The organism is Flavobacterium piscinae, from assembly GCF_004122145.1.
Taxonomy (GTDB): Bacteria; Bacteroidota; Bacteroidia; order Flavobacteriales; family Flavobacteriaceae; genus Flavobacterium; species Flavobacterium piscinae.
The window spans coordinates 230,686-288,356 of record NZ_SBKQ01000003.1 but is presented as its reverse complement, the minus strand read 5'-3'; the positions used below and the strand labels follow the sequence as shown (position 1 = coordinate 288,356).

Genomic DNA, 57,671 nt, shown 5'->3' with positions numbered 1-57,671 from the left:
AACAAAAATAATAGATTTTCTTGAACCATTAAGATATTAAGTTACATTAAGCCTTAATGCATTTTAATGCCTTAATGGTTTAAATAATTTAAGTTTTGATTTTATAAATTATTCTTATTTCTTAAATCTGTGTTCTAAAATGTCTTTATTTTAATGGTTTTAAACTAAAAACTTATCTTTGCTAAAAATAGTGGATGAAGGATGAAATAACTCTTCCATATTCCCACTTCCATCTTCCATCATGTCAAGAGATATACAATTAAAAGAACGTTGGGAAAACGTTGTCAACATACTATCCAATCAATTTGCCGATGGTGATGAACTCTACCTCGATGCCATCATTTATCTTATTGGCGTGCAAGAATTGGGCAAGGTTAAACAAACCTTCAAAAAAGATGAAAAAATAAATTTAATGCATATAGCGATTTGTCGCCTACTCGAACCGTATGGCTATTATGAATTTGATTTTTACGATAACGATGGTTGGCCACATTACAAAGTAAAAGAAGAACTTCCGCCTTTAAAAGCCGGCGAGCAGTCGGTTTTGATGAAAGAAGCGATTGTGCATTATTTTTTGGAGCGTGAGTTGATTAAATAGTTTGCAGTTTTTACAAAAACTCCCAAGTCTCAACTCCCAACTCCCAACTTTTTCCTAAATTTGCACCTTTACAGCACGTACGATGATAGACAAGATAAAAGAATACATTGGCGAAGCACAAGCTTTTCAAACGGATAATAAAGAAACTCTTGAACAATTCAGAATAAAATTCCTGGGAAGTAAAGGGCTTTTAAAAGAACTGTTTGCCGAATTTAAGAATGTTCCCAACGAACAGAAAAAAGAATTTGGTCAGGTAATCAATACGTTGAAAAACACCGCCGAAGAAAAAGTAAAATCCATTCAGGAATTGTTGGAAAGCAAAGAAGAATCGGTTGGCCTTTTTGGTGATTTGACGCGTCCGGGGGAGCCTTTTCCAATTGGATCTCGTCATCCAATATCATTAGTAAAAAACCAAATTATTGATATCTTTTCAAATATTGGTTTCAATGTTTCCGAAGGTCCTGAAATTGAAGACGATTGGCATAATTTTACCGCGTTAAACCTTCCGGAATACCATCCGGCAAGAGATATGCAAGACACGTTTTTTATTCAAACCAATCCTGATGTGTTGTTGCGAACGCATACATCTTCGGTTCAGGTGCGGTATATGGAAAATAACAAGCCACCTATTCGTACGATTTCTCCGGGAAGGGTTTTCCGTAATGAAGCCGTTTCTTCGCGTTCACACTGTATTTTCCACCAAGTGGAAGGTTTGTATATTGATAAAGATGTTTCGTTTGCTGACTTAAAGCAAACACTTTTATATTTCACCAAAGAAATGTTCGGAAAGTCAAAAATTCGTTTGAGACCTTCTTATTTTCCTTTTACTGAGCCAAGTGCTGAGGTAGATATTTATTGGGGTTTAAAAACCGAAACCGATTACCGCATCACCAAAGGAACCGGATGGTTGGAAATCATGGGTTGCGGAATGGTTGACCCAAATGTGTTGAAAAATTGTGGCATCAATCCGGATGAATACAACGGTTTTGCTTTCGGTATGGGAATCGAACGGATTGCCATGCTTTTATACCAAATTGGCGATATTCGTATGTTTTATGAAAATGATGTTCGCTTTTTGGAGCAATTTAAAACCAGTATATAAGAATTTAGAATTATGAATAACGATTTTTGATTGCAGATTTAATTCCACAATCAAAAATCGTCATTCTTTAATCGTTAATCCCATGAAATCCGACATTATCATCCCAAAAGTAGAAAACGTCTTTTTAGCAGCCATCCAAGAATGGAACGATGACTTTATGGATAATGTTTGGAATGTATATCTCATCAATGACAGCGACTTTAAATTAGACAGCGTGATGGTCGTTTCAAAAGCGTTTGGTACGGTTAATGGCGAAATGAAAAAAACGTCCTTATTGCGTCATGCTTTTATGGAAATTCCCTCAGTTTCGGCTGTGAAAATTGAAATGATTGAAACCAGTGTTTTGGCCTTAAATAATGAATTCATGGTAACCTATTTCATTGGAAATACTTTATACGACAAAAAATTTACCTTTAGAACCAACACCATCAACGAACGTGCAACGGAAGAAGTACCGGTTTTGTTTAAGAATGGGGTGGTGGTGAAGTAAAAGAATATAGAACAAAGAGTATAGAAAATAGACTAAAGCTATACGTGTCTTGTCTATTTTCTTTATTCTATAATCTATTTTCTTAATAAATTAATCCAACTTATCCGTCAACTTTTTAAACACACTTTTCGGGTCTTTACTTTCGTAGAGAATTTGATAAACCGCATCAATAATCGGGGTTTTAGCTTGGTAGTCTAGGTTCAGTTTGTACGCACTTTTTACGGCATAATATCCTTCGGCAACCATGCTCATTTCCATCATGGCACTTTTCACGGTGTAGCCTTTTCCAATCATGTTTCCGAACATTCTGTTTCGAGAAAAAACAGAATAACCGGTTACCAATAAATCACCTAAATAAGCAGAATCATTGATGTTTCGTTTCATTTTATGCACTTTTCGAATGAACTTTTTCATCTCCCGAACGGCATTACTCATCAACAAGGCTTGAAAATTATCCCCATAACCCAAACCATGAGCCATTCCGGCCGCAATCGCATAAATGTTTTTGAGCATGGCGGCATATTCAGTTCCGATAATGTCGTCTGAAATTTTGGTTTTGATGTAATTGCTGTTTAAATTTTTGGCCACAATTTTGGCTTTTGACGCATCGGCACACGCAATGGTTAAGTAGGAAAGACGTTCCAATGCCACTTCTTCAGCATGACACGGACCGGTAATAACTCCAATGTTTTCGTATGGAATGTTGTATTGTTTGTGAAAATGTTCGCCTACAATCAAAAAGGTTTCAGGAACAATTCCTTTGATAGCTGAAAATATGATTTTTTTATCTAACGATTCCGTTAATTTTTCCAATTCTGTATTTAAAAAAGCGGATGGAATGGCGAAAATTAAAATATCTGCATAACGAACGGCTTCATTAATGTCGGTTGTGAGTTTTAGTTTTTTGGTATCAAATTCAACTGAACTCAAGTAATTCGGATTATGCTTTTCAGTTTTCAGATGGTCAATAGCGTTTTGATTTCGCATGTACCAACAAATTTCCGATTGGTTAACACACAACATTTTTGCTATGGCTGTAGCCCAACTTCCGCCACCAATAACTGCAAATTTTTGAGAATTGTTCATTGTATTAGTTTAGTTTGCAAAGGTAAATTTAACCTAAATTTTTAAATTCATAGTTCAAAATCCTTATCAATTTGTCTGACGAAATCGTTTTCCCTACAGAAGGTTGATTTTCATTAAATTGAGGCGGAACTAAATTCAGTTCTTCTGCTTTTTTGGTGTAATATTTTTTTCGACTGGGATGAAAAGGTGCGACCGCATTAAAAACTGTATTCCACACCTCTTTTTCAATAATTATGCGAATGATTTCAATACAATCCACTTGATGAATTAAGTTGATGGGAGCTTCCGGATTTTCTAGATTACTTCTTCCCGCTAAAAAAGTAATAGGATGACGGTCTTCGCCAATTAACCCGCCAAAACGAAGAATTGTAGTTTGAAAATTAGTGTTTTGTAAAAGTAAATTTTCAACAATAAACAATTGTTTTCCGCTTTCCGTTTCCGGATTTGGTATTGTTTCTTCAGTTACAATTTGATTTTCATCTGCATAAACCGAATTGGAACTCACAAAAATCACTTTTTTAATCGATGATTTTTCTACAAACTGAACAAAATTCTCCATTTTCGCAACGAAACTTTCACCAGAACTTCCTCTTAATCCGGGTGGAATATTGATGATCAAAATTTCAGAATTTTCCAGAAAAGCATCATGAATACTCGGGATGTCATTCGCTTTAAGCGAAATTAAAAAAGGTGTAATTCCTTCATTTTGAAGTAATTCTAATTTTGTCTCCGTTGTAGTTGAACCTTTTATCGAATAGCCTTTTTGAAGCAAATGTTTCGCCAAAGGCATTCCCAGCCAGCCACAACCTAAAATACTAATTTGTTTCAAGAGTGTCTTTTTTAGTGATTAATGTATCGATGGCTGATTCAATGTTTTCGATAATTTGAACTTTTTTGGGAACAGATTTAAATATTTTCTTTTTCACAATAATAGCATCAGTTAATACAAATGGCATTGGAATAAACGAATCCGGACGTTTCGGAATACTGAATTTTGGATTTTCCAATAAATCAAAAGAAGAAATCATCACATCCAAATCCAATTTATCGTCTTTATGAATTTGAAAACTCAACGTGAGTGGTTTGTTATTGATGGGATAATAGTTCAGCACATTGGATTTTTTACGTTTAAAAAGACTTCCTTCTTGGTTAATGTTTTTGATGCCATTGGCTTTTAAATGATGAATTTTGAGTTTTTCAGGAGCAAAAACATCCATGCGGTTAACGTTTCTATTAGCATCAATTCTAATTGTTAATGCCCGTTGATTGCCCACTACTGTATCTCTTAGAAAAGTAAAGGTAGGTTGGGGTATGTTTTTCTTTGGAGCTTCAGCGGAATAACTATAACCTGAATTGTATTTGCTGGATAGTCCGTGTTGATTTAAACTAATGTCTAAATTAGGTTTTTCGCCTAGATAATTTTTGGTCCAATTATCCAACACTTTATCATACGTTGCCCAATTGGCTTGGTCTTTATCGGCATTATAAACGTAAAGAAGGCTGTTGGGTTTTCCTTTCCCTTTTTCAAATTTTCCATCAAAATGAGCTTTGATAAAAAACCCGATGGAAATGATAAATAAAAAAGTTCCCCAACCGACTTTCATTGAATAATTACCAAAAACAGGGAGCAAAAGCGTAAAGGTCAGCACAACTAAAACGGCACTTCCGGCCAGCATTTTTAATCCCAAACCAATTGGTAATAATTGAATAAACGGAATAAAAATTAGCAAAGCCGGAATGCTAAAAGCTACATTTATAAATGGATTTGATTTTTCTTTAAAGACAAAAAAAGCAAGTGTAAAAACGGCAAAATAGGCAGGGAAAATAAAAAATGCCGCTCCTTTTAAATAGAAACAAATTAAAAAATTGATGATGAACCACAAAAATACAGGAGCTACAAAATGACTTGGCACTAATTTACTTTTGGTAAATTTCGCATACACCCAAAAACAGATGGCTATTGATAATAAAACAAATGCAGCAATATAACTATGTCCGTTATAAGTAAATTTATGGAGCATATCTTGGTACTGTGGATACAGTGATAAAATCATTTCCCACCCAAAAAATGTAACTAATCCAACAATAATAATCGATAACAATAAAGGAACAAATCCGCGTATCACTTCTTTAAAATCCAATAAATGTTTTCCTAATCCAATGGTAACAATGCCAAGAAAAAGTACAAATGCCACAATTACAAGCGGAAAATTCCATGAAAAAGGATAATGAAAGAATCCAATCGATGAACTAAAATAAACATGCTCTTCATCTGTTTTTAATTTATTTAAATCTGCATTGGCATAATAAGTTAAAAGCGGCATTAAATAGGTTGCTTGATGTTCAATGGATTCGGGTGTAATGTTTTCAAAATTATCTTGAACCGTATGATAGTCAAAATGATCATCAATAAAAGCAAAATTGAATCCCGGAATATCGGCTTTTTCACGAAAGGCGGTTAAATCGGTATCGTTGGGCAACATTTTATAAATACTGTACATCAACGAATTGGAAACCGGATATTTTGGATTGGCTTCACTAAAGGTTTTAATCAAATTAGCATTTCCCCCGTTGGTTTCTGCCAACATCATAGACGGTCCGGCAGTTCCACGGGCTTCAAAATTGATGACTAAACCGACTTCTTTAGCTAATGGATGTTCAGAAGCAAAAGCATAAGCACCGTTTAAACCCAATTCTTCTGCATCTGAAAACACTATGATAATATCATTTTTTGGTGTTTTGTTCGTATGTAAATAGGTTCTGATTCCTTCTAAAATAACGCCTAAACCATTGGCATCATCGCTCGCACCGTACGATTTGGTGTGCGGAGCACTGTCAAAGTGAGTGAGTAACAAAAGTGATTTTGATGAATCGAAACCTTTTATTTTGGCAACAATATTTTGTGTTTCCACTAAATTATTCCATTTGCTCAGAATGGTACTTTTTTGAATTTGTGGTGCAAGCCCTAATTTTTTTAACTCACTTTCTAAATAATTAATAACATTTTGATGGTATGGAGATCCCACATAATGCGGTTCTTTTGAAATTTCTTTCACATGTTTTAAAGCTCTTTCAGTTGAGAATTCTGAAAGTGGCACATTCCCTTTTGAATAATCAGAGGGCATCATTCGGTGAAAAATCAACCAAATAATTCCCACAACTAAAATGGAAATTAATAGCGAAACGTAGTTTTTTTTCATGATTTAGTTTGTTTGTTGTGGTTGTTTAGTGGTCTCTTTTGACTAACATGAAATAGTCATTTTCCAATGCCATATAACCTTGATCATACAAAAAATAATAGGTATTGCCGGTTTTGGTATGTAAAATGGAAGTAAAAAATTCAAAATCAAAACCTTTACTGAGTAATTTTGATTTGGTGGTTTTACTTTTTCCTTCCCCATTTAATTCACATAAAATACGGTAATTTTTCCGCAACTTGTTGTTGATGTTTCGCATCAAATTATTGCTGTCTTTGTTCATTTTGTTATTGTAGGCATTTCTACAACCGTCGCTGCAAAACTTTTTGTCTTCGCGACCGATGATTTTTTCACCACATTCTAAACAGTTTTTTGTCATAATTTCATTTTAAATTTTCAATGTCATTAAGTAAATTTTTACCTTTTCTTTCGATATCAGTTATAATATCTTGGTATTCTTCTAAGTTGTCTTTTCTAATTGAAATTTTTTGATTCATACTTTTTACATTTAAAATCTTAATTTCATATCCCCAGATAAAATTTCCGTCAATGATTTCAACCGCTTCCTCTATATTCCCTAGAAATCTTGTCATAATTATGTAATCAACATCTAGTTTTTCTATTATTGGAATACAATATTTTTTGTCATAAACTCCTTGAAAAGTGACTCCTACTAGTTTTTTATTTGGAAAAGGAACGATAGTAAAACCTTCTTTTTTACTAATTTCAGATTCAATAGTTCTATTAAAATCATTGTGACCATAACCGTTTGAACATTGCAAAACGATAACTTTTCTGATTGATTTAAGTTCATTTTTAATAGTATCTTTTTCAGAAATATGAACTTCATTTTTCCTCAATTCAGGGTTAACAATTATTTGTTGTTCTTCATTTTTTGAATTACAACTAATCATAAAAACCAATAATATTAACACTATTTTGAAAGACTCTTTCATACTATTTCAATTTCTTAATATTATATAAATCATGTCTTCTATCTTTCAAAATCCGAACCGTTCCAAATTCGTGTAATTGTTTCAGTAAATCTAAATCAACATCTACAATCAAGGTCATTTCAGTGTTAGGAGTCGCTTCCGCTTTGATTCCATTGCTTGGGAAAGCAAAGTCAGAAGGAGTAAAAACTGCCGACTGAGCATATTGAATATCCATGTTGTTTACCTTAGGTAAGTTCCCCACACAACCGGCAATGGCTACATAACATTCGTTTTCAATGGCCCTTGATTGAGCACAATGTTTCACACGTGTGTAACCATTTTGCGTATCAGTTAAAAACGGAACAAAAAGAATGTTCATACCTTCATCAGCCATTAAACGCGATAATTCAGGAAACTCTACATCATAACAAATCATGATTCCTATTTTTCCGCAATCCGTATCGAAGGTTTTGATTTGTGAACCGCCTTTCATCCCCCAATGCAATGATTCATTGGGTGTGATGTGAATTTTGGTGTACATTTCGCTGGTTCCGTCTCGTTTACACAAAAACCCAACATTGTATAAAATACCATTTTCCATGTACGGCATACTTCCAGTAATGATGTTGATGTTATAGGATATGGCATATTCTTGAAATCTTTTTCGAATGGGTTCAGAATGTTTGGCTAGTTCACGTATCGCATCAGCTTCGGAAAGATGATTGTAATCGGCCATCAACGGTGCGGTAAATAATTCCGGGAAAAGAGCAAAATCACTACCGTATCCGGAAACCACATCGATAAAAAATTCGGCTTGTTCAAAAAGTTGTTCTAAATTATTGAGCGGACGCATTTGCCATTGAATCAATCCTAAACGAATGACACTTTTTTTAAGGTTGATTAAATTCGGGTTTTCGTCATAATAAATATTGTTCCATTCCATCAAAACCGCATATTCGTTGGAACTTGTATCGCCAACCAAATAGTTTTTCATGATTTTTTTTACGTGAAAATCATTGCTGATTTGAAAAGATAAAACCGGATCATACAGTTCTTTCTGTTTTACTTTTTCGATGTATTGTTTAGGCGAAAGTTCTTCTTTGTAATCAATATAATTTGGAATTCTTCCGGCGAAAATGATGGATTTTAAATTTAATTGTTCGCATAATTCTTTTCGGGCATCATACAAACGTCTCCCTAAACGTAATCCTCTGTATTTGGGATGGATAAACACATCAATCCCATATAAAACTTCTCCTTGCGGATTGTGTGTGTCAAAAGAATAATTTCCGGTGATTTGAGCATACGTGTGATTAGCAATCACTTTTCTATAATCAATGATCAATGAAAGTGCGGAACCCACTACCTTTCCATCTACTAAAACAACCAATTGTCCTTCGGGGAAAATGGCGAGTAATTTTTCGATATGATGTTCTTTCCAATAGGAGTTTTCAAGCTCGCTATAGGCCTCCATCATCGAGTTTTTCAATTCTTTGTAATCGTCAATCTGTAAATTTCGTAATTCAATCTTCTTAATTGTTTCGTGCATATAGTTTTGTTTTTCTGCAAGATACAAAAAATATTTTCCGTTTACAAACGCTTACAAATATTTACAACCGAAAGTAAATGATTTTATACCGAATAAATTTTGCGAACCATTAAATCTTTGCATCGTCGAAACCAAACAACGACAAAAATAATTTATAAACCATTTAAAATTTTACACGCCATGAATGCATTAAAAAACAAAGTACAGTTAATCGGACACGTAGGAAAAGATCCAGTTATCAGAGATTTAGAAGGAGGAAAAAAAGTAGCTTCCTTATCATTGGCCACAAAAGATGTTTTTGTTAACAAAAGTGGAGATCAAAAAGAACAAACCCAATGGCATAATGTAGTTGCTTGGGGCAAAACAGCCGAAATCATTGAAAAATTTGTCGACAAAGGAAAAAAAATCGGTTTAACCGGGAAGCTGACTTCCAGAAGTTATGATGATAAAGAAGGCAATAAACGCTATGTAACCGAAGTCGTAATCAACGAATTGCTTTTGATGAACTAAGAAATAATTTCAATAGCAAAAATCAATTTCAATAACAAAAATCAATACTAATTAATTATTAAATTTTATACGCCATGAACACAATGAAAAACAGAGTACAGTTAATCGGTCATGTTGGAAATGACCCGGAAGTTAAATCTTTTGAAGGAGGAAAAGTAGCGAATGTAAACATCGCTACAAATGAAACGTACACCAATAAAAAAGGTGAAAAAGTAGAGCAAACCGAATGGCATCGTATTGTTGCTTGGGATAAAAATGCCGAAATCATTGAAAAGTTTGTAACTAAAGGAAAAGAAATTGCGATAGAAGGCAAGCTTTCTACCAGAAGTTATGATGATAAAGACGGCAATAAGCGATATATCACAGAAGTAGTGGTGAGTGATATTATGTTGATGGGTAAAAATGTTTAACCGCTCAATCTACAAATAATGAAAGTTAAACATTTTAGAGTTCGTGTGAGTGGGGAGCACTTGCAGAACGATCAAGACGCTATCAATCAATTTTTAACGGAAGTAACGGTTGAAAAAACAGCCACAAACTTTATCACAGGAATGATTGATTATTGGTCGGTTTTGGTTTTTTATTCACCAAAAACAGAGAAAATCAAGGAGAATAATGAAACCGAAAAAGTAGCCGTATTGAATTATGAAGAATTAACACAAGAGGAAAAAAACACATTAAATTCTCTTAAACATTGGAGAAGTGAAACCTCAAGTAAACTTGGTTTACCACAGTATATGATTTGTCATAATTCAGAGTTGATGACTATTGCAAAAATGCGTCCGGATTCTATTGATGATTTAAAGAAAATCAAAGGTTTTGGTCAACATAAAATCAATCGATATGGGAACGATATTTTATCGTTACTTCAAGTGGGTTAATTTTAGTTTTTTATTACTGAAAAGCGGAGGAGAATTCTTCCGCTTTTTTTGATTTTAGTGTTTTTGGAATGGTCTGAAAACCAAAACTTTTCAACACGAAATCGTTTTCGTTGTAGTGGTGTATAGGCGTAATGTTAAAACAAGTAAACTTTTATGTAACTTTATTATTCAATTCAGTAAAACTGTGAATAAATTAAGGCCCTTTTTAGTCCTATTACCGTTGTTTTTGGTTTCATTTTGTGCCTTAGGGCAAGTTGGAATCAATACGACTACTCCTTTAAGTACTTTAGATATTAACGGTAATTTAAATGTAAAAGAAATTGGTATTGTTAATCCAAACGTGCCGGGTTCTGCAGTACTAAATGGTGGTCCAGGAGGTTCTGCTACTCCAATCAATGACGGGGTTTACATTTCACTTACTCCAACCACAGGAAATGAAGAATTTATTTTACCAAATGCCGTAAATGTGCCGGGTCGAATATATGTTTTAAGAAATATTTCGAACACTATTCAAGCACAGCTTTACACCTTTGGAGGAATGTTTTTTTCAAAAAGTTCAAATACAAATACGGCTGCACCTTTAATTTTACCTCCAAATGCTGTTGGAAAATCAATCATTATCATCAGCGATGGTGCGAATTGGACTTATTTCAACTAAAAAAATCTTTTGCCGCTCGAAACGTGTTAGCATGGGCTTCAACTATCGTTTTAATTTCAGGAGAATAACCACCGCCCATGCTCACTTGAATGGGAATTTGATGTTTCAAACACTGTTCAAAAACCATTTCATCTCTTTTTTTACAGCCTTCAATCGTGCAGGATAATTTTCCCAATTTATCGGTCGCTAAAATATCAACACCAGCGAGATAAAAGATAAAATCAGGTTTTTGTTGTTCAATCAATTTTGGTAAACTTTCAGCTAAAATTTTTAAGTAGGTTTCATCATTGGTACCATCCAACAAAGCAATATCTAAATTTGAAACTTCTTTTTTAAACGGATAATTCGATTTTCCATGCATAGAAAAAGTAAAAACGGAAGAATTCTCTTGGAAAATCTCCGCTGTTCCGTTACCTTGATGTACATCTAAATCTACGATTAAAATCTTTTTTGCAAATTTTTGATTCAATAGAAGTTGAGCCGCAATGGCTTGATCATTCAACAAACAAAAGGCTTCGCCTCTGTCTGAATAAGCATGATGTGTTCCTCCTGCAATATTGAAAGCAATTCGGTTATCAAAAGCTTTTTGGGTTCCAATGATGGTTCCATTGGCAATACGGAGTTCTCGTTCCACCAATTCTGCCGATAAAGGAAAACCAATTTTTCGAGCTGCTCTTGGATCTAAACTTAATTCCAGTAATTCATCCACATACGAACGTTTGTGAACACTTAAAACAGCATCTAAATTCGCTACATCCGGTTCAAAAAAATCGGCTTTTTCTGCTGTTCCTTCATGAAGTAATTGTTGCGGTAACAATTCATATTTGATCATCGGAAACCGATGACCTTCCGGCAACGGATGTTTATAAATGGGATGAAAAGCAATCGGAAGTTTCATATTACAAAAGTGTCAGCACTTCTTGTAGCGATGAAAAGGCTTTAAAATTCGGATGATTTATTTCAAAATCAATTTTCTCGTATTCCCACGTAGTATGATACGGAATATGAACCGCATGACCACCAATGTTCAAAATCGGTAATACATCTGATTTTAAAGAATTGCCAATCATCAATAAATCTTCAGCTTTGCAATCCAAACGGCCTAACATTTTTTGATAATCGATTTCTTGTTTGTCACTCATTACTTCAATATGGTGAAAATAATGACCAATTCCGGAGTCATGTAATTTTCGGTGTTGGTCTTTTAAATCGCCTTTGGTAGCCATAATTAGTTTGTACTTGCCATATAATTGCTGCAAAACACCTTCTACTTCGGGTAATAATTCGACCGGTTTTTGAAGTAAATCTCTTCCAATCTGTATCACTTTTGCAATATTTTGACCAGAAATAGAATGGTTAGTCAATTCCAAAGCCGAATCAATCATAGACAACGTAAACGCTTTAATTCCAAATCCATACAACGGTAAATTCTTCACCTGATGGTTTAAAATCAAACCCAATATTTCCTGTTTGGAAGCAAAGTCCTGAAATAATTCGCAAAAACGTTCTTGAGCCTCGTCAAAATAAGGTTCGTTGTGCCATAGAGTGTCGTCGGCGTCAAAGGCGATGATGGTGGGTTGTTTTTTCATCATTAAGATATCAACGCCCCATTATCCACTCCATCCGCATCCGGATTCACAAAAACCAATTTTCCTTCTGCGTTGTTGGTCATTAAAATCATGCCTTGGCTTTCTACTCCACGTAAAGCTCTTGGGGCTAAATTTACTAAAACAGTCACACGTTTTCCTACCACTTCTTCAGGAGAAAAATGCTCTGCAATTCCCGAAACAATGGTACGAACATCAATGCCGGTATCTACTTTTAAGACCAATAATTTATTGGCTTTGGGCATTTTTTCAGCTTCCAAAATCGTTCCGACACGCAAGTCCAATTTCGAAAAATCTTCAAATGTTGCAGTTTCTTTTTGGGGTTCAACCGTTTTGTTTTCCATTTTATTTGCGGTTTTAGTGGCTTCTAATTTGTCGATTTGTTTTTGGATTTCAGCATCTTCAATTTGGGCAAACAATATTTCTGCCTGACCAATTTTGTGACCGGGTTGCACTAATTCGGATGATTTGGAAACTTTTTCCCAACTAATCAAATCATTTTTTAAAATAGTGATCATTTTTTTTGTGGTAAACGGCAAAAACGGTTCCGATAAAATTCCCAACGCGGTGGCAATTTGCAATGCCACATACATTTGTGTTTTCACCCGTTCCGGATCGGTTTTTACCATTTTCCAAGGTTCTTCGTCAGCTAAATATTTGTTTCCTAAACGAGCTACATTCATCAATTCACCTAATGCTTCTCTAAATCGGTACCGTTCAATAGATGAAGCAATCACGGCCGGATAGGCTTTTAATTCTGCCAAGGTTTGCTCATCCACTTCCGAAAATTCATTCGGTTGAGGCACAATTCCATCATAATATTTATTCGTCAACACCACCACTCGGTTGATAAAATTCCCATAAATAGCAGCCAATTCATTATTGTTTCTAGCTTGAAAATCCTTCCAAGTGAAGTCATTGTCTTTTGTTTCAGGAGCATTTGCTGTCAAAGCATAACGCAAAACATCTTGTTTATCCGGGAAATCAATCAAATATTCGTGTAACCAAACCGCCCAATTTTTAGAAGTCGATAATTTATTGCCTTCCAAATTCAAAAATTCATTCGCCGGAACATTATCAGGCAAAATGAAACTGCCTTCGGCTTTTAACATCGCCGGGAAAATGATACAATGAAAAACGATGTTATCTTTTCCTATAAAATGAACCAATTTCGTGTCGGCATCTTTCCAATACGGCTCCCAATCCTTGCCTTCTCTCGCTGCCCATTCTTTGGTAGAAGAAATATAACCAATAGGAGCATCAAACCATACGTATAACTTTTTGCCTTCGGCACCTTCTACCGGAACATCAATTCCCCAATCCAAATCTCGCGTTACGGCTCTTGGCTCTAAACCACCATCCACCCACGATTTTACTTGTCCGTAAACATTGGGTTTCCAGTCGTTTTTATGGCCTTCTAAAATCCATTCCCGTAAAAAAGCTTCGTAGCGATTCAATGGTAAAAACCAGTGTTTGGTTTCTTTTTTCACCGGAGTTGTTCCGGTTATCGTTGATTTTGGATTGATTAAATCCGTTGCATTCAACGTTGAACCACATTTTTCACATTGGTCTCCATACGCTTCTTCGTTGCCGCATTTCGGACACGTTCCCATCACAAATCGATCGGCCAAAAACTGCTGAGCTTGCTCGTCAAACAATTGTTCAGTGACTTCTTCAATAAAATCGCCGTTCTCATACAATTTTCTAAAAAAAGCAGATGCCGTTTCATGGTGAATTTTAGCCGAAGTCCGCGAATAATTATCAAACGAAATCCCAAAATCTGCAAATGATTTTCGAATAATTCCATCGTATTTATCAATCACTTCTTGCGGGGTAATTCCTTCTTTTTTGGCTTTCATCGAAATCGCCACGCCGTGTTCATCGCTACCGCAAATAAACGCCACATCTTTTCCTTGCAAACGCAAATAGCGGGCATAAATATCAGACGGAACATAAACGCCCGCCAAATGTCCAATGTGAATTGGGCCGTTCGTATAAGGCAAAGCCGCCGTAATCGTATATCTTTTCGGATTTTCTATCATAATTTCGAAATTGTATGCAAAAATAAGTTTTTTATCGCAGAGACACGATGTCAATTTCACACAGAATACAATTTATTTTTATCAGAAGCTAATCCGGCTATTCGTTACAACTCCTCGGCCTACAAGCTATTTTTCTACTGCTTTTCTGTGGCTTCCGTTTGTCGCCCCAAAAAGCAAAGAAAAATTAGCTTTCAGTCCTGCGGGGTTTCCACTGCTATCCGGGCTATACATTCGTGCAATAAATCATTTCAAAACAAATCAACTTGCTAAAACAAAGGATAATTTGTTTATTTGTTAAAAGAAAACCGGTGAACATGAAAAACGTTTTAACCCTTTTATTCCTTTCACTTTTTTTCACCACCAATGCTCAAATGGACAAAAAAATGATCACTCCACCGTATTTACAAAAAGGCGACACGGTTGCCATTGTTGCCACCGCCAGAAAACACCTTAATGACGATTTAAAATTGGCCCAAGAATTTTTGGAAAATTGGGGTTTAAAAACCGTAATCGGTTCTTCCATCGGGTTAGATAATGATCAATTAGCCGGAACGGACGAAGACCGAGCCAAGGATTTTCAAACGCAAATAAATAACCCCAATGTAAAAGCCATCTGGTGTGTTCGTGGCGGTTACGGAACCGTTCGGATGGTTGATTTGATTGATTTTTCTGCGTTTAAGAAAAATCCAAAATGGGTTATTGGATTTAGCGATGTTACGGTTTTACATAGCCATTTGAATACGCTAGGTTTTCAATCTATTCACGGCATGATGCCGGTTAATATTCCAAGAGCCACACCCGAAGCCAAAGAAAGCTTACGCAAAGCCTTGTTTGGCGAAAGCCTTTCGTATTCCATTCCGTATGATAAAATGAATAAGTTGGGTAAAGCAAAAGGCGAATTGGTGGGTGGCAATCTTTCCATTTTATACAGTTTGTTTGGATCGGTTTCAGCGATAGATTGCACCGATAAAATATTATTTTTAGAGGATTTAGACGAATATTTATACCACATCGATCGTATGCTGATGAACCTCAAACGCAACGGTTGTTTAGAAAGTTTGAAAGGAATTGTAGTAGGTAGCATGACCAAAATGAACGACAATGAAATTCCGTGGGGCAAAAATGCCTTAGAAATTATTCAAGATATTACCCAAAAATATAATATTCCAATCGTTTATAATTTTCCGGCAGGTCACATTCCGGATAACCGAGCGTTGGTTTTTGGGAGGCAAGTGACGTTGGAAGTTTCAGAAAATGGAACTAGTTTGAAGTTTGATTAATAATTATGATAATTATCTATTAGGAATCATTTCATAAATCAAAAATCGTTAATCAACAATCTTAAATCATAATGGCAAAACACAACGAACTCGGTCAAAAAGGTGAAGAAATAGCCGCTGATTTTCTTCAAAAAGCGGGCTATGAAATCTTAGAACGCAACTGGGTTTTTCAAAAAGCTGAGTTGGATATTGTAGCTCAAAAAGATAATATTTTGGCCATTGTGGAAGTCAAAACCCGAACCTCTGCCGATTTTGGTTTACCGCAAGATTTTGTAAAAGGAAAAAAAATTCAAAACATAGTTAAAGCCGTTGATCAGTATATGACTGAAAACGACCTGGATTTAGAAGTGCGTTTTGACATCATTGGTATTGTCCTAAACAACCAAGAAACTTCTATTGAACACATTGAAGATGCGTTTTATTATTTTTAGTAAATCTTTTTTGTTTATAGTTAAATAGCTTACTTTTAGGGGATTAAATTTTTTAGTTAAAATGGGAAAAGTAATTTTATTTTGGTTTTTGGGTTGTTTAACCCTTTTTGCACAACCTTTTCAAATAGGTAGAACTACTTTGAACCTTTTTGACGCTTCTCGAAATAGAACTATTGCGACTGAGGTTTTTTACCCGGCGGATACAAATGGAACAGATGTTCCGATAACGGTCTCTTCCAGTCAAACTTTTCCTTTGCTTTCTTTTGGACATGGCTTTGTAATGACTTTTGAAGCCTATCAAAATTTTTGGGAAGAATTGGTTCCACAAGGCTATATCATGGCCTTTCCCAAAACAGAAGGTTCAATTACTCCTTCTCACACTAACTTTGCGAAAGATTTAGCCTTTGTGATTGAAGCCATGAATGAGTTAAATTCCAATTCAAGTTCACTTTTTTTTTCAAGAATTTCTCCAAAAAATGCAGTGATGGGTCATAGTATGGGTGGCGGTTGTGCTTTATTGGCAAAACAATATTCAACTCAAATTAATCATGTGGTTACGTTTGCTGCGGCAGAAACCAATCCTTCTGCGATTTCGGCTTCCTCAACTATTGATTTGCCAAGTTTTACGATAGCGGGGATTAATGATTGTGTTACGCCACCGGCAACCAATCAATTACCTATTTATAATACCTTGCAAAGTAGTTGTAAAAATTATTTAGGTATAACAGGAGCGAGTCATTGTCAAATGGCTAATTTTAATTTTTTCTGTTCAGTTGGAGAAGGAACTTGTTCACCGTCACCCTCAATTACCAGAACAGAACAACATCAAATTATTTTTTCTTATCTCAATTTATGGCTAGATTATTATTTGAAAGAGAATTGTGTTTCAGGTGAACTGTTTGAGGCACTAAAAACAAAAGATAATGATAATGTTACCAACAGCAATTGTTTGTTATGTGAAAATTTATCACTTGCTAATTTAAATAATTCTTTTTTCGAAGTATCACCTAATCCGTTCAACGAGTCAATTTCGATTAAATCTAATAACGAAGTTTATTTTGAATATACACTTTATGATTTGAAAGCGAATAAAATTTTAGAAGGAAGAGGGATAAGCAATCTTCAATTAGAAACCTCCTTTCTTACTAGCGGAATATTTTTTCTGACTGTAATTCAAAACCAACAAACGAAAACAGTCAAATTAATAAAACACTAAATGTTATATTTGTAACAAATTGTTTTTATTTATATCTTTGCGTTGTTTTTTAAACGAAATGCTATGAAAACCATTTCTTCTGTTGTTGAACATTACATAAAGACCAAACCTTTTTTGCTGAGTGCCTTATCGCAAGGCATTATCAATCTCACTTCATTATCCCGAAACATGATGCCCGAATTGGAGCAGGAATTGGGTAAAGATGTCAAGCAAGGAGCGGTGGTCATGGCTTTAAAACGACTTTCGGAAGAATTGGATTTTAAAGTGAATCACAAAATTTTAAAAGTCTTAAAAAATATTGGTGAAATTACCGTTCGTTCTTCTTTAATCGACTATACATTTGCGGTTTCCGAAACTATTCTAGACAAACAAGCGGCTTTGATTTCCGAAATTAACAAAGAAAATGGTATTTTCTATACCTCTTCTCGTGGTGTGAATGAGACGAATATTGTGGTGAGTGAAAGTGTTGGGCATTTGGTTGACAGGCATTTTTCAGGCGAAAAATTGATTCAGAAATTAGAAAATTTAGCTTCTATTACCGTCAAATTACCCAAAGAAAACATCAGTATTCCAGGTATTTATTACTTTATTTTTCAACGTTTGGCTTGGGAAGGGATTATCATTAACGAAGTTATTTCAACGTCTAATGAGTTTACCATATTAGTAAGCGAAGAAGAAGTAGATGTGGCGTTTAAGGTTATTAAGGATTTGAAAAGCTTATAAAACTTATATGACTTATATGGTTAATTTTTTTTACCATATAAGTCATTTAAGTTTAAACCCTATTTGGTTGTTAACGCCCCATCAACTCCATCAATTCCAACGCCTTTCGAATCGATTTGACATGTTCAAACGTCAATAACAAACGTAAGCCACTTTTAGTTTCTTTCTCCTTCATTTTGCAAACATTGCCGTTTTGTTGCACAAATTGAAGTACTTTATGAAATCGTGAAGATTGATAATAATCACTCTGTTGATCACCTACAAAATAACCAATCATTTTGTCTTGTTTCATAATGAGTTTTTCAATGCCTAATCGTGTGGCAATCCATTTGATGCGGATACTGTTCAACAAAGCTTGAGCTTCTTTGGGTAAGGGTCCGAAACGGTCAATCAACTTTTGTTCATAAGCTAATAAACCTTCTTCGTCTTTTACGTTTCCGAGTTCGTTGTATAGATTCAACCGTTCATTAACGCTGTTGATGTAATCATCTGGGAACAACAATTCAAAATCGGTATCAATTTGAAGATCTTTGACAAATTCTTTGGTTTCTATGTCATTTTCCTCTTGATACAATTCTTTGAATTCATTTTCTTTTAATTCTTCAATGGCTTCGTTCATGATTTTTTGGTAGGTTTCAAAACCAATTTCATTGATAAAACCACTTTGTTCACCTCCTAATAAATCGCCGGCACCTCGAATTTCTAAATCTTTCATGGCGATATTGAAACCGCTTCCCAACTCACTAAATTGTGTTAACGCATTGATACGTTTTCTTGCATCTTCCGTCATTACCGATTGTGGCGGCGTGATAAAATAACAAAATGCTTTTTTATTGCTTCGGCCCACGCGACCACGCATTTGATGCAAATCAGATAAACCAAAATTATTGGCATTATTGATAAAAATCGTGTTGGCATTCGGCACATCCAAACCGCTTTCAACAATGGTTGTGGCCACTAATACATCAAATTCACCGTTCATAAAAGCCAACATCAATTCTTCTAATTTTTTGCCATCCAATTGTCCATGACCAATGCCAACGCGAGCATCAGGAACCAATCGCTGAATCATTCCGGCTACTTCTTTGATGTTTTCAATTCGATTATTGATGAAAAAAACTTGACCGTTTCGCTGAATTTCATACGAAATTGCATCCCGAATCAATTCTTCATTAAATCCAACCACTTGCGTTTCGATGGGATAACGATTGGGTGGCGGAGTAGTAATTACGGATAAATCTCTAGCTGCCATTAACGAAAATTGTAACGTTCTCGGAATCGGAGTCGCAGTCAACGTCAACGTATCTACCGTAGCCGAAATGGTTTTGAGTTTGTCTTTTACATTCACGCCAAATTTTTGCTCTTCGTCAATGATTAACAAACCTAACTCTTTGAATTTTACATCTTTGTTAACTAATTGATGGGTTCCAATGATAATATCTACTTTGCCTTCGGCTAAACCTTTCAGTGTTTCGGTTTTTTGTTTGGCGGTTCTAAATCGGTTTAAATAATTCACCGTCACCGGCATATCTTTCAAACGTTCCGAAAACGTTCGGAAATGCTGATAGGCTAAAATCGTGGTGGGAACTAAAACAGCGACTTGCTTTCCGTTGTCAACGGCTTTAAATGCAGCCCGAATGGCGACTTCAGTTTTACCAAAACCTACATCACCACACACCAATCGATCCATCGGGCGATCGCGTTCCATGTCGTTTTTTACGTCTTGCGTAGCTGTAATTTGGTCGGGCGTATCTTCATAAATGAAGGAACTTTCCAATTCTTTTTGCAAATAACTATCCGGAGCACACGCAAAACCTTTTTCCAAACGCCTTTTCGCATACAATTGAATCAAGTTGAACGCAATATGTTTAACACGAGCTTTCGTTTTTTGTTTTAAGGCTTTCCACGCATTGGAACCTAATTTGTAAATTTTTGGTGGCGTTCCGTCTTTGCCATTGTATTTTGAAATTTTGTGTAGCGAATGAATGCTCACATATACAATATCATTGTCGGCATAAACTAATTTGATTGCTTCTTGCATTTTGCCTTCCACCTGAATTTTTTGTAAACCGCCAAATTTCCCGATTCCGTGGTCAATGTGTGTGACATAATCACCTACTGAAAGTTGGGTTAATTCTTTAAGCGTAATGGTTTGCTTTTTGGAATAACCATTTTTGATACTGAATTTATGATACCGCTCAAAAATCTGATGATCAGTGAAGCAAGCTAGCTGATTTTCCTCGTCAATGAAGCCTTGAAAAAGAGGAAAAACAAGGGTTTTATATTGTTTACGGATGTTTTCGTGGTTTTCTTCATCTAAACTTTCAAAAATATCATGAAAGCGAATGGCTTGATTTTCATTGGAACAAAATAAGTAATTTTTAATTCCGTTAAAGTGATTTTCGTTCAAATCATTCAACAACAAATCAAACTGTTTGTTAAAAGAAGGTTGTGGTTTGGTATGAAATTCTATCGTTTTTTCGGATTTAAAAATCGAATTCAATCCAATTTCTACTATCGAAAAATCAAGTGCTTTTTTTACAAATGACGATTGATTGATGAAAAGTTCCTCCGGCGAAGCGTGTTTGATGTCTCCGGAAAGTTTCCCGAAAGCTTCTGTTGCTTTGTCGAATAATTTGTCAAATTGACTTAACACCATTTCCGTTTCTTGAATAAAAAGAACGGTTTTTGGATTTATATAATTGAGAAAACTTTCTCTGTTTTCCTGTAAAAATTTATTTTCTACGTTAGGAATGATGGAGATTTTCTTCTGTTTTTCTAATGAAAGTTGCGTTTCCACATCAAATGTTCGGATGCTATCGACTTCATTTCCGAAGAATTCAATTCGGTACGGATTGTCATTAGAAAACGAAAATACATCGATGATTCCGCCACGAACGGAAAATTCACCCGGTTCCGACACAAAATCGACTCGTTTGAAATTGTATTCAAACAACACTTCGTTGATAAAATCAATGGAAATTTGATCGGCAATCGCCACTTTTAGTGTGTTTTTATCTAGCTCTTTTCGTGTAACTACTTTTTCAAAAAGAGCTTCAGGATACGTAACAATAATGGATGGTTTTTTGCGGGAATTGATGCGGTTTAACACTTCGGCCCGAAGCAACACATTGGCATTATCGGTTTCTTCAATTTGATAAGGTCGACGATAGGAACTCGGATAAAACAGCACATCTTGGTCGTTGATGAGGTTTTCCAAATCATTCAAATAATAAGCGGCTTCTTCCTTATCATTAAAAAGTAATAGAAAAGGCAATTCCGTTTTTTCAAAAAGAGCTTGAATGACAAACGAAAGGGAAGAACCCACCAATCCTTTGATTTGCACTTTTTTTTCGGGAACAGCAATGTTTTCAGCTAATTGAATAATTTTAGCTGAAGAATTATAGGCAGAAGAAATATTTGAAACGTTCAACTAGTCTAGATTTTTTGGTGTTTCACGAACGGCTCGGGAAGTATCTAACATTCTGATCATATCGGCTTCACCTTGTTCCATAGGAATCAGTTGTTTTCTAATTAATTCATTGATTTGCAATTCGATAGAAGCTAATTGAAGGTTAATATCTGAAATTAAATCAATCACTTTTTTTTCGGGAATGGCATCTAAATGGATATATAATTCTAAGGAGCGAAAATTATTTAGTAAAACAGTAAACCTACTTTTAAATTCCGGACTGGATAAAGATTGCGGAATTGAATTCAAAAGTGCATCTGCTTTTTGGGTTAAGTTTTTTGATTTTTTTTGAAAAGCTCCAATCGAACTGGTTGGTTTTTGTTGCAATTCAGTGAGAAACAAACGCCATTCTGCCCAATCTTTGACTAAATTTTGAGAAGATGTTTCTAAATTCATTGCTCTAAATCGCCACGCCTTATCTATTTTTTTAAAGATTTCCTCCTTTTTGGCAACTTCTTTTTGTTGTTGAATCAATCGTTTCTCATTGTCTTCTTCACAAGAAAAAAGAAATAAGGCAGCAATACAGATAAAAAGGAATCGAATTTTCATCAAACTTAAATTAGATTTTCAAAAATACAAAGGTAAATTGAATCTTGGTTAATCACGTTAAAGCTTTCTAAAATAAAAGCCTTTTCTTAACAGTTTTTTGCTTTACGAAAACGTTATATTTGCATCATCAATACACAATTAAATGAGTGCAAAAATTCTAATCATAGGAGCGTGTGGTCAAATTGGAACCGAATTAACGCAACAATTACGAAAACTTTACGGAACCGAGAATGTAATCGCTTCCGACATCAGAAAATTAAATAATGATGTGGTGAATGATGGAATTTTTGAGGTTTTAAATGCTTTAGATTTTAATCAAATTGAGCATATTGTTGAAAAATATCATATAGAAGAAGTTTATTTAATGGCCGCGTTACTATCGGCTACAGCCGAAAAAAACCCTGCTTTTGCATGGGATTTGAATATGAATTCACTTTTTCATGTTTTGAATTTGGCGAAAGCCGGAAAAATAAAAAAAATATTTTGGCCTTCCAGTATTGCCGTTTTTGGACCTACTACCCCAAGAGAAAACACACCACAATTTACGATAATGGAGCCCACAACGGTATACGGAATTTCGAAACAATCCGGTGAACGTTGGTGTGAATATTACCACCATATTTTTGGAGTAGATGTTCGAAGCGTTCGTTATCCGGGATTAATTAGTTGGTCAACACCACCAGGAGGAGGAACAACCGATTATGCGGTAGATATTTATCATAAAGCATTAAGCGATGGGAAATTTGAGTGTTTTTTATCGGAAGAAACGCGTTTACCCATGATGTATATGGATGATGCGATTCGAGCAACGATAGAGATTATGCAAGTTCCAACAGAAAAAATAAAAATTCGTTCGTCTTATAATTTGTCAGGCGTAAGTTTTACCCCGAAAGAAATCGCAGCTGAAATTAAAAAACACATTCCTGATTTTACTATTTCCTATAAGCCTGATTTCCGTCAGAAAATTGCCGACAGTTGGCCGGGCTCGATTGATGATTCTTCCGCCCGAACCGATTGGGGTTGGAAGCACAATTATGATATGAACTTGATGACCGTTGAGATGTTGGAAAACCTAAGAAAATAAAGAATCACCACCTTAAAATTAAGTATGGTGATTCGGCACAGTTAAAGTAGGAGATATTTATTCCTGTACAATAGGTGCTCTAAGAGATTCTAAAACGTCAACAACTTCGCCAATTAAAGCTGGGTCTGTTACTCCGTTTAAACCGGCTGCAGCACCTACGTAGCCAATAAATTTATCATAGTCGGCATCGTTTGCTTTAACGCCCATTCTTGGGTTTTGAGCTGGGTCATGAGCCGCAACCATTCCTAAGCCGGAATAGGTGTTTGTGGCACCACCACCGGTATTTGCTGAAAAGAAATCCGTTAGGTTTTTACTTAATACGGCAACATTAGTTGTATTTCCGCCTACCACTTCACTAACAATTGGGGCAAAATGAGCTCCTAAGTTTCCTTGAGAATCAGCCACAATATCAGCCACAATTAATGTAATCGTGCTGTCAACTACAGAACGGTAAGACAACCTTCCTTGTTCAATCATTTGGCTAGGATTGTTTGGATCAGAAACCATAGCGGTCCCACCTAATTTTTGATAAAGAGTAAGTTCTGTAGGAGGTGTTGCAGCATCGTCGTCGTCACTACAAGAAACGAATGTAAATCCTGAAATAAGCAGGAAAGCAAAAAGGGATAATTTTGGTAAATGTTTCATAACAATTCTATTTAAGTTAATTAAAAATTCGTTGGATTCTTCGGGAAAATTTATAGCTAAAGCTATTTGTATTCATGGCCGGACACACTTTTTTGGAGGCCAATTCATCCGAAATCACAAAGCGTTTTGCTTGGTAGTTTCCTTTGGCTGAGAGTTGTGCAAAAACTTGTTCTGAGTTGGCAATTCGGTTGTCATGAAAGTAAACAACCACTCCTTTTTCGGGTACAATTTTGATGTTTTTTACGCCGTTAATCGATTTTAAGTTTCTATGAATTTCTTTCGACTTCAAAGAATCAAAGGGTTCTTTGAAGTCAATTCTACTAATTTGAATGGTAGCATTATCTACTTCAACAGGTTTTGCGGTTGCGATGTGAACTACAAGCACTAAGAAGAGCAGGAAGACAATTCCGGCAATGCTTCCTAGAAAGATTTTTACTTTTCTGTTAATTTTCATAACCAAGAATTTTGAGTTTGTTCTTCTTAGTTACGAGAAAAGTTTCTGGTTGGTTTTATAAAAGAGTTATTTTTTTGATTTTAATTTTTGAATGTAGATGGATTCGATTGAATCTTTCACGGCAATAACTTTATCTGATGTTTCATTTGGAATGGTCATGGAGAGCACATAATGTTTGATTTTCCATTTTCCGTTTACTTTTTCTAAAACACCTGAACCTCTACAAATTTTGAATGAGGTGTTGAGTAGTTCATCAAACCAAGCAATTTCATTGTTTTTATCAACATAAATGTTTCTCTCTAATGACTGAAAAGTCCATGCTTTACCTTTATCAAAATAAGGTTTTGAAAAAGCTTCAAAATCTTTTCTATTCCAATTTTCAGCGGCATCGGTTCCAATAAAAACAGCATCTTCAGTCATTAAATCAAAATAATTATCAAAATTGGCTTCGGCTGCAGCCTTATGCCATTGATTGATAACAGTATCAATTTCTTTCTTTTCTAATTCATTATTTGGCTTAGTTAAACAACCAAAAACAACTAACAATGTGATAAAGTGTGTTTTCATCTCAATTTATTTTGAAAGTTAAAGATACAAAAAAAGAGCACCAAAACCGGAAGTGCTCTTTTATCTTTGTTATTACTGATGGCAGTAAAAGTAATAACGAACTTAACTAAAAAACTAAAACATTTTAAGCCAAACCAATAAGCTTATGTCTTAAAAACGATAGCTAACACCGGAATATAAACCAATAAAATAGGGCCTAAATCCTCCATCGTTACGGCTAAACGTGTTGAGTTGATATTTAAAGGTAGGTTCAAAATTCGCTTGGAATGACTTCCAAAAACGATATCGAAAACCAAGTCCAACATTTGTGCTAAAATGAACGGAATTCAGGTTGTTTGCTTTGCCTAATTCGGCAGAAAAACCATCGGAAACCACCATTAAATTATTATTATTTAACAACAGCGTACTAAATCCGCCAATGACATCTATTCCAAATTTTTTATTGAGTACTTTATAAGATAGTTCTAAAGGAATCTCATAATATTCCATACTTTGTTCGATTGATCCTTGTTTGGTTGAACCAACAAAAGCTTCTGTACTGGCAAAATTTGCGTTTTGAACAACAATGGGTGCCGCATTTGAATTAGTCACAGAACTTAAGGAAGCCATAGGGCGACCTTGAAGTGAGGCATAAAATTCGATATCATTGGTAAGGTATTCAAAATTAACTTTGTTAATGCCTGTTCTAAGCGTTAGTTTTTTACTTACATCATAATTCACGCCTAGACCATAACTCATTGTGTTTTGGTATTCTTTATTGTTATTTGCAAATTGACTGTCGATTGGAGAACCGTTGGAAGATGAACCTAAATAAACAGGAGCAACATTTGAGGTAATCTGCCATTTGTTTTCTTTAGGTTCAACTTTAGGTTTTTGATCTTTTTCTTTTTCTTTTAGCAATTCTCCCAACGTATTCAATTCTTCTTTTGTTGTATTTAGTGATGCAACAGCAGCAGAATCAATTTTATTTTTATCAATTTTAGCGGAATGATCTTCCAATACAAATTGTTTCTCGTTTTTATTAATATTTTTTTCTGATAAAATTTCGGTTTTATTCTTTTCTGATTGTTGTGTTTTTTGATTATTCAAATTCGCATCAACTGTTGCTTTTTCTGTTTCAGAATTTGTTTTTAATTTAGTGTTTGAATTGTCAACAAATTCCGAATCATTTGTTTTAATTGAATTGATTTTGGTTTCTTGATTGTTTTGTTTTGTTTTATTGGTAGAATTTGAAACTAATCCTAAATTTTCTTTATTTTTTTGGTTTACTTTACTGCTACCGTTTTGATTATTTTCTTTTTTGGAAGCTTTTTCTGTGTTTAAATTTCCATTAGCCACAGCTTCATCGTTAGAAAACAATTGTTTTTCTGAATTACTATTTAATTTAATTGAATCATTTTCAACAGAATTCAATTGATTTTGATTGTTTTTTTCGTCTGAATCAACAATATTATTTTGACTTTCTTTTGAATTGACTTTTTCTTCAATTACTACCGGATTGGTAATTTCAATTTTTGATTGATCTAATAGTGCTCGAGTTCCTAAAAAACCAAAAATTAGCAAAGCGGCAACACCCGAGAGTTTATACCACAGCGGGATGATTCTTCTTTTTTTCTTTTTAGTAAGTTCTGCTTCGATGTTTTTCCAAACAATTTCCGGTGGAATTTCTTCAAAATCCTTGAATTGTTCTTGAAACAAACGGTCTAAATTCTTTTTATCTTTCATTTGGCTTCATTCATTTCATTCGACGCCTTATATTCTATTTTTTCTTTTAAAATCGTTCTTGCTCTCGACAAATTAGATTTTGATGTTCCTTCCGAAATATTGAGCATAACTGCAATTTCTTTGTGAGAATAATTGTCCAAAACATATAAATTAAAAACTAAGCGATATTTGTCCGGTAATTCCTGAATTATTTTGGTTAAAAATTCCATCGTTACGGTTTCTTCATCTACTTCGACATCAACCACGTCGGGATAGTTTTCACTTACAATTTCAAAAACACCTTGTGTTCTGTATTTTTGAAGAATGTTGTTAATCATAACCCTTTTAGCCCAACCTTCAAACGAACCTTTATTATCAAATTGATGAATTTTATTAAAAATAATTAAAAACCCATCTTGCAAATTATCTTGAGCTTCTACATAGTTTTTAGAATACTTGATACAAACACTAAACAACTTAGGAGATAATAATCTAAATAATTGTTCTTGTGCTTTAGTATTGTTGCTTTTGCATTCATGTATGAGTAGTTCTAGATTCACTCGCAAAGGTTTTCAATTGTGTTTTTAATCACTATTAACCGGAATTTCTACTTCTTCGAAAATATTATTTCCATTTGCATCTTTACCTTTATAAAACTTAAATAAATAATTTTCTTTACTGATTACTTCAAAATTAAATGATGTTTCAAGCAATTCGTCTTCATTTGCAAGGCAATTTGCCCTGTTTGTCACAATACTTTGAATGCCTACAGTTCTTTCATTTAGAAATCGTTCAAAATATATACCTCCGAACGTGTGACAATTTGATGGGAGTTTATAATACAACTTAATTTCGTGTGTACTCAAATAATCAAAAGTGTCCGGAATTTCAAAATCTTCAACGGCAAGAATTTCATAGTGAAAATTAGGTCTGTCATCCTCTGTGATATCACATGAAGTTGTCAATGTGAACGCAAATAATAACAAAATAAATTTTTTCATAATTTAACTTTTATTAATATGTAGTAGATGCTTAATTTTTCAAAAGGTTGCGTTGCAAACACAAAAAAACCCGAAATTTTTCGGGTTTAGTTTTTATTCTGTTTCTTTAATTTTTTCTTTAATTTTTAATTCTAACTCTTCGGCTAATTCAGGATTGTCTTTGATGAGAGCTTTTACCGCATCACGCCCTTGACCTAATTTTGTTTCTCCATAGCTAAACCAAGAACCTGCTTTTTTAATGATTTCAAATTCAACTGCTAAATCCAAAATTTCTCCTGTTTTGGAAACGCCTTCTCCATACATAATGTCAAACTCGGCTGTTCTAAATGGAGGAGCAACTTTGTTTTTAACAACTTTTACTTTGGTTCGGTTTCCAATTACGTTTTCACCGTCTTTAATTTGTGATGATCTTCTGATATCTAAACGAATGGATGCATAAAACTTTAAAGCATTTCCTCCGGTTGTCGTTTCGGGATTTCCAAACATCACCCCTATTTTTTCTCTTAATTGATTGATAAAGAAAACGGTACAGTGTGTTTTGCTAATAGTGGCAGTCAGCTTTCTCAATGCTTGGGACATCAAACGGGCGTGTAATCCCATTTTTGAATCACCCATTTCTCCTTCAATTTCACTTTTTGGTGTTAAAGCAGCAACCGAGTCGATTACAACGATATCAATAGCACCTGAACGAATAAGGTTTTCGGCAATTTCCAGAGCTTGTTCACCATTATCCGGTTGCGAAATGATTAAATTTTCAATATCAACACCTAATTTTTCAGCATAATTTCTGTCAAAAGCATGCTCAGCATCAATAAATGCAGCAATTCCACCGGCTTTTTGAGCTTCGGCTATCGCATGAAGTGTCAATGTTGTTTTTCCGGAAGATTCAGGACCATAAATTTCTATAATTCTTCCTTTCGGATAACCGTTAACTCCTAAGGCTAAATCGAGACCTAATGAACCGGAAGAAATACTATCAACTTCTTCTACTGCTTTGTCTCCCATCTTCATGACAGTACCTTTTCCGTAGGTTTTGTCTAATTTGTCTAATGTTAATTGCAAGGCTTTTAATTTTGCTTCTTTTTCTGTACTCATAATAATGTGGCTTTAAATTGTTATATATAGTTTGTAAAAATACTATTTTTTTCAATTGTTAATAATTTATTTTACTCAAAAAGAAAACATTTTTACTGAAAAGGTTTTCATACTTTTGCGATGATTTCTAAACACAATGCAAAAATTCATTTCTTATCCGATTTCAGTCATTTATTACTTCCTTTTTGGGTCATTCTTGTGTGTATTTCATCCTATTCAATGGGTTTGTTTCAATTGGTTTGGTTACGAAGCTCACAAAAAAAGTGTAAGTGTTTTGAATTTTTTTTTGGTACGAACAACTCATTTACTTGGGACTACTTATGATTTTCAAAACAGAGATAAATTACCCAAAGGTGTTCCGTTAATCATTGTTGCCAATCATCAGAGTTTGTATGATATTCCGCCAATTATTTGGTTTATGCGAGATTGGCATCCAAAATTTATCAGTAAAAAAGAATTAGGAAAAGGCATTCCGAGTGTTTCATACAATTTAAGACATGGGGGCTCCGTTTTAATAGACAGAAAAGATCCCAAACAAGCTCTACCGGCTATCAAAGAAATGGCAGAGTATATTGAAAAAAACAATCGTTCTACCGTAATTTTTCCCGAAGGAACAAGAAGTAAAACAGGTGTGCCAAAAAAGTTTTCAGAAAACGGATTGAAAATTTTATGTAAATATGCCCCTTCGGCCTACATTGTGCCCATTTCAATCAATAATTCATGGAAAATGGTTCGTTTTGGTCAATTTCCTATGGGATTAGGAAACAGATTAACATTTACTATCCAAGATCCATTTCCAATTAATGGAATCCCATTTGAACAAATAATGGAAAGAACTGAAAATGCCGTAGTAAACGGAATAAAAAATTAAAACATGTCTATAAAAAACATTCGTTTAGAAGTAATGCAATTATTGGAAAAGAAAGTAGATTCATTTATGAATGATTTTTTGATTCCGGTAGAAAAAATATGGCAACCTTCTGATTTGTTACCGGATTCTGAAAATGAAACTTTTTTTGAAGATGTTACCGAGTTGCGTGAAATTGCCAAAGAATTGCCTTATGATTTTTGGGTAGTTTTGGTAGGAGATACCATCACAGAAGAAGCTTTGCCAACCTATGAATCCTGGTTAACCGAAGTGGAAGGTGTAGATAGTGAAGGCCGAAACGGCTGGTCGAAATGGGTTAAACATTGGACGGGTGAAGAAAACCGTCACGGTGATGTGTTGAATAAATATCTTTATTTGTCCGGGCGTGTGAATATGCGTGAAATTGAAATGACTACCCAACATTTAATAAATGATGGTTTTGATATTGGCACCGGGAAAGACCCTTATAAAAACTTTGTTTATACCAGTTTTCAGGAGTTAGCTACTTATATTTCCCATAATCGCGTTTCGCAAATTGCCAAAAAATTTGGAGATAAGAAACTTTCGAAAATGTGTAAGTTGATTGCCGGTGATGAAATGCGTCATCATCATGCTTATGGTGAATTTGTGAATCAGATTTTTAAAGTAGATCCGAGCGAAATGATGTTGGCGTTTCAATACATGATGAAGCAAAAAATAGTGATGCCTGCTCATTTTCTTCGTGAATCAGGTCAAAAAATCAGTTCTGCATTTGAACATTTTTCCGACTCGGCTCAGCGAATTGGCGTTTATACAGCTTCTGATTATGTAGAAATTCTTCAAAAACTTGTTGGCAAATGGGAAATTGATAAAATCAACGGTCTAACAGATGAAGCCGAAAAAGCCCGCGATTATCTAATGAAACTCCCTGCCAGAATGGCTAAAATTTCGGAACGTTTGGTTATTCCGGAAGTTGAAAATGTATTTAAATGGGTGCAACCGGCCTTGGTAAAATAAAAATGACACTTATTGATAAAACCATTCTTTTTGTAAAACAACAACTTCAACATGCCGAAGGTGGTCACGACTGGTTCCATATTGAGCGGGTTTATAAAAATGCAATATTAATTTCCCAAGAAGAAGTTTGTGATGTCACCGTTGTAAAATTAGGATCTTTATTACACGATATAGCCGATTCAAAATTTCATGATGGAGACGAAGAAATTGGTCCAAAAATAGCCCGAACATTTTTAGAAAGTGAAAATGTATCTGAAGAAATTATAGATCATGTTGTCCAAATCATCAAAAATATTTCGTTCAAAGGCGGAAATTTTGAAAAAACTTTTTCATCCAAAGAATTAGAAATTGTGCAAGATGCTGACCGATTGGATGCCTTGGGAGCTATTGGAATTGCGAGAGCTTTTAATTATGGCGGATATAGAAACCAACAGTTATATAACCCTTTAATTGCACCAAAATTAGATATGACTAAAGAAGAATATAAGAAAAATTTATCTCCCACTTTAAATCATTTTTATGAAAAACTCTTACTTCTAAAAAATAAAATGAATACCAAAACCGGAAAAAAATTAGCTCAAGAACGTCACCGTTTTATGGAAACATTTTTGAGCCAATTTTATGCAGAATGGGAAGGGGAAAAATAGTTATTCTCCTTTAAACTCTACTTTTCTTTTCTCTAAAAATGCTGTAGTTCCCTCTTTAAAGTCAGCAGTTCCAAATGATTTTCCAAAGTTTTGAATTTCTATTGCATATCCATTTACACCATCTTTATAATTGGCATTCACTGCCGCAATGGCATTAGAAATGGCAACGGGAGAATTTTTTGCAATTTTTGAAGCAATTCCTTTCGTAAATTCTATCAATTCCGCTTGTGGAACAATGTGATTGACTAATCCATAATTTTTTGCGGTTTCAGCATCAATCATCATGGCACTCATAATCATTTCCATGGCACGACCTTTTCCAACTAATTGTGGTAAACGTTGCGTTCCTCCGTAACCGGGAATTACACCAAGTGTGACTTCGGGTAAGCCCATTTTGGCATTATCAGAGGCAATTCTAAAATGTGCGGACATCGCTAATTCTAATCCGCCACCCAAAGCAAATCCATTTACAGCAGCAATAACCGGTGTGGATAAATTTTCCACAAAATCAAACAATAATTCTTGTCCTTTTGCAGCTAAATTCTCACCTTCTTCTACAGAAAAATGAGCAAATTCTGAAATGTCGGCTCCGGCTACAAATGCTTTTTCACCACTTCCGGTGATAATTATGGCTCGAGTGGATTTGTCTTTATTTTCCAAATCAAAAGCGAGATGCAGTTCTTCAATGGTGGCTTTGTTTAAGGCATTTAACTTGGCAGGACGGTTAATTATTATGGTAGAAATACCATTTTGTTTTTCGATTAAAATATTCTCGTAATTCATGATTCTTTTTTTTATTCGTTGGTATTTAAGGGAAAAGTAACAGTAAATGTAGTTCCTATATTTTGTGCAGATTCAAAGGTAATTGTTCCGTTGTAATTTTCGATGATTTTTTTGATGATGCCTAAACCAAGGCCCATTCCACTATTTTTGGTGGTGAATTTAGGTTCAAAAATTTGTGTTTTATTGTTCTCTAAAATACCAATACCATTATCTTTTACTTCAATAATAACATTGGAATTTTCTTTTGAAACGGATAATAAAACACTTGGGTTTTGGTTTTCTTCCGTAATGGCTTGTGTTGCGTTTTTTACTAAATTGGTGATGATTCGAATTAATTGTGTTCGGTCCATCAGCATAAAAATTTCCTTTTCTGTGGATTCAAACTGAATGTAATTTTCATTAAAAATTTCCAATCCAAGCTGAACAACTTCTACCACATTAATGCGTTCATTTTGCTGAGCAGGCATTGATGCAAAGTTTGAAAACGCATTGGCTACCGAACTCATGATGTCAATTTGCTGTAATAATGTTTTAGTGTAATCGTCTAGTTTTTGTTTGATGTTTGGATCTTGTTCGTCAAATTTCCGCTGAAAACTTTGCACCGTCAATCGCATGGGTGTTAAGGGATTTTTTACTTCGTGTGCCACCTGTTTAGCCATTTCACGCCAAGCTTGCTCGCGTTCGCTTTGGGCCAGTTTAACAGCACTTTCCTCTAGTTTATCCACCATGTTGTTATAGGCTTCAACCAATAATCCAATCTCTCTGCTACTGGTTTCCAACTCAATTTTTTCGTTTTTTTTGTTCAACTGTGTTTCCGTTATTTTGTCGGAAATTGTTTTAATGGATTTCGTAATAAAACTCGACAAAAAATAAGCCAAAACCACCGATAGTAAAAGCATAAAAGCATAAACTTGTCCAAATCGAATCATAAACTTTCTCAATTCACGCTCATAATAACCATCATCTTCTATATAGGGAAGATTCAATATGGCTAAAGGTTTAAATTGTAAATCTTTGATTTCGCTGAAAGACGATAAATTTTTAATTCCATTAATTTGTTTTACTTCTACAAATCGTTTATCCATACTCGATTGAACTAGCCTGATAATGTAATCCGGAATAGATTTTGGGTCGTCATCAATCGCAAAAGAAGATTTTGATGATTTTAAAAGTTTTCCCTTTAAATCATAAAAATTTATTTCCAAAGAGTGTATGTCAGAAAGTTCGTGAATTTTATCTCTTTCTGAAAAAATGAGTGGAATATTTTCTGTTGTTAAAGGATATGTTGTGTTTTTGAGTATGTAATTGATGTTTTCTTTTATTGCTGTTTCTTTTCGTTCTAATCGTTCCTGATGGTATTCTCTTGCTTCATTTCTAAATTGAATAATAGAAACAGAAGCAATCAAAATAGAAGAAATTACGGTTAGAAAAATCATCGAAATGAAAATTCTGACCCGAAGTGAAAGGTTACTTATTTTTTTTGAAAAACTCATTGGTTTCGTTCCCTAATTCGTTTATACATTTTAAAACCAATCATAATCAATATTGAAAAAACAAAAATCCCGATTACACCATAAATCCAATTGATGGCATTTTTTAAAATCACTAAAAATACAACTGCAAATAAAATTAAGGTCGCTCCTTCATTCCATAAACGGAAAAAGGTAGAGCTTTTTTTAACCTCGTTTTGTTGTAATTTTTTAAAAATAAGATGGCATTTGATGTGATAAGCATATAATAAAACCACAAAACCTAATTTAACCAACATCCAATCTTGTTCTAACCAAGAAGGAATTAAATACAACAACCAAAAAGCAAATAGACTTGCCAAAACGGCACTTGGCCAAGTGATAATGTACCACAAACGGTATTGCATTAATTGGTATTGTTGGATTAAAATACTTTGTTCGGGTTCCGGTTTTTCTTTGGCTTCAGCATGGTATACGAATAATCTTACGATGTAAAATAACCCGGCAAACCAAGTAATAACAAAGATGAGGTGTAATGCTTTGATGTAGTTATAAAATTCCATCCGGTTTTTCAATCAGTTTAGTAGTCATTTCCTTCCTCAAAAAGTAAGCCGTTATTATCGTAGATAAAACATCTGCAATTGGAAAAGCGACCCATACTCCAAAAATACCAAAATAATTTGGCAAAATGAGTACAAGTGGAATCAGAAAAAATCCTTGTTTGGATAACGTGAGCAGCAATGCCGGAATTGCCTTTCCGGCCGCTTGAAAATAAGCGGCTCCAATTAATTGGAGAGCAATAATGGGTGTAGCAGCAAAAACCCATCGCAATGCATCCGGGGTTTCTGCAATAACATCAACATCGTTTGTAAAAACGGAAACTATGGGTTTGGCAAAAATTAATATTAAAACAAAAATAAATGTTGCTAAAAGAGCCGCATATTTTATTGAAATCGAAATGGTTTCTTTTACTCGATTATAATTTTCTGCACCATAATTGTATCCGGCAATTGGAAGAAATCCGTGTGTAATTCCCAAAATGGGAAATAATGCAAACATCAACATTCTACTGATGATTCCATAAACTACAACAGAATGTTCGCCACCATAGGTAAATAAAGTATGGTTAATGATAATCGCCAAAATACTTACTACACCTTGACGAGAAAACGTAACTAATCCGAGCGAGGAAATTTCTTTTACAATTGAAAAATCAAATTTATAATGAGGGAGTGACGGTTTTAATTCACTTTTTGTAATGAAAAACCATAGAATAAAAACAAAACACATAAAATAGGAAAGTGTGGTTGCTAAAGCCGCTCCGAACATTCCCATATCTAAAAATTTGATGAATACAATATCAAGAAAAATATTGCCAAAGGCCGGAATAATCATGGCCATCATGGCAAATTTGGCCTTGCCTTCAGCACGTATCACATTGTTACCCATCATACAAAGTGCCAAAAAAGGAACACCAATTAAAACCGGGATAAAAAATTCTTTAGCCGGCTGCATAATTTCGCCATTGGCCCCAAAAAGTAGCAGAATTTCATCGGAAAATAAAAATCCAACTGTTACAAAAAACAAAGCCAAAGCCATAGTCATCATGATTTGATTACCAAAAGTTCGATAGGCTTTTTCTTTGTCTTTTGCTCCTAAAGCTCTTGAAATAATGGAGCTTCCGCCAATTCCAATTGCCATTCCTAAAGAAGAAATTAGAAAAGTAATGGGTAAAACTACCGTAACGGCTGCTATGGCCAACGAACCAATCCATTGACCCACGAATATGGTGTCGACTAAAATATTAATCGACATAAAAAGTATGCCAATAGAAGCCGGCACAGCTTGTTTTATCAACAATTGTTTGATGTCATCTGTACCTAAAGCTCCCGAGGATTGTGCCATTATTTTGCAGTTTCTGTTTGAGCAAAAGCCCATTGGTCAATCCATCGGCTTAAGGTTTTGCACCAATCGTCGTCGTCGTTTAAACAAGGGATAGCTAAGAATTCTTCGCCGCCATGTTCTTTAAACTCATGATTGGCTTCCATGGCAATTTCTTCCAAGGTTTCCAAACAATCAGATACAAAAGCAGGTGTAACAACGGCTAATTTTTTGATCCCTTTTGCAGGCATTTTGTTGATTTCCACATCGGTGTAAGGGGTGAGCCATTTATCGCCGGCTAAACGCGATTGAAACGTTTGACTGAATTTTCCTTCTGGAATTCCTAAAAATTCAACCACTTGTTTGGTGGTTTCATAACATTGATGACGGTAGCAAAATTCGTGAGCAGGAGATGGTGTGTGGCAACACGAACCGTCAATTTTGCAATGACTTTTGGTGATATCGGTTTTGCGAATATGACGTTCCGGAATGCCGTGATATGAAAACAATAAATGATCATATTCAAAATCTTCCAAATGCTTTTTAATGGAATTGGATAAGTCTCTGATATAATCTTTTTGGTTGTAAAAAGCCGGAAGAATAGTGAAATTCATATTTGGGAATTTCTTTTTACGAATTTCTTCTGCCAAAACTAAAATGGTCACGGTTGATGCCATTGCGTGTTGCGGATATAGAGGGAAAAGCATCACTTCGGTCACGCCTTGATCGTGTAATTCTTGTAATCCCGATTCAATACTTGGTTTGCCATAACGCATCGCTAAACTCACCGGAATACTCGTGTTAGCTTGCACTTTTTTATGCATTCGTTTGGATAACACAATGAGAGGCGAACCTTCATCCCACCAAATTTTGGCATAAGCTGCGGCTGATTTTTTTGGTCGGGTTTGCAAAATTATTCCGCGAACTATCAACGCTCGCAATAAAAACGGAACGTCAATCACATATTTATCCATTAAAAATTCATCTAAATACGGCTTGACATCTTTAGGGGTTGGACTTTCGGGCGAACCTAAGTTGACTAATAATACTCCTTTTTTCATTTTTTATGTAGCAATTTATTTTTTCTAATTCGACAATGACATTAAATATTTTTTCGGCGTTGTTCCGAATTTCTTTTTGAACGCAGCAATGAAATGCGAAGCGGTGCTATAACCAATTTGCACACCCACTTCATTTACATTGTAAGTTCCACTGTCTAACAATTTACGGGCGTATTCCATTTTATAATCAAACAAAAAACTGTACACACTATCGCCATAAATTTGTTTGAAACCCATTTTTAGTTTCTTTGAATTCAGACCCACTTGATCGGCCAATTCTTGTAAACCCGGAGGTTCTGCCATGTTGGAAATGACAATTTCTTTGGCTTTTTTTATTTTCAATACATTTTCTTCATCAATCAAAAACGGACAATGGTCGGCGTTCGGATCTTCGTTGCGGTTAAAGTACAAACTTAACAGTTCATAACCTTTTCCTTTGTAATAAAGATTTTTTATAGAAGCATTGAGGTTGTAATGAAAGATTTGATTGAGCACGATGGCCATCGATGGACTTATGTTTTCCTCGGCATAATATTTTTTCTCCCGATTATTATCACTTAAAAACGGAATATATTCTGCTTCGGCTGAAAATAAAGCATGGAATTTTTTTATTGAAACCAATACGGAAATTATCCAAGATTGGGGTGCAATTTCCAAATGAACCGGCAATTCTTTTTGCGGATTATAAAGTAAAAGTGATTTTTCTTCCTTCATTTCCAACGCATAATTGCCTTGGTTGAAGATAAATTTTGCTTTTCCTTTTAATCCAAAATGAAATTGAATTAAACCCGTAGACACCTGTCTTTCAAAGCGAACCACCTCTTCGGAGTCGTTTTGAAAGCGAATTAAAATAAAGTCATCTTCAATTTTTATTTCTTCTTGAGAACCCATAGCGACATTTTTTCGTATATAATTCAGAAGGCTTGAATTTTGTTTATTTAGAATTATTCTAAACAAACACTTTCTTAAGCATTGAGAATGCTACAAATATAAAAGAAAATACGATGAAAAGTACATTTTGGATTGCTATATCTTCAAGCGACACAAAAAGTACTTTGAGCGATACTTTTATAGAATAGATAATGATAATTTTGTTCAACATTTTAGGAAAAGTGTATTTATGGAAAATTTAAACCTGTCAAAACATCAAACGTTTTATGCCGTTGGATTGAGTTACAAAAAAGCAGATGCGGAGACACGCGGAAAATTCAGTTTAGACGAAAAAGCCAAAACCAATGTATTGCGTCAAGCAAAATTGGAAGGAATCGATAGTTTAATTGTTACCTCAACGTGCAACAGAACAGAAATATATGGTTTTGCACAACATCCGTTTCAATTGATTAAGTTGATGTGTGAAAACAGTGTTGGCACTGTTGAAGATTTTCAAAAAGTGGCTTATGTTTATAAAAATCAAGAAGCCATTTCGCACATGTTTCGCGTAGGAACCGGTTTAGACAGTCAGATTTTAGGTGATTTTGAAATTATATCTCAAATTAAAAATAGTTTTGTTGAAAGTAAATCGTTAGGTTTAGCTAATTCTTTCTTAGAGCGATTGATTAATGCCGTCATTCAAGCCAGTAAACGGATTAAAAACGAAACAGAAATCAGTACCGGAGCGACTTCGGTTGCTTTTGCTTCAGTTCAGTATATTTTAAATAATGTAGAAGGCATTTCTCAAAAAAACATTTTGCTTTTCGGGACAGGAAAAATAGGTCGAAATACGTGTGAAAACCTTGTCAAGCATACAAAAAATGACCACATTGTTTTAATTAACAGAACAAAAGATAAAGCAGAAAAAATTGCCGGAAAATTCAATTTAATTGTAAAAGATTATACTGAATTACCGCTAGAAATTCAAAAAGCCGATGTGCTAATTGTGGCTACCGGTGCACAAAATCCTACCATTGACAAAGATATTTTAAATCTCAAAAAACCACTTTTAATTTTAGATTTATCCATCCCCAAAAATGTAAACGAAAATGTGAAATCATTGGAAAATGTTTCATTAGTTCATATGGATTATTTATCGCAATTGACAGACGATACCTTAGAAAAAAGAAAACAACATATTCCGGCTGCTGAAGCCATCATAGATGAAGTGAAATCGGAATTCATTTCGTGGATGAAAGCCAGAAAATTTGCCCCAACGATTCATGCTTTGAAAGAAAAATTGAATTCTATTAAAGACGGCGAATTGGATTTTCAACGTAAAAAAATCGCCAATTTTGATCAGGACCAAGCGGAAATCATCAGCAACCGAATCATTCAAAAAATTACAACCCATTTTGCTAATCATTTGAAAGATGACAACACGATGGTGGATGAAAGCATCGAATGGATTGAGAAAATTTTTCAAATTGAAACGGCTGTAAAATGAGTAAAACCATCAAAATTGGAACTCGCGACAGCGAACTCGCACTTTGGCAAGCTCATACCGTTGAAAAAAGACTAAATGATTTGGGTTACCAAACTGAAATTATTTCTGTAAAATCAACCGGCGACATTATTCTTGACAAACCACTTTACGAACTCGGAATTACCGGAATTTTCACCAAAACGTTGGATATAGCAATGTTGAAAGGCGAGGTAGATATTGCTGTTCATTCCATGAAAGATGTACCGACGGCTTTACCCAAAGGAATTGTGCAAGCGGCAGTTTTAGAACGAGCTTCAACATTAGACATTTTGGTTCACAAAGGTGATTTATCTTTTTTAGAAACTTCGGGAATAATTGCTTCAGGAAGTTTACGACGAAAAGCCCAGTGGTTGAATAAATATCCAACCCATCAAGTAGAAGATTTACGTGGAAATGTAAACACTCGCATGCAAAAATTAAAAGAAAGCAATTGGAAAGGTGCGGTATTTGCTGCCGCAGGACTCGAACGAATTAATTTAAAACCGGAAACATTCATCAACCTGGATTGGATGATTCCCGCTCCCGCTCAAGGAGCAATGGTAGTGGTTGCTATGGAAGACGATAGTTTTTCGAGAGAAGCTTTGACTCATTTAAATCATAAACCATCCGAAATTTGCACTTTTGTTGAAAGACAATTTCTCAAAACACTTGAGGGAGGTTGTACCGCACCTATTGGAGCACTTGCTACGATTGACAAAAATCAAATTACATTAAAAGGAGTTCTTTTTTCTCTAGACGGAAAAGAAAAGTTAGTAATAGAAAAAACCATAAATAACTCATTATTTGAAAATTTTGGCGAACTTTGTGCTACTGAAATTTTAGAAAATGGTGGTTCTGAATTAATGCAAACTATAAAAACTGCATTAAACCAAAAGCACTAACTATCGCTTTATGGAAAAAGATTCTTTATTTAAGATAATCTACCGGTTTTTTGATCTTATTGTATTGACTTACATCGTTTTCGATTTTGGATATAGTATTCATGAGGAGTACCATACACCCAAATTCATTGGTTTAGTTCTTATCGCCATAGCCTTATTTGCATTCAACGTTTTTAAATATTTTTATTATAAATCGAAAGGAAGGAAAAAAGTTGCTTTAGTTAATTCGATTATCATTGGTGTTTTATTATTGATTTCGTTCTTTATTTCTATTGTAAATATTGATTTGCATTATTTGGATGTACTTCGTAAAATCCGTCCCATTTTAGAAGCCGGATTGATTTTTTATTTTATCATTCGATTAATGATTTTGGTGCGGTATGTTTATGAGGTGTATTACAATCCGGCGATTGTATTTGTGGGTAGTTTTTTTGCCATCATTATATTAGGATCTTTTTTATTAATGCTGCCAAATGCCACAACGAATGGGATTTCTTTTACCGATGCACTTTTTACCTCCACCAGTGCGGTTTGTGTAACCGGATTAATTGTTCTGGATACAGCAACTGATTTCACCACAGTTGGTCAAACCATTATCATCAGTTTAATTCAAATTGGCGGATTGGGAATTTTGACATTTACTTCGTTTTTTGCCTTTTTCTTTCGAGGAAGCTCTTCGTTTAAGGAAGGATTAAATGTAAGAGACTTTATCGCTCAAGATACTTTAAAGGATGTTTTAAAAACAGCTTTGAATGTGGTAATATTTACCTTAAGTGTGGAAATGTTAGGGGCATTATTTATTTATTCATCTATTTTAGATAATCCAAATATTGAAAATAAAGTCTTTTTTTCATTGTTTCATGCTATTTCAGCTTTTTGTAATGCCGGATTTTCAACGTTATCTTCCGGCTTAAGCGAAAGTTATATTCAATTTAATTACTATATGCAATGGGTTGTAATTGTTATGGTTGTTTTTGGCGGATTAGGGTACAACATTATTTTTAATTTTTATCAATATTTAAAAATTTATGTGTTAGAGTTTTTTGACCGAAACAGAATTCACAAGCAAGTAAGTATTATGACCTTAAACTCTAAAATTGTACTCTATACAACTGGAGCATTATTGCTTGGAGGATTTGTTTTTTTATGGATGTCGGAATACAACAATACGATGAATTATCATAAAACATTATTCGGAAAAATTACATCAACTGCGTTTAATGCAGTGACCCCCAGAACAGCAGGTTTTAATACCATCGATTTTACAGAATTTACAGTTCCTACACTGTTGTTCATCATCTTTTTAATGTGGATTGGTGCATCGCCTGCCTCAACCGGAGGTGGAATAAAAACAAGTACCTTTGCTTTGGCAACCTTAAATATTTTTGCCATTGCCAGCGGAAAAACCAGAATACAACTTTTAGGACGAAGAATTTCCAGCGAATCGACTTCCAGAGCTTTTGCTATTTTATGCATTTCATTGATAGTGATAGGTTTTGCTATTTTGGCATTATTAATTTTTGAACCTAAAGGAACTGATTTGCTTTCAGTAGTTTTTGAATGTTTTTCGGCGTACAGTACTGTAGGATTGTCATTGAATTTTACACCTACATTAACCGAACCCAGTAAATATGTACTGATTGTAACTATGTTTATCGGAAGAATCGGGATGCTTAACTTGATGATTGGACTACTTCGACAAATCAATCATCAGTTTTATGAATTCCCAAAAGAGAATATTTTAATTAACTAAAATCTAAGAGAATGAAAATTATCATTTTTGGATTAGGAAATTTTGGAATGTCATTGGCCTTAAGCCTAACAGAAACAGGTAATGAAGTGATTGGTGTTGATAAACAAATGGACAAAGTCAATTTGATTAAAGACAAAATTTCACACGCAATTTGTATGGACTCTACCAATGAATTAGCCTATGAAGCCTTACCTTTAAAGGATGCTGATAAAATTGTTGTGGCAATTGGAGAAAACGAAGGAGCAGCCATTATCACCACTGCCATTATCAAAAAATTGTCTAACGTGAAAATCATTAGTCGAGCATTATCACCCATTCACGACACGGTTTTGGAAGCAATGGGGATTTACAGTATCATCCATCCGGAACAAGAAAGTGCTGATCGTTTGACCAAACAAATCAACTTTAAAACGACTTTAGAAAATTATCAATTAGATAATAATTACACGATTTCTGAAGTAAAGTCGAAACCTGAATTTCATGGTAAAACATTGTATGAATTAAATACAATTGATAAATACCACTTGAATTTAGTAACAATTATCCGGAAAAAAGAGAAAACAAATTTAATCGGGAAGAAATCAATTGTCAAAGAAACAATCGGTTTGCCAACTCCGGAAACTGTGATTTATGAAGATGATATCTTGGTGGTTTTTGGCGATAATAAAAATATTTCAATTTATTGTGAAGGACAAGATTAACGTTGGAAAAAGCAATCAAAATAGTATCTACCAAAAAACTTCAACCTAATCAAAAACAGTTTTTACTCAATGCAGATTTTCGATTGATTGAAGCTGACTTTATTCAAATTGAATTTCAAAAACTTGAATTAAATTCTACTTTTGATTATTTGATTTTTACTAGCCAAAATGCCGTTTTAAGTGTTTTACAGAATGAAAATCATTTCATTTTAAAAGAGAAAAATTGTTTTTGTGTCGGAATAAAAACAAAGCAACTTTTAAAAGAAAACGGATTTAAAGTTGAAAATTCATTTGAATATGCAGAAGATTTAGTGGATTATTTGTTAAATAATTATTCGGATAAAAAATTTACTTTTTTCTCGGGCAATTTAAGAAGAGATACTATTCCAACTTCTTTTCAAAAAAACAATATCATTTTTGAAGAGTTTGAAGTCTATAAAACCATTTTAACACCACATAAAATTGATAATCCGTTAGATGGAATTTTGTTTTTTAGTCCGTCTGCTGTTCAGAGTTATTTGAAAGAAAATTCAATTTCTAATGAAGTTTGTTTTTGCATTGGGAAAACAACCGCAGCAGAAATTGAAAAAACAACAAAAAAAATTGTGATTGCAAACCAACCAACGGTAGAAAACGTAATCATACAATGTATTAATTATTATAAAAATCCTATGTCTGACAAAATTCTGTCGATATAAAATATTCAATTATGTTAAAAAATGACCTTTTCCTAAGAGCCTTAAATAATGAAACGGTTGAGCGACCACCCGTTTGGATGATGCGTCAAGCCGGACGATACTTGCCTGAATTCAGAGCTTTGCGTGACAAATACGATTTTTTTACTCGATGTGAAACACCTGAATTAGCAGCGGAAATTACAGTACAACCCATCCGAATTGTAAAGCCTGATGCCGCTATATTATTTTCAGATATTTTGGTTGTGCCAAGAGCAATGGGAATTCACGTGGAATTAAAAGACAATTTAGGACCAATTATTCCTAACCCGATTCGAACCATGGAACAAGTGAACCAAGTTTATGTTCCGGATGTGAATGAAACGTTAGGGTATGTTTTTGATGCCATCAGACTAACCAAAGAAATGTTGAATGATGAGGTGCCATTGATTGGTTTTGCCGGTTCGCCTTGGACCATTTTTTGCTATGCTGTGGAAGGAAAAGGGTCAAAAAGTTTTGATACTGCCAAAGGGTTTTGTTTTTCAAATCCGATAGCCGCTCATTCTTTATTACAAAAAATAACCGATACAACTATTTTATACTTAAAGGAAAAAGTAAAAGCCGGTTGTAATGCTATACAAATTTTTGATTCGTGGGGCGGTATGCTTTCTCCGGTGGACTATCAAGAATTTTCTTGGCAATACATCAATCAAATTGTAGAAGCATTAGCTCCGCACACCAAAGTAATTGTTTTTGGAAAAGGATGTTGGTTTGCTCTAAATGACATGGCGAAATCTAAAGCTTCGGCTTTGGGTGTAGATTGGACGTGTTCGGCCAGAAATGCACGTTATTTATCGGGCGGAAAAATCACCTTGCAAGGGAATTTTGACCCATCACGGTTATTATCACCCATTCCAACCATCAAAAAAATGGTACATCAAATGATTAATGAATTTGGAAAAGATAGTTATATCGTAAATCTTGGGCACGGAATTTTACCAAACATTCCTGAGGATCATGCAAAAGCTTTTGTAGAAGCGGTGAAGGAATATAAAAATTAATGTCTTACTATTATTTTTATTTGTTTTTCTCCATCATAACAATATAACTTGAGATTATAAATCCCACTGGAAAAAGAACTTACATCAAGCTGAATTTCATTTTGATTCGAATTTTGAAAGCTAGCTAATTTCCTTCCATTAAGGTCAAAAAGGTCAATTTTAGTTATATTTTCAATGTTTTTTAAAAAACAAACAGATTTGTCATTTTCCGGATAATAAACAATTATTTCTAATTCTTTATCTTCTGATAATGATAGAATAGTTGGTTCACAAACCGTAACTTCAGGAGTTAAATTGGAATAAAAGAGTTCACCATTTTTAAAAAAACAATTCAATAACCCTACGTTATTTATATCCGGATGACCTCCGGGTGCATTAATCAGGGATAAAGAACCAACACCTTCGACCCAAATTGCATTTTGAGTACTGATTTGATTGGTTTCGTGAGGAGAAAAATAAAAGTGTTTTCGCATGGTTCCCGACCAAATTTCAACATTTCTGATAGAATCTAAAACATACAAACCGCCTTCTTCAGGAAAAGGGGTAATGGGGTTTTTCATCTCAAATGTATCTCCTTCTTCCAATCCAAAATCATAAAGTAAATATTCATCAATTCGATTAGGACTAATTTTTGTCAGAGAAACCTTTTTTTCTGCAACATCTTCATGAAGCAAAAATGTTCTTGAAATATAATGGTAACCATCAAGAATTTTGTGATTTTTATTATTCACTAGTGTATCACCATTTGTATAATAGATATCGGTTAAACAACCTTCATAACAAGTTGTAAAATGCCATTCGTTTTGAGTATCGAGCAGAGGAATATAGGTTTGACCTATTATGGTAAAACAATTTAAAAATAAACTGATATAGATAATTTTTTTTAGCATACGCGTTTCAAATATAGGTATTTTTAATACCAAAATTATTCCGTTCTCTTTGATTTTTCAATCTTCAACAATCGTTAAACCTGATTCAATTTGATTGTGGTTTGAAATTAAAATCTAATTTTGATTTAAAATAGTACACAATGTTAGAGTTTAAAGAATATGACAAGAGTTATTCCATTTATGAATCAAATTTGGGAACAAAAAAAATGCCGCTCACCACGTGGGATTTTTATGGAGATTTCTTAAGTCAATTAAATAAAATAATAGCTGATCAAAATCAATTAGAATTATTGGCGACATTTAACGATTGGAAAACAGAAATTGATTTGAATAAAGCAATTGATGTGGATACCGTGGTTGTGGTAACTTGTCCAAGTTTAAAAATTGTTTTTTCCACCAAAAATATGGAAAAAATGAACGGTTACCGACCCGAAGAAGTTCTTGGGAAAACACCAAAAATGTTTCAAGGTCCCGCCACATGTGTTGAAACTTCAAAAGAAATTGGTCATGCAGTAAGAAATAAAATTCCTTTTGAAAAAGTAGTTACAAATTATTGCAAAAACGGTTCTTTATACCAATGTCATATCAAAGGTTTTCCTATTTTTAATACATCAGGAGAACTGACAAATTTTATTGCATTTGAAAAAGCTGCATAAACTGCATAAGCATAAAAAAAGGAGCTGAAATAAGCTCCTTTTTTTTATAAATTTTTATTGGTGTTTTTTTATGAAATATCAGAAACTCTCAATGTATTAACCATCCCTTTTTCAGCAATTGGCATAGCTGCTAAATTAATCACCATATCACCTTTTTCTACAAATCCTTTTTCTTTCGCTAATTTGTTTACATCTTCCACTGTATCATCCGTGCTGGCAAATTTATCATAGTAAAACGAGCGTACCCCCCATAACAAATTCAGTTGAGTTAGTATTCTTTTGTTGGATGTGAAAACCAAAATATGAGCACTTGGTCGCCAAGCAGAAATCTGGAAAGCCGTATATCCACTATTTGTTAAAGTAGAAATAGCCTTTGCTTTAATTTCATTGGCCATAATTGACGCATGATAACAAATGGATTTGGTAATAAATCGTTTGGTACGAACATGTGGCGGATTATGTGGAACGGTTATCAGCGGACTATCTTCTACTGAACGAATGATTTTAGACATCGTTTCAATCACTTCTACGGGATAGTTTCCTACGGAAGTTTCTCCTGAAAGCATCACGGCGTCTGCACCATCCATCACCGAGTTAGCTACGTCGTTTACTTCCGCTCGGGTTGGTGTTAAACTGGTGATCATTGTTTCCATCATTTGCGTAGCAACAATTACCGGAATTCTAGCCGTTTTAGCTCTGTGAATTAATTTTTTCTGTATCAATGGAACTTCCTCTGCCGGAACTTCAACACCTAAATCACCACGGGCAACCATTAAACCATCACAAAAAGCAACAATTTTATCAATGTTTTCTACTGCTTCCGGTTTTTCAATTTTGGCAACAATTGGAATTTTATAAGAAGAATGTTTTGCAATCAAATCCTGTAATTCTTCTAAATCTTTGGGTGTTCTAACGAAAGAAAGAGCAATCCAATCTACTTCATTTTCAATAGCAAATAAAGCGTCTTTGATGTCTTTTTTAGTCAAAGCAGGTAACGAAACCTTGGTGTTAGGGAGGTTTACTCCTTTTTTTGATTTTAATGGGCCGCCTTGTATAACTTTACAAACAACTTCAGTAGTACCATTGGTTTCCAATGCTTCAAACATTAATTTTCCATCATCCAAAAGAATTTTTTCACCCGGATTTACATCACTTGGAAATTCTTTGTAATTCATATAAACACGTTCGGCAGTTCCCGGCACATCTTCTGCAGTTTGAAAAGTGATAATGTCTCCCTTGCTCACCACAACATCTTCTTTCATCACACCCACGCGTAGTTTTGGACCTTGTAAATCGGCTAAAATGGCAGTGGTGTAGCCGAATTCTTCATTTAATCCCCGAATGATGTTGATGCGTTCTTTCACATCGTCATAATCGGCATGAGAAAAATTGATTCGAAACACATTAACCCCGGCATCCACCATGTTTTTAATAACCTCTTTGGTACTGCAAGCAGGCCCTAATGTGGCAACAATTTTGGTTTTTTTGTTGATTGGCATATTGTTTTTTAAAAAATTAAATTGTTTTTAGATTTTATACGACTTTTATCTACAGCATATACTGTTGTGATTAGGTCGATGGTATTTAGTTTTATCACTATATTGTTAAGAATGATTTGGTCTTCATCTCCTTCAATTTTAAGAAAAAAATCTACTGTTTTAAATTCAGGTAAAAAATAAACCATGTTGCTAAATTCTTGTTCTTCATTAAAAAGATTGATGATTTTGCTTTTTTGAGGGAGAGAAACTTCTTTTTTGTTTTCAATTAATGTCCAAAAAATTTCTTTTTTATTGTCTTCAAATATGAAATTTGGGAATCCAGTTTTTTGTTTTTCCGAACCGATTAAAATATCTTTTTTATTCCGATGCAGTAAAACGGGTAGGTTTTGGTTTATAAAATAGGCAACTCGATAATTTTCCAAGGGAGTATGAATGGCGATTAGCTGATAGTCAGCTTCTTCGAAGTCGTCAATGAATAATTTATGAATAGCCATATTTAACATTCAAACAAGATGTAAATATAGTGTTTTTAACCTATAAAAACAGACAGATTTCTTAACTTAACGATAATTTATGAACGAAAACGATGTAGTTTTTGAGATTTCTACAATTTTTTGTCCATTTTTTCTTGGAATGCGAAAAAAGCACGCTTGGAGGCAATTTCTTCTGCCTTCTTTTTTGAAGTAGCTCTTGCTTTGGCAATTATTTTGTTATCAATACTTAATTTAACACCAAAATAGCGTTGGCCATCATTCCCATTGTCATCAAAAACGTCATAATGAAAAGGTTTTTTTTCCTTTTGGCACCATTCGATGACTAAGCTTTTATAGCTAATTACTTTTCCTTCTAATTTTGCAATATCAACATATGGAACAATCACTCGTTTGTAGATAAATTTTTCGCAATAAGTATAGCCTTTGTCTAAAAATATAGCTCCCACTAAGGCTTCAAAAATATTACCGTGAATGTTTTCTCCAAAATGTTGAGAAGGTACTTTACTGTCTACTAATTGGATTAGGTTTAAATCCCTTCCGAGTTCATTTAAATGCTCACGACTCACAATTTTTGAACGCATTTTAGTGAGGTAACCTTCGTCTCCGGAGGGCACTTCATTAAACAAATGGCTTGCAATTACTGCACTAAGCATAGCGTCACCCAAAAACTCTAATCGCTCATAGTTGATAGGGTTTCCTTTTGTGTCTAACTTGTTAGATGAGCGATGAGTAAAGGCTTTTTGATAGTATTCAAGGCTATTGGGCTTAAACCCGAGTATTTTATGAATGGCTTCAAAAAAAATCCCGCCTTCAAGAGGACGGGAATTTTTGGTAAATATTTTTTTAAAAACGTTCATTGAAATTTAGTCTTCCAATTTTTTAAACAAAACACAAGCGTTGTGTCCACCAAAACCAAAGGTGTTACTCATCGCAACTTTGATATCTCTCTTTTGAGCTTTGTTTAAAGTCAGGTTTAACTCCGGATTAATGTTTTCATCCACGACAGAATGATTAATAGTAGGAGGAATTATTCCATGTTTAATGGCTAGGATGGAAGCGATCGCCTCAATTCCTCCAGCAGCACCAAGCAAATGCCCGGTCATTGATTTGGTGGAATTGATGTTGATTTTTTTGGCATGATCTCCAAACACAGCACTAATTGCTTTCAATTCGGCAACATCACCCAACGGAGTTGAGGTTCCGTGTGTGTTGATATGATCGATATCTTCCGGATTCATTTTTGCATCACGCAAACAGTTTTTCATTACGGCAATCACACCTATTCCCTCCGGATGTGGTGCTGTTAAATGATACGCATCGGATGACATACCGCCACCGCCAACTTCACAATATATTTTTGCTCCACGAGCTTTAGCGTGTTCATATTCTTCTAATACTAAAGCACCGGCACCTTCGCCCAATACGAATCCGTCTCGGGTAGCATCAAAAGGTCTTGAAGCGGTTTCCGGGCTGTCATTTCTGGTTGATAAAGCGTGCATGGAATTGAATCCGCCCATGCCTGCAATTGTAACCGCTGCTTCAGAACCGCCTGAAATAATAACATCACACAATCCTAATCGAATATAGTTAAAAGCATCAATCAATGCATTGGCTGAAGAAGCACAAGCGGAAACAGTCGTATAATTTGGACCCATAAACCCATTTTTCATCGAAATATGAGCTGGGGCAATATCAGCAATCATTTTTGGGATAAAAAACGGATTAAATTTTGGAGTTCCGTCTCCTTTGGCATAATATAAAACTTCTTCTTGAAAAGTTTCTAATCCTCCGATTCCCGCTCCCCAAATGACACCAACTCTGTGTTTGTCAACGTTGTCTCCGGTAATTCCGGCATCTAAGATAGCTTCGTCACTGGCCACAATGGCATATTGAGCAAATTTATCCATTCTCCGGGCTTCTTTGCGGTCAATAAATTCTTCCACATTGAAATTTTTTACTTCACAGGCAAACTTTGTTTTGTGTTTTTCTGTGTCATAATAGGTTATAGGTGCGGCTCCACTCACGCCGTTAATGAGACCATTCCAGTATTCCTGAATATTATTTCCTATGGGTGTCAAAGCACCTAATCCGGTAACAACTACTCGTTTTAACTCCATTTTGTTAAAAATTTATTGGTACGAATATAAACAAAAAAACCCTGAAATTTATTGAAATTTAAAAATCAGGGGAGTTTTTTTGTGTATGTGTGTGATTGAATGACAATCAATAATTTAGATTTAATAAAATAATAACACCCGTTCCGGATAAGCAGAACGGGATGTTTGTAGTTATTATTTTTTAGCCTCTTCGATGTAAGAAATAGCTTGACCTACAGTAGCAATGTTTTCAGCTTGGTCGTCTGGAATTTGAATATCAAATTCTTTTTCGAACTCCATAATTAGCTCAACAGTGTCTAATGAATCAGCTCCTAAATCGTTTGTGAAGCTTGCTTCTGTTACAACTTCGTTTTCGTCAACACCTAATTTGTCTACGATAATCGCTTTTACTCTTGATGCAATGTCTGACATAATCTTTTAAATTTTAGTTTAATTGTTGGCAAAAATAAAAAACTTTATTTTAAAACAACATTTTAGTTCATAAATCTGACCACGAATTTAAAAAATTAATTTGACAATAGAAGCTCAAACCTTATAAATTCTCGTTTCTTTTTTGTTTTTTTGCGTAATAAAAATTACAGGAAACATGAAGAACATCGTGATTTTTGCCTCAGGAACGGGTTCCAATGCTGAAAACATCATTCATTATTTCAAAAATAATTACTCAAAATCGGTCGTCGCTGTTTTTTCAAACAATTCTAATGCCAAAGTTATTCAGAAAGCAAAAAACTTGAATGTTCAAACAGTTATTTTTAATAAACAGGAGCTTTCCGGTGATTTTGTGCTTTCTAAATTAATTGACATAAACCCTGATTTAATTGTATTAGCGGGGTTTTTACTTAAATTTCCGGAACATATCATCCAAGAATTTCCCAATAAAATTATCAATATTCATCCGGCATTATTACCCAAATATGGAGGGAAAGGCATGTATGGCAATCATGTGCATCAAGCCGTAATGGATAATAAAGAAACCGAAACCGGCATCACCATTCATTTTGTCAATGAGCACTATGACGAAGGAGGAATTATCTTTCAAAAATCTGTTTCCATCACCGACTGCTCTTGTATTGAAGACATTTCTAAGAAAGTGCATCAATTGGAACAAGAATTTTTTCCACTAATAATTGATCAACTCCTATCGACTAATTCCAATTAACTCTAACCCAACGTCTAAAAACATGTCCCACGAAGTCCACATCTACACCGACGGAGCAGCCAAGGGAAATCCCGGACCCGGTGGCTATGGTGTTGTGATGGAATTGGTGGGTTCGCCCTATAAAAAAGAATTCTACGAGGGCTTTCGTTATACGACCAACAACCGAATGGAACTTTTAGCCGTGATTGTAGGATTAGAAAAACTAAAAAACCCAAACACATCTGTTTTAGTTACTTCTGATTCAAAATACGTAGTGGATGCCGTAGAAAAACGTTGGGTTTTTCAATGGGAAAAGAAAGGTTTTGCCGGAAAGAAAAATCCCGATTTATGGTTACGGTTTCTTAAAGTCTATCGCAAGCATAAAGTAGATTTTAAATGGGTAAAAGGACACAACAGCCATCCACAAAACGAGCGTTGTGATGAATTGGCAGTTTATGCATCCGGTTTACCGAATTTATCTGTAGATGCTATTTATGAAAAGGAAGAAGGTAAACTATTTTGAAAAAAAATTTCTATTTTCTTAAAGTTTGGGTGCTTATTCTAATCGTTAAAATATCTAAAACCATCAAAGCCCAGCGTTCTATTTTTTAGTTTTTTCAACAGGAACGGCTACACCATATTTTCCATCACCAAGTTTAATTTTACCCGCATTTGGACCAGCAGGAATTACATCCCCTATATTAACCGAATCCTCCGGATTGTATTGATATACTTCATGGTCGGCAGGCCAACGATATATACTTCTGCCATCTTGTGGATTATTAGAAGCTTTGGCCGCAATTGGCTCTTTGTCTGCTTTTAAGAAGCTTGGGCCGGGAGCCTGCGGAAATCTTCCTTCGCCATAATTAGTTTTAGGTTTAGCAACCAATTGGTATTGCAATTTTCCGGAATGGTTTCCGCCGTTTAATTCTAAAATTTCTATTGAATTTTGGGTTTGTTTCATTACGGTAACACCATTAAAATAAGGCATTGCTACCGGAGTACAAAAAACTCTGATTGGGTTTTCATCATTCACAACAATGATCTCAGCTAAAATTGGGTCTAAAACAATAGTTGCTTTACCATTTACCATTTCAACAGTTCCATAATCTTGGTACCAATATTCAGGCGATTCCGGACAAGTGAGTGTTACTCTACCATGGTTTGCAGTAGGAATAATTTCGGAAACAGATCCGGTACCGAGTATTTTTCTGGCCGTTACACCGTTTGGAGTTCCACCAACATAGGCATAGGCATTACTTACACCAGCATAAGAAAGTCCTTCAAAGTATCCCCCAAATCGAAATCCTGCGTTAGTAAATGCTACACCTGAAACACCAATTGCGTCTTGATTTTGTGCGTCAGCAGTGGCGTTTACACCTATGGTATAACCTGGATTGCCCACCGTAGTTCCTCGGCTGCTGTAAGCATTTATTGCTGATTGAAAACCTCCCAACGTTGGAGAAGTAACATTCAGTTGGTGGTAGGATGAACTAGGGTTAACTGTAGCTGAGGCATTATCTACATAGTTGTAGCTTGCCATCCAAACATTTGAATAGTTAATGTTTGCTGCCACTGTTGCTGCTCCGGTAGACTGTGCAAAAATACTGGTATAACCCGCTGCAGGATTATTTGCATACACTCCCGCACCGGAAATTGCTTGTGGTGGAGTACCTATACTGAAATTGGTTTCTCTACCTAAAATACCACCCACATTTGCTGAATGACCATAGACAGCATCACCGGTACCACTATCCACATCAAGTTTGTAGGTAGAAGGAGCAATGTTTATCCCAACATTTCCTGTGTTCCCAATACTGATTCTTTGTACTCCGTTAGTTGAAAAGTTCAAATTATCGGCAGCTGAACTAAACATACCTGTATTAGGGTCTGATTGCCAAGAATAGATTGGTAAAGCAGCTGTACCCAAGGAATAGGATTGTAATTGACCGTTGTTGGTATTGGATATATTCCAGCGGTTTGTATTGTTAGTTCGAATTCGGAGGTCTTGTGCATCGGTAGTGCCAATAAAGTTTGTAGCCGGGTTGGTGGCTGCGTTTCCGGTTAAAGACCAATTAGTATTAAGTCCGGTTGAGATTCTCTCCCAAACACCGGAAGTATTGAAAAAATAAAATCCTACCGAAGTTACATTAATCGTAGTTCCGGTGGCAGTACCTGAAGCAATGTCGTTTACATAAATCAAAGTTGAAGTGGGTGTGCCGGCCATGTTTTGAGCTCTTTGTCGGCTTACTCTTGGAATTAAAATACCATCAACATTGGTGGAAGCTCCGGTTGGATTTGTTGCCACGACCTCTAAAGTTGAAGCCGGAGTAGTTGTACCAACCCCTACTTGTGACCAAGTTAATTCAAAACTACATAGCAAAAGAAAACAAGGTAAAAGGTAACAATTTTTCATATGCTTTTATTTAAATGAACTAATAAATCTAAACACATGTTAAATTTATTAAAAAATAACAACAAAGATGTTAAAAGTCGACAAAAAGTATAATTTAACGACAAAGATCATAGAAAGATGGAAATGCTCCAAAGTTAGTGATGTGCTGATAACCAATGTATTTAGCAAATATACCCAATCAAATGCTCCACAAACTTTTCCCGACTTTGCAGTATTTTTTTTAAAACCACACTCTAATTCCACTTTCAAACCAAAAACAAAAACCCTATCTTTGCACCTTATTTCAAAACATAATCCATGAACAAACTACTCATTGTAGGAACGGTTGCTTTTGATGCGATTGAAACACCTTTCGGGAAGACCGACAAAATTTTAGGTGGAGCCGCTACTTTTATTGGCTTGTCAGCTTCTTTTTTTAATGTAAAATCGGCAATTGTTTCGGTTGTTGGAGAAGATTTTCCGCAAGACTATTTAGATTTATTATCAGATAGAGACATCGATATTTCCGGAATTGAAATCGTAAAAGGAGGCAAAACGTTCTTCTGGAGCGGTCGCTACCACAACGATTTGAATTCAAGAGATACCTTGGTTACCGAACTAAATGTGTTGGCCGATTTTCAACCCAAAGTACCTGCCGAATACAAAGATTCAGACGTGGTTATGTTAGGCAATTTGCACCCGATTGTTCAAATCAGTGTGTTAGACCAAATGACTTCTAAACCTAAATTAGTGGTATTGGATACCATGAATTTCTGGATGGATTGTGCGTTAGCGGAATTACATGAGGTAATGAAACGCGTGGATGTGATTACGATTAACGATGAAGAAGCTCGTCAACTATCCGGTGAATATTCATTGGTGAAAGCTGCGGCGAAGATTCATACCATGGGACCAAAATATGTAGTAATTAAAAAAGGGGAACACGGAGCCTTATTGTTCCAAGGAAAAGAGATTTTCTTTGCACCGGCATTACCGTTAGAAGAAGTATTTGATCCAACCGGAGCAGGCGATACGTTTGCCGGAGGATTCTCAGGATTTATAGCTCAAAGCGAAAACATTTCGTTTGGCAACATGAAAAACGCCATCATTTACGGATCAAATTTAGCTTCATTCTGTGTAGAGAAATTTGGAACAGAGCGGATGCTTGACCTTGAAAAAGAAGAAGTGTATGACCGCTTGAAACAGTTTAGAGCATTAACTCAATTTGACATCGAATTAGAATAAAATAGTGTGCCTCGAAATTTCGGGGCATTTTTTATTAAAAAACACCGCAAATTCGCAAATTTTTTAGTCAAACAATATAGTAATAAAATTCGCGAATTTTCAGTTAAAATAACAACACAACTAATCAACAACAATGAGTGACAACTTAAAACACGAATGCGGCATTGCCTTATTACGATTAAAAAAACCGCTTCAGTATTACAAAGACAAATACGGAACTGCTTTCTACGGGATACAAAAAATGTATCTCTTGATGGAAAAGCAGCACAACCGCGGACAAGACGGTGCCGGTTTTGCCAGCATCAAATTTGATGTAGAGCCTGGTCAGCGATACATCAGTCGGGTTCGTTCCAATAAAGCACAGCCGATTCAAGATATTTTTGCTCAAATTAATGAGCGAATTAATGATGATTTAGCCAATAATCCTGAATTTATAAATGATGTTGATTGGCAGAAAGAGAATATACCGTATATCGGAGAATTGTTTTTAGGTCACGTTCGCTATGGAACGTTTGGTAAAAACAGTATCGAAAGTGTACATCCTTTTCTTCGTCAAAACAATTGGATGCACCGAAATCTGATTGTAGCCGGAAATTTCAACATGACAAATGTAAAAGAACTCTTTGATAATTTAGTTGAATTAGGTCAGCACCCAAAAGAATTAGCCGATACCGTTACCGTAATGGAAAAAATCGGTCATTTTTTAGATGATGAAGTAACCGACTTGTACCAGGAATGCAAAAACAATGGTTTATCTAAACGAGAAGCTTCTCCGGTGATTGCCGAAAAATTAGACATTGCTAAAATTTTACGAAAAGCTTCTAAAAATTGGGATGGTGGTTTTGCCATGGCCGGTTTATTAGGTCATGGTGATGCGTTTGTGTTCCGCGATCCTGCCGGAATTCGTCCGGCGTATTTTTATGAAGATGAGGAAATCGTGGTAGTTGCATCGGAAAGACCGGTGATTCAAACGGTTTTCAATGTACCTTTTGAAAAAGTGCAGGAATTAGATCCCGGAAAAGCATTGATTATTAAAAAGAACGGAAGTTTTTCCTTAGAACAAATTTTAGAACCGTTAGAAAAGAAAGCCTGTTCGTTTGAACGCATTTATTTTTCGAGAGGAAGCGACGCCGAAATCTACAGAGAAAGAAAAATGCTCGGGAAATTAATTCTACCTGCCGTTTTGGATGCTATTGAAAGCGATACTGACAACACTGTTTTTTCATACATTCCAAACACAGCTGAAACTTCTTTTTATGGAATGGTGGAAGCCGCTCAGGATTTTTTAAACCAACGAAAAAACAAATATATTTTAGATAATCGTAAAACTTTAACAAAGGAAAAGTTAGAAGAAATACTTTCGGTAAAAATCAGAACCGAAAAAGTAGCGATTAAAGATGCTAAGTTGAGAACCTTTATTACGGAAGACAGTAGCCGTGATGATTTAGTAGCACACGTCTATGATGTAACCTATGGGGTAATCAAACCGGAAGATAATTTAGTGATTATTGACGACAGTATTGTTCGCGGAACCACATTAAAGAAAAGCATCATCCGTATGATGGATCGTTTAAATCCTAAACGAATTGTAGTTGTTTCTTCTGCACCACAAATCCGTTATCCGGATTGTTACGGCATCGATATGGCAAAATTAGAAGGTTTGGTGGCATTTAGAGCTGTTTTAGAATTATTAAGAGAAACGAATCAATATTCAATTATTGATGAGGTGTATAAAAAATGTAAACTTCAAGAGAAATTCAAAGACGGTGAAATTATAAATTATGTCAAAGAAATTTATGCTCCATTCACCGACCAACAAATTTCAGATAAAATAGCCGAAATGTTAAGTTCATCGGATATTAAAGCAGAAGTTAAAATTATCTTTCAATCCGTAGATAATTTGCACATTGCTTGTCCCAAGAATTTAGGCGATTGGTATTTTACAGGCAACTATCCGACACCCGGTGGAAACCGTGTGGTGAACCGTGCTTTCATGAATTTCTATGAAGGGAAAGACGCAAGAGCGTACTAAAGCAGAGCTTTTTTTGCCTTTTAACGATTTTTGATGCATTTCATCTAATATATTTGTTAACAAAAAAGTGTTAATATACATTTGTTTCACCATAGCATTAGTAGGTTAAGTTTATGGTAGATTTGGGGCAAAAAGGGTACGCTATGCGTACCTTTTTTATTTTGTAATGGTTGATAAACACTTTTAAAAACCGTCCAAGAACCCATAAAACCCTATAATGTACCCTTTATTCCCTAAATGTTAAAATTTATTTTGTCATACAATAGTTTCTTCTTAAAAACCGTTGTACATTTGTAATTACCATAGTACGCACGGTTAAGTTTATGGTAGATTTGGGGCAAAAGGGTGGAAGAAATTCCACCTTTTTATTTTTACATAAAAAAAGCGACACTTGTTAGAATGTCGCTTTTTTGATTTTTAAAGGATTTGATTTTATTTTTCTACTGCAAATCTTCTTGAAACTTCTTCCCAGTTAATTACGTTAAAGAAAGCTTCAATATAATCCGGTCTTCTATTTTGGTAATGCAAGTAATAAGCATGTTCCCAAACATCCATTGCTAAAATTGGAGTTCCACCGCAACCAACGCCGGGCATTAACGGATTATCTTGGTTTGGAGTTCCACATACTTCTAATTTACCGTCTTTCACACACAAAAAAGCCCAACCCGACCCAAATTGAGTGGCTCCTGCTTTAGAAAATTTAGCTTTAAATTCGGCAAAGCTTCCGAAATCTCTTTCAATGGCTTCAGCTAATTCTCCGGTTGGTTCACCGCCTCCGTTAGGTGACATCACTGTCCAAAACAAATTATGATTATAAAAACCACCACCGTTGTTGCGTACAGCCGCATTGGTTTTGTCTAAATTAATTAAAATGTTATCAATTGTCTTGCCTTGCATGTCTGTTCCTTCAATAGCCGCATTGAGGTTATTAGTGTAGGCTGCATGGTGTTTAGAATGGTGGATTTCCATCGTTCTGGCGTCAATATGTGGTTCTAATGCATCGTATGCATAAGGTAATTTTGGTAATTCAAATGACATAATTATAATTTTTACGTTTAACAATAATGAGCATCAAATTTAATCAATTAACTTTGGAAAAGGAAATTCTATTTTGTTATTGTTGTATTAATTTAAATTA

General features: G+C 34.8%; 58 protein-coding genes. 26 read left to right on the top strand and 32 right to left on the bottom strand.

Annotated features, from left to right (window positions below; translation table 11 throughout):
- The first annotated feature begins 241 nt into the window (after positions 1 to 241).
- The 3 genes from EQG68_RS04210 (at position 242) to EQG68_RS04200 (ending at position 2,190) form a co-directional block, all read left to right on the top strand.
- The gene (locus EQG68_RS04210; RefSeq protein WP_129463529.1) at positions 242 to 598 is read left to right on the top strand and encodes a hypothetical protein; all 357 of its coding nucleotides are present in this window, start codon (positions 242 to 244) and stop codon (positions 596 to 598) included.
- Between the two features lie 82 nt (positions 599 to 680).
- Entirely contained in the window at positions 681 to 1,700 is a 1,020-nt protein-coding gene (gene pheS, locus EQG68_RS04205; protein WP_129463528.1) for a phenylalanine--tRNA ligase subunit alpha, read from the top strand.
- Between the two features lie 82 nt (positions 1,701 to 1,782).
- Positions 1,783 to 2,190, top strand: a complete 408-nt coding sequence (locus tag EQG68_RS04200; RefSeq protein ID WP_129463527.1) for a hypothetical protein — start codon at positions 1,783 to 1,785, stop codon at positions 2,188 to 2,190.
- Between the two features lie 90 nt (positions 2,191 to 2,280).
- On the opposite strand, the gene EQG68_RS04195 is transcribed toward EQG68_RS04200, so the two are convergent.
- The 6 genes from EQG68_RS04195 to EQG68_RS04170 are packed head-to-tail and all read right to left on the bottom strand — an operon-like array spanning position 2,281 to position 8,957.
- Positions 2,281 to 3,276, bottom strand: coding sequence for an NAD(P)H-dependent glycerol-3-phosphate dehydrogenase (locus EQG68_RS04195; RefSeq protein ID WP_129463526.1), 996 nt, complete (start codon positions 3,274 to 3,276; stop codon positions 2,281 to 2,283).
- A gap of 28 nt (positions 3,277 to 3,304) precedes the next feature.
- On the bottom strand, positions 3,305 to 4,105 hold the full coding sequence (locus EQG68_RS04190; RefSeq protein ID WP_129463525.1) for an NAD(P)H-binding protein: 801 nt from the start codon (positions 4,103 to 4,105) through the stop codon (positions 3,305 to 3,307).
- Positions 4,092 to 6,476, bottom strand: a complete 2,385-nt coding sequence (locus EQG68_RS04185; RefSeq protein ID WP_246011634.1) for a M28 family peptidase — start codon at positions 6,474 to 6,476, stop codon at positions 4,092 to 4,094. The genes EQG68_RS04190 and EQG68_RS04185 overlap by 14 nt, the downstream gene beginning before the upstream one ends.
- Positions 6,477 to 6,501: 25 nt before the next feature.
- Positions 6,502 to 6,852 carry a hypothetical protein gene (locus EQG68_RS04180; RefSeq protein WP_129463524.1) on the bottom strand — a complete coding sequence of 117 codons (351 nt, stop codon included), beginning with the start codon at positions 6,850 to 6,852 and terminating at the stop codon, positions 6,502 to 6,504.
- A gap of 4 nt (positions 6,853 to 6,856) precedes the next feature.
- Positions 6,857 to 7,429: a hypothetical protein gene (locus EQG68_RS04175; protein ID WP_129463523.1), complete on the bottom strand. Its 573-nt coding sequence runs from the start codon at positions 7,427 to 7,429 to the stop codon at positions 6,857 to 6,859.
- A 1-nt stretch (position 7,430) separates the two neighbouring features.
- Positions 7,431 to 8,957: a bifunctional GNAT family N-acetyltransferase/carbon-nitrogen hydrolase family protein gene (locus EQG68_RS04170; RefSeq protein ID WP_129463522.1), complete on the bottom strand. Its 1,527-nt coding sequence runs from the start codon at positions 8,955 to 8,957 to the stop codon at positions 7,431 to 7,433.
- Positions 8,958 to 9,137: 180 nt separating this feature from the next.
- Here EQG68_RS04170 and EQG68_RS04165 point away from each other — a divergent pair, with 180 nt between their 5' ends.
- From EQG68_RS04165 to EQG68_RS04150, 4 genes are all read left to right on the top strand, one after another.
- Positions 9,138 to 9,467, top strand: a complete 330-nt coding sequence (locus EQG68_RS04165; protein ID WP_129463521.1) for a single-stranded DNA-binding protein — start codon at positions 9,138 to 9,140, stop codon at positions 9,465 to 9,467.
- Between the two features lie 83 nt (positions 9,468 to 9,550).
- Complete coding sequence (locus tag EQG68_RS04160) at positions 9,551 to 9,877, top strand: single-stranded DNA-binding protein (RefSeq protein WP_129463520.1); 327 nt, start codon at positions 9,551 to 9,553, stop codon at positions 9,875 to 9,877.
- A gap of 18 nt (positions 9,878 to 9,895) precedes the next feature.
- The gene (locus EQG68_RS04155) at positions 9,896 to 10,348 is read left to right on the top strand and encodes an HRDC domain-containing protein (RefSeq protein WP_129463519.1); all 453 of its coding nucleotides are present in this window, start codon (positions 9,896 to 9,898) and stop codon (positions 10,346 to 10,348) included.
- 184 nt (positions 10,349 to 10,532) lie between these two features.
- Complete coding sequence (locus EQG68_RS04150; protein WP_129463518.1) at positions 10,533 to 11,006, top strand: hypothetical protein; 474 nt, start codon at positions 10,533 to 10,535, stop codon at positions 11,004 to 11,006.
- On the opposite strand, the gene EQG68_RS04145 is transcribed toward EQG68_RS04150, so the two are convergent.
- Genes EQG68_RS04145 through metG form a run of 3 tightly spaced genes read right to left on the bottom strand, consistent with a single transcriptional unit; the run spans position 10,999 to position 14,655 of the window.
- Positions 10,999 to 11,904: a histone deacetylase family protein gene (locus EQG68_RS04145; protein WP_129463517.1), complete on the bottom strand. Its 906-nt coding sequence runs from the start codon at positions 11,902 to 11,904 to the stop codon at positions 10,999 to 11,001. The two genes, EQG68_RS04150 and EQG68_RS04145, sit on opposite strands and share 8 nt — an antisense overlap.
- A gap of 1 nt (position 11,905) precedes the next feature.
- Positions 11,906 to 12,595: an HAD family hydrolase gene (locus EQG68_RS04140; RefSeq protein WP_129463516.1), complete on the bottom strand. Its 690-nt coding sequence runs from the start codon at positions 12,593 to 12,595 to the stop codon at positions 11,906 to 11,908.
- Positions 12,596 to 12,597: 2 nt separating this feature from the next.
- Positions 12,598 to 14,655, bottom strand: coding sequence for a methionine--tRNA ligase (gene metG / locus EQG68_RS04135; protein WP_129463515.1), 2,058 nt, complete (start codon positions 14,653 to 14,655; stop codon positions 12,598 to 12,600).
- Positions 14,656 to 15,038: 383 nt separating this feature from the next.
- Between metG and EQG68_RS04130 the strand changes: the two genes are divergently transcribed.
- From EQG68_RS04130 to EQG68_RS04115, 4 genes are all read left to right on the top strand, one after another.
- Positions 15,039 to 15,935 (top strand): S66 peptidase family protein, encoded by an 897-nt coding sequence (locus tag EQG68_RS04130; RefSeq protein WP_129463568.1) that lies wholly within the window; start codon positions 15,039 to 15,041, stop codon positions 15,933 to 15,935.
- Positions 15,936 to 16,006: 71 nt separating this feature from the next.
- On the top strand, positions 16,007 to 16,366 hold the full coding sequence (locus EQG68_RS04125; protein WP_129463514.1) for a YraN family protein: 360 nt from the start codon (positions 16,007 to 16,009) through the stop codon (positions 16,364 to 16,366).
- A gap of 61 nt (positions 16,367 to 16,427) precedes the next feature.
- Positions 16,428 to 17,582 (top strand): poly(ethylene terephthalate) hydrolase family protein, encoded by a 1,155-nt coding sequence (locus EQG68_RS04120; RefSeq protein WP_129463513.1) that lies wholly within the window; start codon positions 16,428 to 16,430, stop codon positions 17,580 to 17,582.
- Positions 17,583 to 17,645: 63 nt separating this feature from the next.
- A complete protein-coding gene (locus EQG68_RS04115; RefSeq protein WP_129463512.1) occupies positions 17,646 to 18,305 on the top strand; it encodes an aspartate kinase in 660 nt (219 codons plus the stop codon).
- Positions 18,306 to 18,375: 70 nt separating this feature from the next.
- Here EQG68_RS04115 and mfd read toward each other — a convergent pair whose 3' ends face one another.
- Both mfd and EQG68_RS04105 read right to left on the bottom strand, forming a co-directional pair.
- The gene (mfd, locus tag EQG68_RS04110; protein ID WP_394343607.1) at positions 18,376 to 21,693 is read right to left on the bottom strand and encodes a transcription-repair coupling factor; all 3,318 of its coding nucleotides are present in this window, start codon (positions 21,691 to 21,693) and stop codon (positions 18,376 to 18,378) included.
- A gap of 45 nt (positions 21,694 to 21,738) precedes the next feature.
- Positions 21,739 to 22,326, bottom strand: a complete 588-nt coding sequence (locus EQG68_RS04105) for a hypothetical protein (protein ID WP_129463510.1) — start codon at positions 22,324 to 22,326, stop codon at positions 21,739 to 21,741.
- Between the two features lie 142 nt (positions 22,327 to 22,468).
- Here EQG68_RS04105 and EQG68_RS04100 point away from each other — a divergent pair, with 142 nt between their 5' ends.
- Entirely contained in the window at positions 22,469 to 23,410 is a 942-nt protein-coding gene (locus EQG68_RS04100; RefSeq protein WP_129463509.1) for an L-threonine 3-dehydrogenase, read from the top strand.
- 57 nt (positions 23,411 to 23,467) lie between these two features.
- On the opposite strand, the gene EQG68_RS04095 is transcribed toward EQG68_RS04100, so the two are convergent.
- From EQG68_RS04095 to recA, 7 genes are all read right to left on the bottom strand, one after another.
- On the bottom strand, positions 23,468 to 24,055 hold the full coding sequence (locus EQG68_RS04095) for a globin family protein (protein WP_129463508.1): 588 nt from the start codon (positions 24,053 to 24,055) through the stop codon (positions 23,468 to 23,470).
- 16 nt (positions 24,056 to 24,071) lie between these two features.
- The gene (locus EQG68_RS04090; protein WP_129463507.1) at positions 24,072 to 24,509 is read right to left on the bottom strand and encodes a hypothetical protein; all 438 of its coding nucleotides are present in this window, start codon (positions 24,507 to 24,509) and stop codon (positions 24,072 to 24,074) included.
- Between the two features lie 66 nt (positions 24,510 to 24,575).
- Positions 24,576 to 25,076, bottom strand: a complete 501-nt coding sequence (locus EQG68_RS04085) for a nuclear transport factor 2 family protein (RefSeq protein WP_129463506.1) — start codon at positions 25,074 to 25,076, stop codon at positions 24,576 to 24,578.
- Between the two features lie 150 nt (positions 25,077 to 25,226).
- Positions 25,227 to 26,801, bottom strand: a complete 1,575-nt coding sequence (locus EQG68_RS04080; protein ID WP_129463505.1) for an outer membrane beta-barrel protein — start codon at positions 26,799 to 26,801, stop codon at positions 25,227 to 25,229.
- Positions 26,798 to 27,340 (bottom strand): RNA polymerase sigma factor, encoded by a 543-nt coding sequence (locus EQG68_RS04075; RefSeq protein ID WP_129463504.1) that lies wholly within the window; start codon positions 27,338 to 27,340, stop codon positions 26,798 to 26,800. Before EQG68_RS04075 ends, EQG68_RS04080 begins: the two co-directional genes overlap by 4 nt.
- Positions 27,341 to 27,364: 24 nt before the next feature.
- Positions 27,365 to 27,781 carry a hypothetical protein gene (locus tag EQG68_RS04070; RefSeq protein ID WP_129463503.1) on the bottom strand — a complete coding sequence of 139 codons (417 nt, stop codon included), beginning with the start codon at positions 27,779 to 27,781 and terminating at the stop codon, positions 27,365 to 27,367.
- Between the two features lie 93 nt (positions 27,782 to 27,874).
- Positions 27,875 to 28,876: a recombinase RecA gene (gene recA / locus EQG68_RS04065; RefSeq protein ID WP_129463502.1), complete on the bottom strand. Its 1,002-nt coding sequence runs from the start codon at positions 28,874 to 28,876 to the stop codon at positions 27,875 to 27,877.
- Between the two features lie 136 nt (positions 28,877 to 29,012).
- Between recA and EQG68_RS04060 the strand changes: the two genes are divergently transcribed.
- Genes EQG68_RS04060 through EQG68_RS04050 form a run of 3 tightly spaced genes read left to right on the top strand, consistent with a single transcriptional unit; the run spans position 29,013 to position 31,387 of the window.
- The gene (locus EQG68_RS04060) at positions 29,013 to 29,747 is read left to right on the top strand and encodes a lysophospholipid acyltransferase family protein (RefSeq protein WP_129463501.1); all 735 of its coding nucleotides are present in this window, start codon (positions 29,013 to 29,015) and stop codon (positions 29,745 to 29,747) included.
- A gap of 3 nt (positions 29,748 to 29,750) precedes the next feature.
- On the top strand, positions 29,751 to 30,740 hold the full coding sequence (locus EQG68_RS04055) for an acyl-ACP desaturase (RefSeq protein WP_129463500.1): 990 nt from the start codon (positions 29,751 to 29,753) through the stop codon (positions 30,738 to 30,740).
- Complete coding sequence (locus EQG68_RS04050) at positions 30,713 to 31,387, top strand: HD domain-containing protein (protein ID WP_246011632.1); 675 nt, start codon at positions 30,713 to 30,715, stop codon at positions 31,385 to 31,387. The genes EQG68_RS04055 and EQG68_RS04050 overlap by 28 nt, the downstream gene beginning before the upstream one ends.
- Here the strand turns inward: EQG68_RS04050 and EQG68_RS04045 are convergent, their stop codons facing one another.
- Genes EQG68_RS04045 through EQG68_RS04020 form a run of 6 tightly spaced genes read right to left on the bottom strand, consistent with a single transcriptional unit; the run spans position 31,388 to position 37,472 of the window.
- A complete protein-coding gene (locus tag EQG68_RS04045) occupies positions 31,388 to 32,170 on the bottom strand; it encodes an enoyl-CoA hydratase/isomerase family protein (protein WP_129463499.1) in 783 nt (260 codons plus the stop codon).
- An 11-nt stretch (positions 32,171 to 32,181) separates the two neighbouring features.
- Positions 32,182 to 33,606: a sensor histidine kinase gene (locus tag EQG68_RS04040; RefSeq protein ID WP_129463566.1), complete on the bottom strand. Its 1,425-nt coding sequence runs from the start codon at positions 33,604 to 33,606 to the stop codon at positions 32,182 to 32,184.
- 53 nt (positions 33,607 to 33,659) lie between these two features.
- Entirely contained in the window at positions 33,660 to 34,202 is a 543-nt protein-coding gene (locus EQG68_RS04035) for a CopD family protein (protein ID WP_129463498.1), read from the bottom strand.
- Entirely contained in the window at positions 34,189 to 35,544 is a 1,356-nt protein-coding gene (locus EQG68_RS04030) for an MATE family efflux transporter (protein ID WP_129463497.1), read from the bottom strand. The genes EQG68_RS04035 and EQG68_RS04030 overlap by 14 nt, the downstream gene beginning before the upstream one ends.
- A complete protein-coding gene (hemH, locus tag EQG68_RS04025) occupies positions 35,544 to 36,581 on the bottom strand; it encodes a ferrochelatase (RefSeq protein WP_129463496.1) in 1,038 nt (345 codons plus the stop codon). The genes EQG68_RS04030 and hemH overlap by 1 nt, the downstream gene beginning before the upstream one ends.
- Before the next feature lie 24 nt (positions 36,582 to 36,605).
- A complete protein-coding gene (locus EQG68_RS04020) occupies positions 36,606 to 37,472 on the bottom strand; it encodes an AraC family transcriptional regulator (protein ID WP_129463495.1) in 867 nt (288 codons plus the stop codon).
- A gap of 229 nt (positions 37,473 to 37,701) precedes the next feature.
- Here EQG68_RS04020 and hemA point away from each other — a divergent pair, with 229 nt between their 5' ends.
- From hemA to hemE, 6 genes are read left to right on the top strand one after another with little or no spacing between them, the layout of a single operon-like run.
- Positions 37,702 to 38,958, top strand: coding sequence for a glutamyl-tRNA reductase (gene hemA, locus EQG68_RS04015; protein WP_129463494.1), 1,257 nt, complete (start codon positions 37,702 to 37,704; stop codon positions 38,956 to 38,958).
- Positions 38,955 to 39,878, top strand: a complete 924-nt coding sequence (hemC, locus tag EQG68_RS04010; RefSeq protein WP_129463493.1) for a hydroxymethylbilane synthase — start codon at positions 38,955 to 38,957, stop codon at positions 39,876 to 39,878. The genes hemA and hemC overlap by 4 nt, the downstream gene beginning before the upstream one ends.
- Before the next feature lie 10 nt (positions 39,879 to 39,888).
- Positions 39,889 to 41,631 (top strand): TrkH family potassium uptake protein, encoded by a 1,743-nt coding sequence (locus EQG68_RS04005; protein ID WP_129463492.1) that lies wholly within the window; start codon positions 39,889 to 39,891, stop codon positions 41,629 to 41,631.
- Positions 41,632 to 41,642: 11 nt separating this feature from the next.
- The gene (locus tag EQG68_RS04000; protein WP_129463491.1) at positions 41,643 to 42,332 is read left to right on the top strand and encodes a potassium channel family protein; all 690 of its coding nucleotides are present in this window, start codon (positions 41,643 to 41,645) and stop codon (positions 42,330 to 42,332) included.
- Between the two features lie 2 nt (positions 42,333 to 42,334).
- A complete protein-coding gene (locus EQG68_RS03995) occupies positions 42,335 to 43,030 on the top strand; it encodes a uroporphyrinogen-III synthase (RefSeq protein ID WP_129463490.1) in 696 nt (231 codons plus the stop codon).
- Positions 43,031 to 43,041: 11 nt separating this feature from the next.
- Positions 43,042 to 44,067 carry a uroporphyrinogen decarboxylase gene (gene hemE, locus EQG68_RS03990; protein WP_129463489.1) on the top strand — a complete coding sequence of 342 codons (1,026 nt, stop codon included), beginning with the start codon at positions 43,042 to 43,044 and terminating at the stop codon, positions 44,065 to 44,067.
- Here hemE and EQG68_RS03985 read toward each other — a convergent pair.
- The gene (locus EQG68_RS03985; RefSeq protein WP_129463488.1) at positions 44,064 to 44,957 is read right to left on the bottom strand and encodes a T9SS type A sorting domain-containing protein; all 894 of its coding nucleotides are present in this window, start codon (positions 44,955 to 44,957) and stop codon (positions 44,064 to 44,066) included. The genes hemE and EQG68_RS03985 overlap by 4 nt on opposite strands.
- Before the next feature lie 140 nt (positions 44,958 to 45,097).
- Here EQG68_RS03985 and EQG68_RS03980 point away from each other — a divergent pair, with 140 nt between their 5' ends.
- A complete protein-coding gene (locus EQG68_RS03980; RefSeq protein WP_129463487.1) occupies positions 45,098 to 45,613 on the top strand; it encodes a PAS domain-containing protein in 516 nt (171 codons plus the stop codon).
- Between the two features lie 68 nt (positions 45,614 to 45,681).
- Here EQG68_RS03980 and pyk read toward each other — a convergent pair whose 3' ends face one another.
- The 5 genes from pyk to EQG68_RS03955 all read right to left on the bottom strand — a co-directional run bounded on the left by pyk (position 45,682) and on the right by EQG68_RS03955 (position 50,134).
- Positions 45,682 to 47,112, bottom strand: a complete 1,431-nt coding sequence (gene pyk, locus EQG68_RS03975; RefSeq protein ID WP_129463486.1) for a pyruvate kinase — start codon at positions 47,110 to 47,112, stop codon at positions 45,682 to 45,684.
- Between the two features lie 8 nt (positions 47,113 to 47,120).
- Positions 47,121 to 47,606, bottom strand: coding sequence for an IPExxxVDY family protein (locus EQG68_RS03970; protein WP_129463485.1), 486 nt, complete (start codon positions 47,604 to 47,606; stop codon positions 47,121 to 47,123).
- 110 nt (positions 47,607 to 47,716) lie between these two features.
- On the bottom strand, positions 47,717 to 48,463 hold the full coding sequence (gene rnc / locus EQG68_RS03965) for a ribonuclease III (protein WP_129463484.1): 747 nt from the start codon (positions 48,461 to 48,463) through the stop codon (positions 47,717 to 47,719).
- A 6-nt stretch (positions 48,464 to 48,469) separates the two neighbouring features.
- A complete protein-coding gene (fabF, locus tag EQG68_RS03960; protein WP_129463483.1) occupies positions 48,470 to 49,723 on the bottom strand; it encodes a beta-ketoacyl-ACP synthase II in 1,254 nt (417 codons plus the stop codon).
- A gap of 174 nt (positions 49,724 to 49,897) precedes the next feature.
- Entirely contained in the window at positions 49,898 to 50,134 is a 237-nt protein-coding gene (locus EQG68_RS03955) for an acyl carrier protein (protein WP_007137004.1), read from the bottom strand.
- 175 nt (positions 50,135 to 50,309) lie between these two features.
- On the opposite strand from EQG68_RS03955, the gene purN reads away from it, so the two are divergent.
- Positions 50,310 to 50,882, top strand: a complete 573-nt coding sequence (gene purN / locus EQG68_RS03950; RefSeq protein ID WP_129463482.1) for a phosphoribosylglycinamide formyltransferase — start codon at positions 50,310 to 50,312, stop codon at positions 50,880 to 50,882.
- Between the two features lie 22 nt (positions 50,883 to 50,904).
- Positions 50,905 to 51,384, top strand: coding sequence for a ribonuclease HI (gene rnhA, locus EQG68_RS03945; RefSeq protein WP_129463481.1), 480 nt, complete (start codon positions 50,905 to 50,907; stop codon positions 51,382 to 51,384).
- Positions 51,385 to 51,462: 78 nt separating this feature from the next.
- Here the strand turns inward: rnhA and EQG68_RS03940 are convergent, their stop codons facing one another.
- Complete coding sequence (locus tag EQG68_RS03940; protein WP_129463480.1) at positions 51,463 to 53,277, bottom strand: autotransporter outer membrane beta-barrel domain-containing protein; 1,815 nt, start codon at positions 53,275 to 53,277, stop codon at positions 51,463 to 51,465.
- A 297-nt stretch (positions 53,278 to 53,574) separates the two neighbouring features.
- Here EQG68_RS03940 and EQG68_RS03935 point away from each other — a divergent pair, with 297 nt between their 5' ends.
- The gene (locus tag EQG68_RS03935; RefSeq protein ID WP_129463479.1) at positions 53,575 to 54,501 is read left to right on the top strand and encodes a PfkB family carbohydrate kinase; all 927 of its coding nucleotides are present in this window, start codon (positions 53,575 to 53,577) and stop codon (positions 54,499 to 54,501) included.
- Between the two features lie 133 nt (positions 54,502 to 54,634).
- Positions 54,635 to 56,533: an amidophosphoribosyltransferase gene (locus EQG68_RS03930; protein ID WP_129463478.1), complete on the top strand. Its 1,899-nt coding sequence runs from the start codon at positions 54,635 to 54,637 to the stop codon at positions 56,531 to 56,533.
- A gap of 432 nt (positions 56,534 to 56,965) precedes the next feature.
- On the opposite strand, the gene EQG68_RS03925 is transcribed toward EQG68_RS03930, so the two are convergent.
- Complete coding sequence (locus tag EQG68_RS03925) at positions 56,966 to 57,571, bottom strand: superoxide dismutase (protein WP_129463477.1); 606 nt, start codon at positions 57,569 to 57,571, stop codon at positions 56,966 to 56,968.
- Between the last annotated feature and the right edge of the window lie 100 nt (positions 57,572 to 57,671).

Bases quoted from the DNA above. Each gene is read 5' to 3' on its own strand.
- EQG68_RS04210 (WP_129463529.1), top strand. From the start codon at position 242: ATGTCAAGAGATATACAATTAAAAGAACGTTGGGAAAACGTTGTCAAC.
- pheS (WP_129463528.1), top strand. From the start codon at position 681: ATGATAGACAAGATAAAAGAATACATTGGCGAAGCACAAGCTTTTCAA.
- EQG68_RS04200 (WP_129463527.1), top strand. From the start codon at position 1,783: ATGAAATCCGACATTATCATCCCAAAAGTAGAAAACGTCTTTTTAGCA.
- EQG68_RS04195 (WP_129463526.1), bottom strand. From the start codon at position 3,276: ATGAACAATTCTCAAAAATTTGCAGTTATTGGTGGCGGAAGTTGGGCT.
- EQG68_RS04185 (WP_246011634.1), bottom strand. From the start codon at position 6,476: ATGAAAAAAAACTACGTTTCGCTATTAATTTCCATTTTAGTTGTGGGA.
- EQG68_RS04180 (WP_129463524.1), bottom strand. From the start codon at position 6,852: ATGACAAAAAACTGTTTAGAATGTGGTGAAAAAATCATCGGTCGCGAA.
- EQG68_RS04175 (WP_129463523.1), bottom strand. From the start codon at position 7,429: ATGAAAGAGTCTTTCAAAATAGTGTTAATATTATTGGTTTTTATGATT.
- EQG68_RS04170 (WP_129463522.1), bottom strand. From the start codon at position 8,957: ATGCACGAAACAATTAAGAAGATTGAATTACGAAATTTACAGATTGAC.
- EQG68_RS04165 (WP_129463521.1), top strand. From the start codon at position 9,138: ATGAATGCATTAAAAAACAAAGTACAGTTAATCGGACACGTAGGAAAA.
- EQG68_RS04160 (WP_129463520.1), top strand. From the start codon at position 9,551: ATGAAAAACAGAGTACAGTTAATCGGTCATGTTGGAAATGACCCGGAA.
- EQG68_RS04155 (WP_129463519.1), top strand. From the start codon at position 9,896: ATGAAAGTTAAACATTTTAGAGTTCGTGTGAGTGGGGAGCACTTGCAG.
- EQG68_RS04145 (WP_129463517.1), bottom strand. From the start codon at position 11,904: ATGAAACTTCCGATTGCTTTTCATCCCATTTATAAACATCCGTTGCCG.
- EQG68_RS04140 (WP_129463516.1), bottom strand. From the start codon at position 12,595: ATGAAAAAACAACCCACCATCATCGCCTTTGACGCCGACGACACTCTA.
- metG (WP_129463515.1), bottom strand. From the start codon at position 14,655: ATGATAGAAAATCCGAAAAGATATACGATTACGGCGGCTTTGCCTTAT.
- EQG68_RS04130 (WP_129463568.1), top strand. From the start codon at position 15,039: ATGATCACTCCACCGTATTTACAAAAAGGCGACACGGTTGCCATTGTT.
- EQG68_RS04125 (WP_129463514.1), top strand. From the start codon at position 16,007: ATGGCAAAACACAACGAACTCGGTCAAAAAGGTGAAGAAATAGCCGCT.
- EQG68_RS04120 (WP_129463513.1), top strand. From the start codon at position 16,428: ATGGGAAAAGTAATTTTATTTTGGTTTTTGGGTTGTTTAACCCTTTTT.
- EQG68_RS04115 (WP_129463512.1), top strand. From the start codon at position 17,646: ATGAAAACCATTTCTTCTGTTGTTGAACATTACATAAAGACCAAACCT.
- EQG68_RS04105 (WP_129463510.1), bottom strand. From the start codon at position 22,326: ATGAAAATTCGATTCCTTTTTATCTGTATTGCTGCCTTATTTCTTTTT.
- EQG68_RS04100 (WP_129463509.1), top strand. From the start codon at position 22,469: ATGAGTGCAAAAATTCTAATCATAGGAGCGTGTGGTCAAATTGGAACC.
- EQG68_RS04095 (WP_129463508.1), bottom strand. From the start codon at position 24,055: ATGAAACATTTACCAAAATTATCCCTTTTTGCTTTCCTGCTTATTTCA.
- EQG68_RS04090 (WP_129463507.1), bottom strand. From the start codon at position 24,509: ATGAAAATTAACAGAAAAGTAAAAATCTTTCTAGGAAGCATTGCCGGA.
- EQG68_RS04085 (WP_129463506.1), bottom strand. From the start codon at position 25,076: ATGAAAACACACTTTATCACATTGTTAGTTGTTTTTGGTTGTTTAACT.
- EQG68_RS04080 (WP_129463505.1), bottom strand. From the start codon at position 26,801: ATGAAAGATAAAAAGAATTTAGACCGTTTGTTTCAAGAACAATTCAAG.
- EQG68_RS04070 (WP_129463503.1), bottom strand. From the start codon at position 27,781: ATGAAAAAATTTATTTTGTTATTATTTGCGTTCACATTGACAACTTCA.
- recA (WP_129463502.1), bottom strand. From the start codon at position 28,876: ATGAGTACAGAAAAAGAAGCAAAATTAAAAGCCTTGCAATTAACATTA.
- EQG68_RS04060 (WP_129463501.1), top strand. From the start codon at position 29,013: ATGCAAAAATTCATTTCTTATCCGATTTCAGTCATTTATTACTTCCTT.
- EQG68_RS04055 (WP_129463500.1), top strand. From the start codon at position 29,751: ATGTCTATAAAAAACATTCGTTTAGAAGTAATGCAATTATTGGAAAAG.
- EQG68_RS04050 (WP_246011632.1), top strand. From the start codon at position 30,713: ATGGGTGCAACCGGCCTTGGTAAAATAAAAATGACACTTATTGATAAA.
- EQG68_RS04045 (WP_129463499.1), bottom strand. From the start codon at position 32,170: ATGAATTACGAGAATATTTTAATCGAAAAACAAAATGGTATTTCTACC.
- EQG68_RS04040 (WP_129463566.1), bottom strand. From the start codon at position 33,606: ATGATTTTTCTAACCGTAATTTCTTCTATTTTGATTGCTTCTGTTTCT.
- EQG68_RS04035 (WP_129463498.1), bottom strand. From the start codon at position 34,202: ATGGAATTTTATAACTACATCAAAGCATTACACCTCATCTTTGTTATT.
- EQG68_RS04030 (WP_129463497.1), bottom strand. From the start codon at position 35,544: ATGGCACAATCCTCGGGAGCTTTAGGTACAGATGACATCAAACAATTG.
- hemH (WP_129463496.1), bottom strand. From the start codon at position 36,581: ATGAAAAAAGGAGTATTATTAGTCAACTTAGGTTCGCCCGAAAGTCCA.
- EQG68_RS04020 (WP_129463495.1), bottom strand. From the start codon at position 37,472: ATGGGTTCTCAAGAAGAAATAAAAATTGAAGATGACTTTATTTTAATT.
- hemA (WP_129463494.1), top strand. From the start codon at position 37,702: ATGGAAAATTTAAACCTGTCAAAACATCAAACGTTTTATGCCGTTGGA.
- hemC (WP_129463493.1), top strand. From the start codon at position 38,955: ATGAGTAAAACCATCAAAATTGGAACTCGCGACAGCGAACTCGCACTT.
- EQG68_RS04005 (WP_129463492.1), top strand. From the start codon at position 39,889: ATGGAAAAAGATTCTTTATTTAAGATAATCTACCGGTTTTTTGATCTT.
- EQG68_RS04000 (WP_129463491.1), top strand. From the start codon at position 41,643: ATGAAAATTATCATTTTTGGATTAGGAAATTTTGGAATGTCATTGGCC.
- hemE (WP_129463489.1), top strand. From the start codon at position 43,042: ATGTTAAAAAATGACCTTTTCCTAAGAGCCTTAAATAATGAAACGGTT.
- EQG68_RS03985 (WP_129463488.1), bottom strand. From the start codon at position 44,957: ATGCTAAAAAAAATTATCTATATCAGTTTATTTTTAAATTGTTTTACC.
- EQG68_RS03980 (WP_129463487.1), top strand. From the start codon at position 45,098: ATGTTAGAGTTTAAAGAATATGACAAGAGTTATTCCATTTATGAATCA.
- pyk (WP_129463486.1), bottom strand. From the start codon at position 47,112: ATGCCAATCAACAAAAAAACCAAAATTGTTGCCACATTAGGGCCTGCT.
- EQG68_RS03970 (WP_129463485.1), bottom strand. From the start codon at position 47,606: ATGGCTATTCATAAATTATTCATTGACGACTTCGAAGAAGCTGACTAT.
- rnc (WP_129463484.1), bottom strand. From the start codon at position 48,463: ATGAACGTTTTTAAAAAAATATTTACCAAAAATTCCCGTCCTCTTGAA.
- fabF (WP_129463483.1), bottom strand. From the start codon at position 49,723: ATGGAGTTAAAACGAGTAGTTGTTACCGGATTAGGTGCTTTGACACCC.
- EQG68_RS03955 (WP_007137004.1), bottom strand. From the start codon at position 50,134: ATGTCAGACATTGCATCAAGAGTAAAAGCGATTATCGTAGACAAATTA.
- purN (WP_129463482.1), top strand. From the start codon at position 50,310: ATGAAGAACATCGTGATTTTTGCCTCAGGAACGGGTTCCAATGCTGAA.
- rnhA (WP_129463481.1), top strand. From the start codon at position 50,905: ATGTCCCACGAAGTCCACATCTACACCGACGGAGCAGCCAAGGGAAAT.
- EQG68_RS03940 (WP_129463480.1), bottom strand. From the start codon at position 53,277: ATGAAAAATTGTTACCTTTTACCTTGTTTTCTTTTGCTATGTAGTTTT.
- EQG68_RS03935 (WP_129463479.1), top strand. From the start codon at position 53,575: ATGAACAAACTACTCATTGTAGGAACGGTTGCTTTTGATGCGATTGAA.
- EQG68_RS03930 (WP_129463478.1), top strand. From the start codon at position 54,635: ATGAGTGACAACTTAAAACACGAATGCGGCATTGCCTTATTACGATTA.
- EQG68_RS03925 (WP_129463477.1), bottom strand. From the start codon at position 57,571: ATGTCATTTGAATTACCAAAATTACCTTATGCATACGATGCATTAGAA.